Origin of the sequence: Anabaena sp. CCY 9613, from assembly GCF_963920895.1 — a bacterium.
Lineage (GTDB): Bacteria > Cyanobacteriota > Cyanobacteriia > Cyanobacteriales > Nostocaceae > Cyanocohniella.
Genome location: NZ_CAWUDE010000015.1, coordinates 57672 through 113820 on the forward strand (window position 1 = coordinate 57672; position 56149 = coordinate 113820).

Genomic DNA, 56149 nt, shown 5'->3' on the forward strand with positions numbered 1-56149 from the left:
ACATATTCTGCCGTATTTCGTAAAGCAATCCCCACACGTCCGTCTTCAAGCAAGCGTGTGAAATTACGCCAGCCAATGAACTCGTACTCAATACCGCCTAAAAGCTGGACTTTATGCAAAGAGAGAAAAACCGCGTAGAAAATTGGCAGGATCACAAAACACCCCAAAACCAAAATTGTGGGCATCATGAACATATACCCAGCTAGGTTTTCAGTGAGATTTCCTCCCCGGTTAATTCGTCGTCTGAGAATTGGCAACACAAATACCTCCGCCTCATCGGCAAATTACTATAGCGATGAGTGGTCTATGATTATTAATGGTAACGGCTAGCAGAAAAACAGCGACAGGATCAGGCGATCGCTCTTTTTCTTATGGTGGGAAAATCAGTATTTCTTGTTTGAGCGGCGCCAAAACCCTTTTCACATAGTGAGAAAAAAAACCACCAGTATAATGCTGAGGGTAACAGCAAATAATAAAGCATATTCCAAACGACGACTCAAATATCCCACAGCAGCAATCAAACTGATAAACAAAATAATAATACCAACATACTGTTCGCGTTCCCAACCTTTAGAAATTAGTGGATCTGGGGAATTTGGACTAGGAGTGTTAACTTGTTGCACTGTGCTATAGGATGATTTTTGTAATGAGTTATTCTGATATTTATTCTGCATAAAATAGCTAAAAAAATGAAATTACGAACCTACAAAATCGGTGATACCGCAGAAATAATGGACTTGTTCTACAACACTATTCATGAAGTAAACATTCGTGATTACACCAAAGAAAAAATTGATGCTTGGGCACCAGTAAAGATGGATGTCGAAGTATGGCTAAACAGCTTAAAAAGTAAGTTTACTTATGTAATAGAAAAGAATGGTAAAATTGTCGGTTTTGGTGAACTAGAAGCCAATGGACATATTGACAAATTTTTTTGCCATAAGGATTTTCAAGGACAAGGCATTGGCACAATGATTCTCGAACAAATTGAATCAAAAGCCAGAAGTTTAGGTATTAAAAGGCTATTCGTAGAAGCTAGCATTACAGCTAAACCATTTTTTGCTAACAAAAACTTTCTGCTGGTAACAGAGCAAGAGGTAGAACTTAGAGGTCAAAAGTTGATAAATTTCGTCATGGAGAAATTAGTAAATGATTGTTAAGTTATTTTATGACAATAAAACCACTTACAATTATGGCAAAAAAGCATATATTTTCCATCTCACCTATTTCAGTAATATTTTTAAATATAAATACACTATAAATAAACTTTGGTTTTATATACCCTAAGAAATAAATGGTAATTATTCCATTAGAAAGAAGTTATTATACATTCTACTTTCTACAGTAAACCCAGTAAGAGAGATTTAACGCTCTCAACTGTCTGGTGACATACCAATTCATTTCATGATGGCAATCATCTGAAAAACATCTTCTATTGCATATTTAAATTAGATTAAACTCTTGTGGGATGAGCATCTTGCCCGCCCATATTATGCAAAGCAATTCTGACTAGGGAACATTAAAGTACCCCTAGATATTTTCCACATTCTTTTTTAAATTGGTATGAAATGTATTTTCCCAGTTGTTAAGTAATCGATTCTGGGAAAATAGCGAAATTTAGCAAAAAAAGAATAATTAAACTAAAAACTGCCGAATTTGATCAAGTCCCTATATTTTGATTTAGGAAAATCACTATGACCACACAGGAGCAACTACATCAATGGCATGAACTAGCACAACAGTTGCGTGTTGATAGTATTCGCGCTACGACCATTGCAGGTTCGGGTCATCCTACTTCGTCCATGTCCCCAGCTGATTTGATGGCAATTTTACTCTCTAAATATCTCAGCTACGACTTTGACAATCCACATAATCCTCATAACGATCGCCTGATTTTCTCGAAAGGTCATGCAGCACCCCTGCTCTATAGTATGTACAAAGCAGTCGGAGTCATCAGTGATGATGAATTACTTGATTTGCGGCATTTTGGTAGTCGTTTAGAAGGTCATCCCACACCAGCTTTACCGTGGGTAGATGTAGCTACAGGTTCTCTGGGACAAGGATTACCCATTGGTGTAGGAATAGCTTTAGCAGGTAAATATTTAGATCAACTGCCATATCATACATGGGTGCTACTGGGTGATAGTGAAACCGCCGAAGGGTCTGTTTGGGAAGCTTTTGACCATGCTGCACACTATACCCTAGATAATTTAATTGCCATTATCGATGTCAATCGCCTCGGTCAACGGGGTCAAACTGAATTGGGTTGGAATACTCAAGCTTATGCTAAACGGGCGATGGCTTTTGGTTGGCAAGCTATTGAAGTTGATGGTCATAATCTCACAGAGATTGATCAAGCATTTAGCGCTGCGTTGACTGTTAACGATCGCCCCACTGTGATTATCGCCCGTACTAAGAAAGGTAAAGGTGTAGCTTCCCTGGAAGATTTAGGTGGATGGCATGGCAAAGCCTTGAAACCTGAGGATGAACAACAGGCGATCGCCGAGTTAGGCGGTGAACGGCAGATTACAATCCAGGTGGATAAACCCGAAGCACAAGGACAACCAGCAACTACTGGTAATGCTCAACCATTACAACTCCCTACCTATAACAAAGGTGCAGAAGTAGCAACACGCCGAGCTTATGGTGATGCTTTAGTAGCATTAGGAGCCGCACAACCAAATGTAATTGTTCTAGATGCAGAAGTCAGTAATTCCACGTATGCCGAAGATTTCGCCGAAGCCTATCCAGAGCGCTACTTTGAAATGTACATAGCTGAACAACAAATGGTAGCCGCCGCCGTGGGCTTGCAGGTAAGAGGATATAAACCCTTTGCTTCTACCTTCGCTGCTTTCTTAACCCGTGCCTACGACTTTGTGCGGATGGCTGCCGTATCTCGTGCCAACATTAAATTAGTAGGTTCCCATGCTGGCGTATCCATCGGTCAAGATGGCCCTTCACAGATGGCATTGGAAGACTTAGCAGCATTTCGAGCAGTGTGGAGTAGTACTGTGCTGTATCCCAGTGATGCCAATCAAACAGCTAAATTAGTTGCCCAAATGTGCGATCGCAATGGCATTGTTTACCTCCGCACGACACGGGAAAAAACACCTGTAATTTATGGTCATGAAGAAGAATTTCCCATTGGTGGTAGCAAAATCATTCACAGTTCCAACCATGATCAAGCCACAGTAATTGGTGCAGGTATTACCTTACATGAAGCGATTAAAGCTTATGACAGACTAAAAAACGAAGGCATCACAATCTGCGTTATCGATGCTTACTCAGTCAAACCCATTGATGTGCAGACACTACATCAAGCCGCACGGGATACCAAAGGTAATTTAGTCGTAGTAGAAGACCACTGGATTGAAGGCGGATTAGGTGCGGCGGTGCTAGATGTCTTTGCAGGTACTAGTAATACCCCCATTTATAATGGCCCCCAGTTGCGATTAATTAAACTAGCAGTACAAGATATGCCAGGCTCAGGCACACCAGAAGAACTACTTCACGCTGCCAAAATCGATGCCGATGCCATTGTAGAAGCAGTGAAAATGCAAGTTAGACAGCCAGTAGGAATAAGAGCATAAATGTCTAACTCATTCTTTGGGTAGGAGTTACCAATAAAAGTCATGGCTAACTTAGAAACTACTCATCCCAATTTAATTATCAGGAGTTAAGAAAATGCCAGATAAATATCATACCGGAACCAACGACGAGCATTTTAATCTCGTCAGCGTGCTATATCATGCCCTCCAAGGTGCAGCTTGCTGTGAAACCTATCTTAACGATGCAAAGCAAGCAGGCGATCGCGATCTCACCCAATTCTTCCAAGAAGTGAAAAGCCAAAACCAGAATTTAGCAGAGCGCGCCAAGCAGCTATTAGCACAGCGCACTGAGCAGTTGGTGGCACATTAAGTTACTGGGGACTGGGGATTACTTTAGCCCCTAGCCCCTAGCCTATTCTCAAAAGGTAGGTCCCTGATGACGAAAGTAGCAATTAATGGCTTAGGTCGAATTGGTAGAGTAGTTTTTAAAATTATCCTCAATACTAAGGAATTAGAACTAGTGGCTATCAATGATTTAATGCCATTAAACCAAACTATGTAAACTAATGTAAATTTACCTAAGATCAGTTCGTAGTCAGGACTTTAGTCCTGATTTGAGAACTAAAGTTCTCACTACAAACCTTTAATTATTTACCTTGTTCTACTTAGATAATTTAGTTTATTTGTTAAAATACGACACTATTTATGGCAAGTATGACAAAAAGATAGAAAGTAATAGCCAGAATTTGGCGTTGGTGAATAAAGATATGAATTTGTTTCACGCAAAGGTAAGCCAGTGCGTTGGGCGGCTGGTATTGTCACAGACCACGGGGGACGCACTTGTCACGCAGCCATTGTCAGCCGTGAGTTAGGTATTCCGGCTATTGTGGGTACAGATCAGGCGACGACGATTTTACATGATCAACAGGAAATTACGATTTCTTGCGCCGAAGGTGATCAAGGTTATATCTATATAATAGCGATCGCTACCGTGAAGGTTTTGCTTTAGAATGTCGGGCCATTAAACGCGCCCGTGAAGTTATTGGCATGACTAACATTATGATGATGATTCCTTTTTGTCGCACTCTCAAGGAATCTGAAGTCGATGAACCTTTCCCCAACCCCTCTTCGATGCGGAAAGGGGCTTAAATATCCTTAATTACCAACGAAAAATTAAACTTTTAAAGCCTTTACTCGATTCCACACCAAGGTTAGTAACTACTGACATAAGATGGGTAATTTTAGCAACAAGCTAATATCATGCAAAACTTGGTAGAGCTTGCGTGATATTACTGAAAATAAACTTGCAAAACAAGATACTATAAAACATCTATACACCGTGATATTGCCTGTGACATGATGAATGCACAAGCACGAATTAAATGTAAATAAAAACATGAAATTTCAACACATCTCTGTTCTTACTGGCTTAATGGCTGCTGGTGTTTTAGCTTTATCTACATCTTCTGCACAGGCTTTTTCATTCACTACTAATTCCACCTATAACAATAAGCCCAAAGATGATATTTGGTTGAAGTCTGTGCAGATGAAAGATGGAACTATCATTGATGATTTTGCCTTAGTTAATAAAGCCAATATCATCTACAACGACGCTTACAAAGGTAAAAACTCTGGCGCAGCTAGTGCAGATAAAGGAGATAATGCACAAGGTGTAGTAGCCGAAGACCCTAATAATCAGCAGGTAGTTGCAGCACTAGGTAATCTCAACCTTAATAACATTATAGATGGTGAAGATAGCGGTAAATTCATCATAAATCTTTTCTTTGATCAAGCAGTAGATAAATTGTTTTTCTGGGAACGGGGAATGAATAGTGATTTAGCTGTTCAAGCCATAGATGCTGATGGCAATGTGATTGGTAATTTACTGAAAATATTGCGGAGTGAGTGGGATGATGCTAGTTACAAAATTGACACAATGGAAATTAGTGGCTCTCAAAAAGTTGGCTCTAGAGGTGTCAGTTTAGCAGACTTGGGTCTAAGTGGTTATAGCTCCATTACAGGAATTCGCGTCAGCGCGGATAAATCATTTAACGGCCCTGACTTCAAAGTTGTGGGAGCAGTCGCCCAAAGTGTACCTGAACCAGCTAGCTTATTAGGTCTTGGCTTGATGGGTGGAATGCTGGTTGTCTCTCGTCGTCGTCAAGCTACAAATAACGGATAAATCAGGCGATCGCCTCCGGCGGGCGCAAAGCGCCATCGCACTTTGTAGAACCATAGAATTGTGCGATCGTTTTTGCTATGGTGACCAGAAGTTAAATCACACTGACTGAGTAGGTACGGATTGCTGAATCAACATGTTGCAGTGGAGCAGGGGGGAAATAATTCTGACCAAAACAATTGTCAATTGTCAATTCGCAATTAAATATAATAAATCTCTTTAATTTAACGTGAGTGCGACGGAACCTAACCCCAACCCCTTCCCTACGAGGGAAGGGGCAAAAAATCCACAGTTTGGTATGAAAAAATAGTGTTTTTAAGCCTCTCCCCGACGCGGGGAGAGGAATGGAAGCGGGGTTTTTTAAAGCTATCGAACTCACGTTAATTTAGGACTTACGTACTTGCTACGAAAATCAAGGCTTTGAGATTGCTTCTGTACGGTCTTGGATCTGTTTCAAGATTTTCGTGAATTGGTATGAAACTGTTTCCTGTTTCCTACCCCAACGATCAGACTTTTTCAGCAAGCCCTATTTAATATCTAACAATTCCACATCAAACAATAAGGTGGCGTTGGGGGGAATTACTCCACCTGCACCACGGGAACCATAACCTAGTTCTGAAGGGATGATTAATTGACGACGACCGCCTACTTTCATAGTGCTGAGTCCTTCGTCCCAACCTTGAATGACTTGTCCTACGCCGATTTTAAAACTGAAAGGTTGCTTGCGATCGCGTGAACTATCAAACTGAGTACCATCTTCTAAAGTCCCGGTGTAATGTACTACAACGGTTTGCCCAGGTTCAGGAGTCGCCCCGGTTCCTTCCTCAATTTCCACATACTTCAATCCAGATGGATTAGTTACCACATTATCATCAGACATAGTATTGCTCGCAATTAAGATATTGTTTTCAGTAAGACTAGTGGGTGCTGGTGCAGTAGCAGTGATATTAGCCGCAATAGCAGAGTCCTGCTTACTGCCAACTTGTGCTAATACCAATACCACAACACATACCAGCATGAAACCCACGCTGAGTAAAATTGATTTCAAAATCAGTCCTCCCTAAATTGAAAGTGCTGTTAGCAGATTTGAGCTTGAGCCAATGTTAAGTCAGAATACTAGCCTCTAGTCTCTAACACAATCATTACCAACAGGACACAATTTAGTTTAAATCAGAAAGGACTTGCTAACGCCAAAGCTTATTCTCCAAATCGCGCACTTGACGTTCTAAACGGTCGATTCTACCCCGTAATTCATCCACCTCAGACTGACGAGCAACACCTAAGTCCTGCATCATATTACGCATTTGCCGTTGCATTTGCTCTTCCCAGTTTCCCTGTTCCGATTTTAACTGCTGCACAACATCATCCATCACCGCCTTAGCTTGCTCAGGATCGAGTTTACCGTCCTTAACCAAATCATCACTGACTTGCCGCATTTTTTCGGCTACTAAAGATGTTGTACCAATACCAAGCATCATTAGCTGTTGCAACCAGTTGTTATTGTCCATACTCCCTTCCTCTTTAATTGTTTCCCACTAGCTGGCTTTTGCTCTTGAGTGTATGCAATCAAGCTATGCTGGAAAAGTGATTATTTTAGCCTACATCTCTATTTTGGCAAATTCGTAGACATACAAAAGGAATGCAAAGGTTTGGTTATAGAACTACTGAAGTTTAAGGTAGCCCCAGAACAGCGAGAACATTATATCCAGCAGGATGCAGAAATTTGGACAACAGCCCTGGCGAAGTATCCAGGATTTCTGGGGAAAGAAGTTTGGATTAACCCCAACGATCCCACAGAACTGATTTTAATTGTTCGGTGGGCAACACGGGAACAGTGGAAAGCTATACCCTTAGAAGATTTACAGGCTATTGAAGCTAAATTTACCCAAGCAATGGGAGAATCCTATCCCATCATCGAGTTAGCAGAATATCAAGTGCGGAAATTCCCGCATCTCATGTCCACTTGAGATTTTGGCATATAGGCAATACTCGACTTGGCGATCGCAGGCACAATTTTCTCACTGGCCATTCTCGCACCTGATACACCTGCAAAGCTGCTAATCCACCCATGATAAATAATTCATAACCAGGCCAACGCAGATAATTATCTAAAATGGGTAAGCCGTTGACGATCGCTATGGGGTAATTGTCTAAAATTTCGGTTAGCCGAGAATATTAGTACTGGCATCATTATTTATGCAGTAAAATAACCGAAAATCGTCTAATTTTTACATCAGTATTGATTCAAGTAGAATATTAATAGATGTATTTTATTAATATTTATGTTTGAACGAGTTTTAATTTGCACAGATTTTGCTGACGGTTTGCATCGACTATTGCATTTTGTTCCAAGTCTTGGGGCCGCAGGAATAAAGCAAATTGTTTTTCTACATGTTGTTCCGTTATGGGAAAAAGGTATTATTCCCCAAGTCGATAGTGAAAAAATAGAACAGGCTCAAACCCGTTTGACAAAAGATTTTGGTGACATTTCCACTGATGTAGATGTCAACATAGAAGTTCAATCAGGAAAAGCATCTGAGACTATTTTGAAGGTAGCTCAAGCTTATCAGTCTCAACTGATGATCCTGGGTTCTCCAAATCGTAGCTCACTTGCAGAAAAACTGGCGGGTAGTACGATGGCTGGGTTATCCCGCCAAAGTAAAATTCCTTTACTAATAGTGCGTCCTCAGTTAATTTCTGCTTATACTTCTGAGGAATTAACACTACGTTGTCAGCACCTTTTTCGCTCTTTGCTAATTCCCTATAACGATAGTAAAGCGTCAAATTATCTGGTACAACAGATCAAAAGTTTAGCGCAACAACAGTCGGATACGTTTGTGAAAAAGTGTCATCTGTGCTGGGTTTTAGAGCCTAATATTAGCCAAAAAATCCCCAGTAAAATTCTACCACCGCAGGCTCAGGAAACTTTATCTCAGATTAAGGCTGATTTGGAAAAGGTAAATTTACAAGTAGAGACAGAAGTCCGCGAGGGAAACTCTGTTCCTCAGGTTTTAGAGACAGCTGTCATGGCTGATATTAGTGCGATCGCCTTGTCTTCTGGAACAATCGGTAAGCTCCAAGAATGGTTAGTTTCTAGTTTTGCAGCGGAAATTTTGCGTCAAAGTTGGTATCCTGTACTATTTTTCCCATCCTAAATTTTCCAACACAGAGGTAAGCAGAGTCTTAATCAAAAAGTTGTTCTCAGTAGAGTATCAATTACCACCCCCATGTACCGGGGCTACCCTTGAATGGCCCAACAATATCATTGGTAATCCAACCACCATAAAAATTACCTGGTTGGGGTTGGACTTTTTCGCCATCAACGTAGCAGACATCCATAAGATGGGCATAAAAAGCTACATAGTCTTTGAGAGATGCAAAGGCTGGTGTGGGGTCGGGGTAAAACCAAGCAGCATTGTGAGCTTCTCTGTCACCCACATGGATTGTATAGTAACCGGCTGGCCCTTTCCATTCGCAAAAACTAGTTTTTGGTGTTTGTAATAGGTGTTCCATTTTAATATCCCCAGGAGGAATGTAGTAAGACGGTGGATGACTTGTTTCTAAAACTCGCTTGGCGTTTTGGGTGTCTACAATTGTGACTTGATTAAAAATGATCTGAATATGTTTGCTTGTGTCTTCTAGACGAGGGGGACGAGGGTAATCCCATACTGATTCTTGTCCGGGAGCAGGATTAATGCGTTGCGAATGTACCATAAGATTTTAAATTGTATCTCTTCACCAATTTTAAAACTTAATAGCACATCAGAAAACTTGTGTAGGAATCCTCAATGATAGGTGAAAAATTCAGTAATGTAGGATAGGCTTCCCCGACCAAAATCTAGATTTTATGGAAAAAGCCTACCCTACGTATATTTCAGAAATCAATCGTAATAAATTGAGGATGCACGACAGCGCCAATGGGGGTCTTTTTGTACTTCACTAAGTTGAAGTTTGCTGTATATATTCTTCAATCCCCAGCCACGTGTTTTTCACTACAACCTTACTATTTGACTATTTGAAAGCTAACTCTTTTTTCTTGTTAACAATCGCCAAGTATTCATTGCGAGTTCCATCTAATCGGTAGTGATCACAAATCTGGCAGAGTTTCAAGACATCCAATCGGCTAAATATTTTTTGATGCTCAATTCCGTTGTCATTTCTCCAGCGCCAGAAAGTTGTCCGGTCAATGCGGCGATCGCTTTCAGGCCATCTTCTTCGGGAGAGAAATTCAATTAAATCCTCTTCATAAAGCAAATAATCTTTGGGTAATCTCAGGAGTTTTTCTCTTAATTCTGTTAGGGGGATAAGTGGATCTAGATTAGATATTTTCATGCCAGCAAGCCCTGATAGTTTAAGAAAAGTCACATGATGTGGAATAATTTATGTGCCAAAGTTTCTTCTATTAAATTGCTAGCTAAATACTGTGAGGCTGATAGCGAATGCAATTATAAGGCGATTGGGTAAATTTATACTTACCTTTGTATACCTCTACTTCACTATTTTCACAGCATGAGGTTGCATTATTTAATTACACACAATAACCTGATTCTTGCTTGATTTCAACTCATATGCAACAGATTCAATAGTAATTAATAGCGTGTTTATAGCCAATATTAAGTGATTGAACAAATTAGCATATTTTATCTAGAATATATTAATGATAATTAGCATATTTGCCCATAATACTGAAATAGATAAATTTGTTTAACAGAAATATAATACATAATCACTTACTAATTTCTTTTCATACTTTAGACATAGTTATGAATAGCCAAATTGGCAAGGTTATAATGATAACAATCTTGTTACCAAAAATATAAAATAATCAGCCAATATATAGATTTATTCTTTTGCAAAATTAGCTGCCATTGCTATGCAGGCTTATGATCTAAACGAGTTGCTTGCTCTAGTGCTGCTTTTTCTTTGGCTCTTTTGGCATAGGCTTGTAATTGAATACGTTCTCCACCTGTTAAAATACCTAAGTTTTCTAGGCTCATCCCCCGCATTAACATTTCTACACACCAGGTGTGTTGTGCTTGGGCGATCGCAGGTGGTATTCCTTGAGGAGTTAACAATCCTTCAGTCCATACTTCCCAATGTTGCAACAATTCTGATTCGGAAATGAAGTTACCAACTTCGTTGACAAACATCGCTTGGTGAGTGTCTTTACGACTTTTGAGCCATCTGGTTAAGGGATTGTTGGTATAGGAACCATAGCGTTTACCCAAAATCCACTGATTAACAGGTACCTGGCGGGAAAACTCTGGGGTAGTAATCTGGAGAAAGTGACCGGAAGTATGACAAATTTGCTGATTTCGCTGCAAACTGACAATTTCTCTAGGAGATAAGCCAGCCCCGAATAACACATAAGCCAAGGCATAATCTTGTGTACTTGACTTCTTGGCTTGTTGCAAAATTTGGTAAACTACTCCAGCAGGTAAATCAGCTACTTCCATCACATTGTCCTTGGTTGTTGCTGTTTTTTTTGAAGGTGACATAGCTCCATGTAAAAATAACTCTACTAAATTCTCTAAAAAATCATCCCGATCCTCCCACAGTTGATGAAATTCACTAGTAAATTCAATTACTGCGTATCCCAGGATCATGCCATTGAGCAAACTAGCTAATTTCTCTGCTGGGAGATAAGTATTTAAATCTCCTTGTTGGATAACAGCGGCTAAATACTCTGCCACGTAGCGGTTTGCTTCTGTTAATCCACGTCCTATAGCTCGGCGATTTTCCATTGGATACTGTTTAGCTTCACCTACTACAGATCGAACCAACTCAGGTATCCTTTCTAAGGCATGTAAGCTGTCACTTGCATAATCTTTCAGGGCTTGATAAATATCACCAGGAGGAGTTGCCCTCTGTACTAGGGATTCCCCTAAATTCTTGAAGGCTGCGGATTCTTCTAGAACAGACAATAGTAGTCCATGCTTGTTACCAAAGTGCCGGAATAACGTCACTTCATTGACTTCTGCTTTCTCCGCAATTTGGCGGGTTGTCGTGGCGCTAACTCCCTGAGCAGTAAATAACTCCAGTGCTGACTGAATCAGACGTTGACGAGCGGAAATTAGTTGAGATGACATAGGGAATAATGCAAGTGGCACTTGCATGAAATTGAGCAGTCTGTTAGCATAACAAATGTAAGTGATACTTGCTTTTCTTTACTGTAACGAACTGCTGTGCAGAGCAGGCAAATACCTGCTATGGTTGCACCGAGAAAAAGCAAATCGCTTCATCATCCATCAACAGGAATTTGTATGACCGCGAAGTTTCTGGCGTTCACCCCCGAAAGAGGAAATGCGCCTCGCCTTAGGTGGGTGAATGTGGCATTTTTTGCTGCATTTCATGCCTTAGCTCTCCTGGCTCCTTGGTTTTTCTCTTGGTCAGCATTAGGTTTGCTACTGTTGCTCCACTGGTTGTTTGGGAGTATTGGCATTTGCCTAGGATATCATCGACTGCTGAGCCATAAGAGTTTTCAAGTGCCTAAATGGCTGGAATATATAATCGCTACCATTGGAGCCTTGGCTTTACAAGGGGGGCCGATTTTCTGGATTGGTGGACACCGCCAGCATCACGCCCACACAGAAGATATTAACTTAGATCCCTACTCTGCCCAGCGAGGATTTTGGTGGAGCCACATGCTGTGGATCTTCTACCCACGTCCTGAATTTTTTGATTATGACGTTTATCAAAAGTACGCACCTGACTTAGCAAGACAGCCTTTTTATCGTTGGCTAGATCGCTACTTCTTACTAATGCAAATTCCCTTTGGAGTACTGCTGTATCTCTTAGGGGGTTGGTCTTTTGTCATTTATGGTGTCTTTGTCAGGTCAGTCTTGCTTTGGCATTCTACCTGGTTTGTTAACTCAGCATCACATCTGTGGGGTTATCGTACCTTTGATGCCAATGATGGCGCACGTAATCTTTGGTGGGTATCTTTAGTAACCTACGGAGAAGGATGGCATAATAACCATCATACTTATCCCAATATGGCAAAATCTGGCTTGTCTTGGTGGGAAATTGATGTAACTTGGTGGAGCATCAAACTTTTACAGACTTTGGGTTTAGCGAAAAAGGTGGTTTCTGTTCCCCCTCATCATAGCGCGGCTCAAAAATAAATTTTCACTCAATTATCGCCAATGTTTTAGGCCGACTGCTGCTGGTGCTGTCGGCTTGTTAATTTGTATTAATTACTAGAGTGACTAACCATGATCCCCAGAAGTTTCAATATCAGGCGATCGCCCAACGAACACTTTGGGTTTATCTACTATAGATGTTTCACAATCTTGTGGTGATCCTGCAAACTTATACCAAAATGGTCACCATCTAAATGGTAATTAAGAAAACTGTGACTGACTTAATCATACTCAAATATCAGGAAATATTTGCTAATGCCATACTTAACTTCTGCTAGTGATATTCATACCATAGTAGCTGAATATACTCAAGCCAAAACCCTATGGATTGATACAGAAGTCGCTGACTATAAAAGTCGCCATCCTAAATTATCACTGATTCAGGTATTAGACGATCCCACAGATATGAGTGGCGATCGCGTGTTTCTTTTAGATGTCCTCAATCAGCCTGATGTGGTGGATGAATTTATTGAGCAAATCATGATTAATCCGGCAATTACTAAAGTATTTCATAATGCCAGTTATGATGTTAAATTTTTGGGTAACAAGCTCGCTAAAAATATTACTTGTACTTTAGAATTAGCTAAAACAATTCCTTATTATCTTTTACCCTTACCTAATTACCAACTCAAAACTCTAGCTACCGCACTATGCAGATTTAACTATATTGATAAACAGGAACAAGGTAGTGATTGGGGAAAAAGACCCCTAACAGAAGGGCAAATAGAATATGCTTACTTAGACTGTATTTATCTTGCCCAAGTACATTTACAGTTATTAGAATTACAAGTAGCCAGTAATCCAGACCCCATAATGGAAGATTTAACAGTAATCAGTGCCAGATACACAGCACTCGAAGAGCAATCGAAGTTATTAAATTCAGAATTTGAGCATTTGCAGGAACGTTTAAAAAAAGCCATGCAGGCTCAAAACGTATCGGAAACATCATTTTGCAAACTTTCTAGTTATGAGCGTCAAACTGTAAAAGTTGCATTTACAGAATTAGTTAGACTAGTACAAAATCAAGATGTGAGTTTAGATTTTCCTGTCACACTGACTCAGAAACTTCAAAAAGACTTAGGTCAAAACCTCGAAGAATTGTCTTTAGATATTGACAAAAGTACATCTTGGCGTCTAACTCCTAAAACTCAGGAAAGTGGAGGTGGGGAATAGGGAGTGGGGAGTGGGGAGTGGGGAAATAGGAATAAGGATTTTTGTTGAAAATAGTTATTTCAAACTATATTTATAAGTATTGCCCTGTTATTTTTTATATTTAGGCAAAAATTCAAGAATAATTAAACTTTAGGACACAAAATAAAACATTGATAAAGTATACGCAAAAACATAAAATTTTATGCTGATTGTCTAGAATTTAATTCACATAACAAATAAAGAAATTATCTAGAATAAAAGTTTTTATACTTAATGCCTGATCAAGCAAGTAACAGTGAGACAAACCTAGAGTATATGCTATTCCAGTCTCACTTAACTGTGTTGCTATATGGGGTCAGCATATCAATTGATTTGACACAAATACAAAGATTTAGGAACAACCTTTATTTCAAGTTGGTGCTAATTATCATGCAAAAGTCCGAAATCTAAAATCCAAAATCTAAAATTGTTTGACGGTTTAGGGTAACTTATGAAATTGCGGTTATTTGGGCAAGAGCAGGTGAAACTTAAAAAAATATTGACTATAGTTATGGTTACCGCATTGAGTGCCATTACTAGCATTTCCTGCAATCGAAATGAAGATGTATTGGTAACAGAAATAGGAGTGAGTCCTCCTAACCGTCGTGTAGTGCAAACATCTCAAGGTGGTAATCTTTATGTTCAAGGAAAGAATCAGCATATAAGAGGCGACTTACAAGGGGCGATCGCATCCTATAACCAAGCGATTGAACTAGATCCTGACTATAGTGCAGCTTATAAAGGCCGGGGACTAGCTTATTTTGATCAAGGCGATAAGCAACGAGCGATCGCAGATTATAATCAAGCCATTAGTCTAGCTGCCGATGATGCCGAAGCCTACAACAGTCGGGGGAATGCACTGGCTTCCCTAGGAGATCACCAGCGAGCGATCGCCGACTATAACGAAGCTATTCGCATCTCGCCCAATTATGCCGAAGCCTACAATAATCGGGGAAATGCCCGTGTTACCCAAGGAGATATTAACGGGGCGCTAGATGATTTCAACCAAGCTATTCGTCTCGATTCTCGATACGCTATCGCCTACAACAACCGAGGAAATGCCCGCGCTGCTCAAGGAGATAGAGAAGGTGCGATCGCCGATTACAATCAAGCCATACGTCTCAATTCTAACTTTGGCCCTGCCTACAACAACCGAGGAAATGCCCGCGCAGCCCAAGGAGACAGACAAGGCGCCCTGCAAGATTTACGACAAGCCGCCAGCATTTTTGACAACCAAAATAACCGTGATTTGTATCAACAAGTGATGAACAATATTAATGAACTAGGGCAGTAATTCGTCAATTATTGCTCCATTGACTATATAGCTTTTGGGCGTGAAACATAATTTCTTCGTTGGGGAGGCGAACCTTGGCTGGCTGGCGAGGATAAGAAGTTTCAATGGTGCGTGTATCTTGTTCTACCACTGTTGCTACTGCACTTAACACAAATCGCCTCAGTAGTGGTTTCAAAATTGGGTGTTTGGGTTTACTGTAGACTAAAACAAAGGTTTTAGTTTGGGTTGCAGTTTCTGGATACAACCCATGAACTTGCAAAACTTCTCCAATGGGAACATCTGCACGAAAAGTTGTTAGTGAGGGAAAAGCATATTCTAATGTTCCGGTGTAAGTCTTGGGTACAGTGAGGATAACAGGATTGTGGAGGATATCATTCCAGGTACTGTCGTCACGATCTAGTTCTTGCACAACTTTTGCCCAATATCCGTCATGCTCAAATACGGGGATGCGATTGGCTTTAATGCCAAATAATTCCCGGTGTGTGCCATTTTGATGGTTGTAGTCATAATTGATTGATATACTATCCAAAAAAGTACCGTGAATACTTTTTTCTCCTGCAACTCCTAAAAAGCTCATACCTGCACTGACTTTGGGGATCAGATCCGGGACAGGAATCTTGGGAGTATGTCCGCCATATGTCCAAATACAATCATCTTTGATGACGATTTCCAGAGGAGTTAGTAGAGGTTGACTACCCACTTTCCCAGCATTGTGCAGTCTTCCCTGTCCATCAAACTCTAGTGCATGAAAAGGACAGGCGATCGCATGTGTGTCTTGACAAATCCAGCCATCTGATAACGGTGCTTGCATATGAGGACAAATGTTATCGAGGGCAAACACTTCACCTTGCTGATTTTGCCACAGTACATAATCATGTCCATTGAGTGTGAGTTTATACGGTTTATTAATGCCCAACATGAAACGATGGGCAATTAACCAAGGTGCGCCCGGCAGAATTGCTTCCATAGGAGTCTCCCAAGGATTAGTTTTAAAGTATGTGAAATATGCGATCGCTTAATGATGGCGATCGTTAAAGTAAAATTGTGACAAAAGTTTCATCTTTAATTTTTAAAATACGACACATTATTCACATTTGTCAACTCGGAACGTGACCAAACCAGAACCTACCCCAATGCGCCGTCAACCCCAACAAAAACGCAGTCAACAACGAGTAGAGAAAATTCTTCAAGCAGCAGCAGCAGTTTTTGTTGAAGTAGGATATGAAGCCGCAACTACCCACGTGATAGCGGCGAAAGCGGAAACGGCAATTGGTTCTCTATATCAGTTTTTTCCTGATAAACTGGCAATTTTTCATGCTCTGGAAGCTCGTCACATGGAACAGGTGACAGCTATTCATGCCAAATTGATGCAGTCAGCAGATGAGCAAAAGTCATTATCAGAGTTTATTGAGCGCGTGGTGAATACACATGCTGAATATTTTGCAGATCCCATACCGCGTGTTGTGTACATTCAGTATTTCGTTGCACCAGAGTTATTTAAGCTATTTAACGAAACCTTTAATGAGTGGTTGATACAACAATTTGCTAGCTTGTTTCGCAGATGGAATCCAGACTTAGCTATAGAAAAAAGCAAACTTTTAGCAGAAACGGTTCATTTATCTTATAACGCTTTACTACTCAATGCTTTACGCCAGGATCATCATCAAAAACAAGCTCGTTACGCAGAAATTAAAGCTTTATTAGTAGCATACTTGACACCTCATGTACAGCCAACCCCACAACAAGTAATGAAAGTAATGATGTGCCCTCACTGTCATTCATCTCGTTTATCTAAAAATGGGCATCGTCACGGGAAACAACGTTATCTCTGCAAAGACTGCGGTAAACAGTTCTTAGAAAAACCTAACTAGGAATAGGCGTAGCAATTCGCAATAGATCTACCTGAGACTTGATTACGAATTACCATACCAATTACCAATTAATCGTATCCTCCACACATGAAAAGAGAAATATCTTGGTCAGTGGAATTCATTAGTGCGTGTAAATTGCCGCCTTTGAGCATAGCAAAGTGTCCAGGACGCAGTGTGCGAATTTCAAAGCAGCGTTCTCGTTGCGGCATTTTGCACCAGTCGCCAATCACCATGAAACCTTGACCGTCCATCATTAAAAACATTTCTTGGTTATCTCGATGACGGTGTAAACCAATACCACATCCCGGCTTCAAAAGATGTAAATCCATGTAATCCACAGCAAAGAATGATTCAAAACCGTTACCATGAACTTTGCTGCTAAAAGCGTTGAGATTCCACGGGTTTAACCCACGCCCCAACTCGTTTTTCTGAGACTTACCCCCGTAGTTGGACATTAAGTTACGATACTCCAAAAAGCCGATACCACCGTGGGGATTAGGACTAATACCAGTTTCTAAATAATTATCCCAACCACGCAGAATCATGTTGAATTCGTAATGGTAATTGGCGCTATTTTGCGAGTCCCAAGCTTGTTCGTCAAAGTCTGCCCAAGCGAGTTCTATATGTAGGGGCAACACGGGGTGCATGGTGTTGGTAGAATCAATATCTTCGATGCGTTTACCATCTAGTCCTTCGCGGTTGAAGGCTAACATATCACCGCGAATTAAATCTGGACGTGCTTGCAATTCTAGACGGTCAATAGCTTTGTTTCCCTTGCTATCTAACTGAATTGGCAGGTCATTGCCAGGATAACCCCACAACTCAATTTCATAGCGATCGCTCGCCGGATTATAAGGTACGCTAATTAAACTGGGAGTAGTCACATCGCCGACTTTCAGCCACAGCTTAATTTTTTCACCGAGTTTGTGATTAGCTGCTACAGATAATTTAGAATCAGGGCCACCACGATAAGAAATCCGCAAAAATGGCCCAACCCAATTTCCCACCCTGACTAAACCGCGCATTAAATAAGTATCTGTACTGCGGAAGTCACGAATATTTTGTTTTTGGAAATCAAGTTTGTTATCTTGTATGGTCGGGTCAAGAATATCTGCATCATTGCCAGCCGGACCATATAAACTCAGCCATTCGTAAGGAAACAAATACTGAGCGTACTCCATCAGATAACATTCTCGTTCAGCTGCTAATTGCGCTCTTTCCATCAAATTCAGCAGCTTCAGGAGTGGGTTAGATTGGTTGTAGTTGGGTTGAGTATTAGGAGTAACTCGAACAACGCTATCAGAGTGAACAATAGACATGAGTTTAAGGGTTTTAATTTATACAGTGTGATACAAGAAGGCAATAAACTTCAGTGGTTCTGTACCAGGGTTACGAATGCCGTGCATCCCACCACTCTTGGTAAAAATTACGCTACCTGGTTTTACGGGTAATTCCTTAAATTGGCGCATACCCAAACCCATAACATCCCGTTCGACGGTGGGATATGAATCTGTGGCTGGGTCATCCCCATCGCGCATATATGCAATGCCTTCACCTTCGGTGATGTAGTAGAGTTCTTCGGAACCAATATGTTGATGTGTGCCTTCGACTTTGCCAGGGGGAATAGTCACTTCATGGAAAAACACCATAGAACCGCCGAGTTCTCGCTGTATCACCCAACGCATTTCAATGATGTTGTCATCATTTCTATCAGGATTTTCATTATCCATCATGGCGTTACGGTAGCGAACAGGTTGGATATCCTCAGTTTGCAAGAACCAACCACGTTGGAAGTTAATCAGATAGCTAGTGTCATCAATGGTGTTGAGATCAGAACTAGGTTCTGAGGTGCGGGGTTCTTGGTGCGATCGCAAATAAGCATTATCCCAACTAGCATCATTATCATTGATTTGATAACCGGTGGGTAGGTTGCGATCGTTTTCCCGAAAAGCTAACTCCAACTGTTTCAGGGCTTTAATATCTCGCAAAGCGGGATTAAACTGACGTACTCGCGTAATCGGTCGGTGATAACCCATTTGATCGAGAACTTTAAAATCGTGGTAACTGTTAGCAGGCGGTTCCAGAGTTTCCCAAATCTCGGCTTGATAAGCATCAGTCCAAGGACAATAATGCAGCTTCACTCTACCTTCAGCAATATTCTCTGGATTTTCCGGTAACAATCTCAGCCAAGCAATTAATTCATTCTTAACAAACCGTTTTTTCTCCCGTGCTTGTTCTACTAGGCGACTACTTTTATACTCTACACGCAAGAAGTTACAGAGAAATTGTCCATCTAAATACACCTCACCTTTCATCACAATAAAGTCGAGATAAGAACGGACTTCTTGGACATTGTAGCGGTAGCGGGGGCTACGAGTAGCATTTAAGTATTGGGCGTGATAAATCCTGTCAGGAAAGAAAACAACCTTAAAAATCTCGTTTTCGGGACTGGTAAAAATTTCTGCAAATCTAGGGTCCATACAATTACAGCCTCTTGAGTAATTCGTCAGCAACGCGGAAGGAATTAGCTTGAATAGTTAAAGTCGGATTTGCACCGCCTGATGTCGGCATAAAAGAACCATCAGTAATGTAGAGGTTGTCAAAATCCCAAGCACGACAGTCAGGGTCTAACACCGAATCATTGCGGTCTGTGCCAAAGCGTGCGCCGCCGAGAATGTGGTTAGCAATTCTGGCAATACCATTGGGTGCTTGATGCACTCCGCCTTGACCTTCAATTTGAAAATTACCGTTTGCAGGGTCTACACCAAATCGCAAAACATCACCACAGCGTTGCGCTAAAGTAGTCATCAAGTATTGGTCGTGGGGATGCCATATTTTTCTGATATATGCTACTGGTAGACCCCATTTATCTTTAACGGTGGGATGTAATTCAATGCGGTTACGCTTCAAAGGCAATTGATTAGCCATGAAACTCACCGATAATCCCCTACCTACCTGTAGTGAACTGCAAACAGAGAGCGTTAAAACTGCAAACAAGGCATTTGTCGGTGGAAGGATAATATTGCCAAAAATGGAACCATAATATTGCCACGACAAAGCTCAAAACGTTTATTCTGCCATTAATCACTGATGCCAAAAATTTGGCAATTGGAATGATAATAGTGCCGAAAACTCAAAATGGAACAATAAGCGTGCCAAAATTGTTAAATTAGATGACTCGTTCAAAACGCTTTTGTAGCTAGAGGTACAATTAATAACACATCAGATCCCGTGCAATGGCTTGAGTAATAATCGGTTACTGTTTCTCCCAATTAATTAGTGTTTGCTACTTCTTACGTGCCATTGTTATAGACTGTATGTCTAACTCAAGTTTCAGGGAGTAAGAAAAATGCTCACCGATTACGAGTTTAAAAAATGGTGTAGCGACCAAAAATTATCAAAATTATCAATCTCAACTCTTACGGATATTCGGTCTAGTGAGCCAGCGCGACGAGTAGGGGGTGGAAGAAAGAATGTTTCAGGTTTTTATCCCAGCAAAAAGAATCAAAAAAGCATTCAATTTGAGTCTCATAAAGTCGAGCTTCCCTTTATATATGAACTAGAGCATGATGAGGAGGTTCTAGAATATTACGACCAACCTCCGGCATTTAAAATAAATTACCAGTCCAAGTCGGGACGAAATCTTGGATTTTTCTACACCCCGGACTTTTTCGTTATCAGAGCTTCGAGCGCTGGGTGGGTAGAGTGTAAAACAGAAAAAGAATTACAAAAGTTGCTGGTCAAACAGCCTCATCGTTACAGCTTTAATAGTGATGGTTATTGGTTATCACCACCTGCTTTATCGTATGCCGCACAATTTGGATTTGATTTTCAAATTTTTTCAGATGCTAAAATTAATTGGATTTTATACCGCAATCTAACCTTTTTAGAAGATTATTATCGTGCTATTGATGAATCCAAAAATCTGAGGAATAGGTCAGACGAGTTAATTGAAAATATTGTTCGCGCCCAACCAGGAATAACTCTGAATCAATTGCTTGACAATAAGTTAGGAATTAGCGCAGATTCGATTTATTTTTTAATTGCTAGCGAGCAGATTTATATAGATTTAGAGACATGCTTACTAGTTGAGCCAGAACAATGCCAAGTTTTTTGCGACCGAGAGTATGCTTCTTCCCATAAATCGATATTTTTGTCATTGCGAAGTGCAGATACAATAACTGTTCCAGTCATAAATTTAGTGACAAAAGAACAAATAAACTGGGATGGTCAAATCTATACATTGATAAAAGTTGGTCATACACAAATTACTCTGCGCTCTGAATTAGGGGAGTTAATTGACTTACCAGTTACCGAACTAGAGAGTAAAATTCGGCTGGGTCAAATAACAGTTAATAAACAGATGTATGCGGGCAGTAACCCCGACGAATTAAATTCAATATTAAGGGGTGCAAGCCAAAAAGATTTAGAAGATGCTAACCGACGTTACAGAAGTATTGAACCAATATTGTTAGGTCAAAAAATAGAAAATCCAACAGTCCCAGAACGCACTTTAAGGGATTGGCTAGCCAAATATAAACAGGCTCAACAACAGTACGGCTACGGCATTTAACTTTTGACCCTCCGAGTTACCGCAGTTGCATGATGGTACTGCGGATTTGTGTAATGCGCTACTCACGTTTGCCCCAAATCATAGTGACAGACAACGGTAAAGAATTTCACAGTACCTACTTCGAGAGCTTGTTAGCTCTGTTTGAATGCACGCTCAAACACCGTCCCCCTGCTGCATCCCGATTTAGTGGAGTTTGCGAGCGTTTATTTGGAACAGCTAACACTCAATTTGTTTATAACTTAGCTGGTAACACACAGATTACCAAAAAAGTCAGGTTGATGACCAAAACAGTCAACCCTAAAAATCTAGCAATTTGGACTCTTGGGTTATTGTATCTGTATCTTTGCGAATGGGCTTACTCAGAATATGACACAACAGAACATCCAGCGTTAGGGATGTCTCCTTCTGACGCATTTAATCAAGGTATAGCAAAGTATGGATTAAGAAATCACCGACTAATACCCTGGGACGAAAACTTGAGAATTTTAACTTTACCAACAACACAATCACAGAAAGTAAAAGTTCACCCAGTCCAAGGGATACAAATTCGAGGAATTCATTACTGGAATTCGGCTTTCCGCGACCCTAGTATTCACAAAACGTATGTGGCAATAAGATACGACCCATTTGATATTGGGATTGCTTATGCCTATGTTCGTGGTCAGTGGATTGAATGTATTAGCGAATATTATGCAGCTTTTAAAGGGCGTTCAGAAAAAGAGATTTGGCTGGCAACAACTGAGTTGCAAAAACGTAAAACCAATCATCATCAAGAATTTAAAGTTCGAGCCAAAAAATTAGCAGAATTTCTTTCATCAGCAGAAGCAGAAGAGGTTTTACTTGTACAACGTCTCCGAGATAATCAAGGAAAAGAAGTATTTAAACTCATTGAGTGTGAAAGAAATAAAATTCAATTTCATGAATCATTAAATTTGATAGAAACAGTAGCTTTTGAGCCAAGTGAAAATAACAATTTAGAATCAGTTCAAGTAGAAAGCGTTACTAAAATACCTACTAAACTCCAAATTTTTGATTCTTATTAATCATGTCTAATCAAAAGCATTTTCCCACAGCATTACTGACACAATCAACGACGGAAAAGCTATTGTACTTCGACAATTATACAATGGCACACCCTCGGCTAGAAGAAGCCTTCAATTTTCTCAAGCTGGCGGTTAGTAATTCTTCGGAATCACGAATTATCTTTATTTATGGTCCAACAGGGGTTGGGAAAACTACCCTACGTTTACTAATTGAAAAGTGGTTAGTTGAGTCGAATTTACCGCAACTCGAAATTGACCCAGGTTGCTTACCATTCGCATCAGTTGAGGCAGTGGTTCAAAAATCAGGGATATTTAACTCGAAAGACCATATTAAGCGCTGCTTATTTGCCCTTAATGAACCATTAATTGAACATAAGATAGACTACGGCACACAAGGTATTTATCGGAACAATTCGGGGCAAATTGTGATTGAGTCAAAAGTTATTGAAACAGATTTAGGATGGGCGTTAGAGCAAGCTCTTAAACATCGCAAACCCAAAATATTTTTTATTGATGAAGCTCATCATATGCTAATGGTAGCTTCTGGACGCAAGCTAACAGATTTACCTGAAGCTATAAAGTCATTAGCTAACAGAACTGGAGTTGTACATGGTCTAGTAGGCACATACGAATTATTAACCCTACATGATGTTGGTGACCAGTTAAGCCGACGTAGTGTTTACTTACATTTTCCCCGTTACCATGCTGATATAGAACAAGACAGAGAAGTATTCCAAAGTGTGGTTTGGGGTTTTCAACTAATGATGCCATTACAGCAAGAGCCTGATTTAGTATCACATTGGGATTACTGTTATGAGCGAAGTTTGGGTTGTGTAGGAATTCTTAAAAACTGGTTTCAGAACGCATTGTTCGATGCAATTAATGAAGGATCTGACTCTGTTGAGCTTAAACATCTAGAACGTCGCGCCTTATCGGTTGCCCAATGTCGAAACATCCTCAAAAAAATTAAAGAAGGAGAGAATAATCAGGCACAAATTGAGGGAGAAGTTCAGCAACTGCGTGCGGAATTGGGCTTACCAATAAAATCTGCGCTAATTGATAACGACATTAAACAAGTTGAGATTCAACCACAACAGAGTAACTCAACTTTGAGAAAAGTGCAGTCTAAAGTCGGACAACCATTACCTAAGCGTCGTCAAGTAGGAACTTGAGTGATATGTCCACATTAACCCTAAAACTTTACCCATCGTGGGATACGCAAAAATCTCCGATTCCACCAAGAAGCCGTTTGTATAATCTAGAGCCAATTGGTATAGGAACTCCTTATGTAGAAAGTTTAACAAGCTATGTCATTAGACTAGCTGAACAACATTGCATCACTACTAGAAAGCTACTTATAAAGGAAATTGCCCCATTTATGGGTAGAGAAACGAAATTATCAAACTTAAGAAATGAAAGGAATGAAAGTATCGGCAAAATACTTGGAGTTAATAGAGATAGAACAGCAACTAATGGAACGGGCTTAATGGCAACTAATTTAGTAGGTGCAATGTCCATCCTGACGAAACGAACAGACTTACATTTTCTTACCCTTATACCTTGGGAAAAGGTGCTTTCTAAAAGGGATTTACTTCGCCATGAGCGTGTTTGGTGTCCTTCTTGTTACCAAGAATGGCGTGATACCAACAAAAGTATTTATGAGCCACTTCTTTGGTGTATTAATGTAGTTCAGATTTGTCCAATCCACCACCATCCTTTTTTATCAGTGTGTCCTCATTGTTTGAATCAACAACTTGTACTTTCTGGTGATTCTCAGACCGGACACTGTAATAAATGCGGTAAATGGCTGGGGAGTTACCGATACAAAAGTGGTGGAATCAACCAAATGAAAAAAGCGGATGAAATTGCTTGGCAACTTTATGTAAATCACGAATTGGGAGAATTAATCGCAGCTGCACCCACTATCATATCTCCTCTTGATTCAAATCGGATTAGTCAGACAATTTCTACTTTTATTAATCAAGCATTTCAATCAAATCAAGCTGCTTTATCTCGCGCTATTTCAGTAAATCAAGCAACAATTGGTTCATGGTGTAAAGGAAAAGTAATACCTCAAATAGATAAACTTTTGCTACTAAGTCATCAGATGAGAATCAAATTGCTTTATTTTTTAACAACAGATATTTTATTTTTTGATAATATTGCTTGTGGCTCATCAACAAATCAAGCCGAACAACCAAGAAAGTCCTATAAAAGAATCAATTCCGAGAGAAAGCAAGTTTTAAATATAGTTCTTCAAGAAGTAATTAATGAGTACCCACCACCTTCTTTAGAAGATGTCGCGTTTCGTCTAAAACATTATCCGCTTTGTTTACAGAATCATTTTCCCGAATTATGTCAAATAATTAAAGTTAGACACGCTGATTATAAAAGCGTGAGTAGACAGCAAAAAATTCAACCTATTCTCGAATTAGCACTTCAGGAATTTCCACCTCCTTCATTCCTAGAAATTTCTCGACGACTAGGTTACAAAAATAACAGCTATTTATACAGATATTTTCCTGAACTTTCTCGTTCTATCTCCAAGCGTTACCAAGAATATAATAATGCAATTGGTAAGGAAAAAAGAGAGCTTGTATGCCAAGAAATACAAAATGTTGCTCAACTGCTTCATTCACAAGGACAAAAACCTACACAACGTCGGGTTACTCAACTTCTTACCAAGCCGGGAGTGATGCGTAACCTTTGGGTGAGGTCTTACTTACGTGAAATTCAACAGTCTCTTGGCTATGCTTAACACATTTGGCAACTGAGTACAACCTATCCTTAGGATTAGAAGTATAATTTTGCCGAAGTTAATTGGAAGCATAAGCAAGCCATTCCGGCAATATTATCCTTCCACCGACAAATGCCTTGTTTGCAGTTTTAACGCTCTCTGTTTGCAGTTCACTACATGTACATATTAACAGTTAGCAAAGAACATCGCACTACTACCATTTCTCAAATTTTATAACTATGTCACATTTTTCCAAGATTGAAGTCAAATTTAAAGACCAGTCGTGTTTGGTCGAGGCATTGCAACGGTTTGGTTTCTTTCCAATGCTTCACGACAAGGCAGTAAATCTGTACGGCTATCGGGGGGAAAAGCGATCGCAGATGGCTCATGTGGTTGTACCCCGAAATCAAATTTCTAGCCTTAGCAACGACCTCGGCTTTTTCTGGAACGGGACTGAGTACGAGTGCCTGATTAGCGAATACGACCAAGGCGCAGGAATAGCACAAGCAGGCCAAGGACTAGGGCAGAATTTTTTGCCCAAGTTGCAGCAAGAATACATCAGTCTTTATCTACCAAAACTTGCTACGCAAATTGGTGGTGAAGTGGTAGCAACCGCAACTAAGGGGTCTGTAACTACTGTCCGTGTTTCAATACCAACTCAAGCAGTTAGGAAATAAAATGTCACATTTTACACAAGTTAGAACGAAGCTAACCAACCGTGAGTGTTTAGTGCAAGCGTTAGAGGATCTGAAGCTTGCACCCCAAGTCCACGAAACAGCACACCCGTTAACCGGATTTTTTGGGGATAACGATGAGCAAAGTGCGGAAATCATAGTCAGTGGTCGCACAATCAAAGCCCGTGCAGATATAGGTTTTCGGTGGAACTCTACATCTGGGGTGTATGAAGTGATTCATGATGAATACGAAACAGCGCCTCGGCTGGGTGAAAACTTCTTTAGCCACCAACTAATGCAAGTCTACGGAAAACGCATGGTACTAGCCAAAACTGAAGAATTACGCGAGAAATTTGGCGAATGCACTATCAGCGAAGAAACCAAAGGGTCAGTACAAACCCTACGGCTAACATTTGCCGGACACCAAGAAGTTAAACAGTATGCCAGGAGGTAATTCATGGGACGTTCTATACTGATACATTTTGACAAATCTACTGGTGAAGTGCGAGTAGAAGCCGAGGGATTTGAGGGGCTTTCTTGCCTGGAAGCGACCCAGCCGTTTGAGGAGGCGTTGGGTGTTGTGGGCGATCGCACTTTTAAAGACGAAGCGCAAACCCAACAACTAAGAGCTAATACGAATCATCAAACACGGCTACGGCAGTAAAACTAACGGGGGAAATTAAACACTTCCCCCCAGGACAAAAAAATTATGAACGAATTACCTAAAGAATACGCAATGGTTCATATTTACACACCATCGCCAGCCCAAGAACTAATCGTGATCAAAGGTAATACAGAGGGTATTTGTGTATTGATTAATGCTTTGGTTTCAGCGATTGGCTTTGGCGATGGAACTGCGGAGATTTTTGACGGCGATGCCGAATTTTTTGAGGTAGTCGTGAAATTGGTTAAAACTCATGATGAACTCGCACCATTACCGTATAAAGATTTACAAGATGAACCTAAATAATATCTTTGCCACTCTAGATTCTCAAATCCCTATCGTTTTGTGGTTGGACGAAATAGAGAAAGCCTTGTCAGGACAGGGTGATAGCTCTGGAGTTTCCCAGCGAATACTCGGCAATATCCTCACGTTCATGAGTGAATCACAATGTGGTGTATTCGTTGTGGCCACTTGCAATGATCCATCAGCACTACCAAGTGAACTCAAAAGAAAGGGCAGATTTGACGAAAATTTTTTTGTCGATTTGCCGTCTGAGCCTGAACGGGCGCAGATTTTGAGGATTCACCTGAAGCGATTTGGTATTGCGGTAGAGGATGAATATCTTGAAGCAATCGCAGCCAACACTGCAAAATTCTCCGGCGCGGAACTGGAAACGCTTGCAGCCGAATCTGCACTACTGGCATTCGATGAAGGACGACCGCAAAAAGTAACGCTTGGTGATTTGGAGGCGTGTCGGCAAACCATCACACCGCTTGCTGTCCAAGATGCGGCTTCTGTTGAGCGAATGCAGACGTGGGCGAAAACGGCAAGGGCGGCTTCTAGTGCGATCGCTCCCAGACCTAGCAAATCTCTACGGACTTCTCGTTTTAATTTGAACTAATTAATCAGGTGATTATTTCTGATTGACCATTTTTTGAATTGTGTTGACCTGGGCGATTGCGTTCTCGCGCAAAAAGGAAGCAATCGCCCAATTTTCATATGGAGCATTAATCAAAGCGATTAATAAAGTGCTTCCAGAGAAGACGGTTGATTGCTACGAAATTATGCAATTAAATCAATCATTTTTATCAAAGTTGCCAACAGCTAATTTCAAGGGTGTAGACTTTCTGCAAAACGATGGCACTAACTATGACAGAATAATTGCAAATCCTCCGTTTAGCCGGAATCAAGATATTGTCCACATTCAAGAAATGTATACGTTGTTAAACCCAGGTGGAGGAATTGTTACTGTGGCATCAACTCATTGGCAACACTCAAATAACTGCTCAGAAAAACGGTTTAAAGATTGGCTAAAGTTTGTTAATGCAAAAATTATTCCAGTTGAAGCTGGAAGTTTTAAAACTAGTGGTACTAATATTGTTGCGGTTATTTTGTTAATTAATCGATGATCTTCCCTAGTGAAGTGGTGGAAGATAATCGCTAGGCGATAGACAATGAAGTTTGTAGAAAGGATGGTGAATAATGCAGGACAAACTACCTGCATTCACAAGTATTCAGTCAATCAGCACCAAAACAGCCACATACAAAGTAGGCAACATAATCAAGTTTTGGAACGATAGCGAACGGTGCTGGACAAAAGGCGAAATCATCCAAATAGTTGAATGTAGTGGCTTTTTCGTAAGTGTGTTGATAGCTTATCAAAGCCATAAAAAACCACGGCAAGTAAAAATTTTTCGGGAAGATTGGTTAGAAAAGAATTAGAGGTAATCCTATGTCAGACCTAGTAACATACTACGGGCAAACCAACCGTATTGACAAATTGGTTGAAAAGTACGGGGATTATTTAGAAAAGTTAGATAGAGAAACGAAACTTTTACTTCGTATAACTTTGTCTACTTATGTTTTCATGCAGGAAGAACAAAACCCAACTGATTATTTAGTTACGACGGCATTGGAAAATGCTTTATACGAGTTGGTGATTGCAGATTCTCTCCCACAAGATTTGTTTGATGTTTGTCAACAACTCGAAAGATTAAGCATTGATGAAGCTGAAACTCTCTTGGAAGCATTGCAACATCAAATACGGTGGGGCAATGCCCAAGTTGTGGTGAATCGTTAAGAAAATACAGTAAAAACAATGGAAACATATCTCGTATTTGTAAATGCTGTTCGCAACAGCAACAAATTTTGGTCAGCGAAAGTCGAAGGCAATCAATTGATTGTTGAATGGGGGAGAGTTGGATATTCTTCTCAAACGAAAGCACATTCTTTAAAAAGCAATCAACAGGCGATTTTCAAATATTATCAATTGGTAGCTGAAAAAAAAGCCAAAGGTTATCAGGAGAGCCAGTCTGAGATGGACAGTAATCGCAATGTTTCTGAAATTAGACGTGCGATAGAATTACTCAATATCATGCGTCCTTGCCTTGCAGTGAGGAATTTTCATGAGGGCTATATTACGGCATTGAATGAGTATTTGCAAATCGTTCCGACACCCCTCGGAATGCAGATAGATCCGACCAGGGTCTACAGAACTGTTGAGGATATCGACCACCAGAAACAAATCCTTAACTCATTATTATCACCCATTTCTGCAACGGTTCCACAAACTACAGAAGTATCAAAACCTGAACCGCAAACCGTCAGTCTCAAGTCTCTGCCTAAGAGCTTCTGGCGGTATTCTTGAGGGTTACTGCCAAGCTATTTAGTGGCTTGGTAGTGATTTTTTATTTTTACTCTAAAGTTAAAATATGAAACAACCTTGCAAAGATTGCCCATTCAAAAAATCTGTAGAATATGCGCTTTCGCCTCAAAAAGCGCGCGATATTCTGCAAGCGATTACGCATGACAAAGCCTTTCACTGTCAAGAAACAGTGGATTATTCTGAGTCTATCGAAGGTCGAGTTACTGCTAAATCAAAATTGTGCTTTGGTGCAGTTTTGTTCTTAGAAAATACTGTGCGTGGCGGTTGTCGCTCAAATGTAATGTTTCGCTTTGGGTTGATGCGGAAAGAATTTAATATTACTGATTTACGCCATGATAAAAGTGTGTATCAGGGTTTTGAAGAATTGCTGAAAGGAGTGTCTTATTAATGATAAAATTGGCTATCTAAATAAAATAGCTAATTTTATTTATCATTTTCAATTAAGCTATGCAAAATAAAACCACATACTATGCCCAAGATATTGAGAAGGTTGCTGATAAAATTAAAAAGTTATTTTCCCTTTCTCAATCACCTAACGAATCAGAGGCATTCGCAGCTTTTTCAAAAGCTCAAGAGATGCTAACTCGCCACAACTTGTCAATAGCAGACTTAGCAGATTCTACACCCCAAGAAATAGAAGAACAAATTATCAACGAATCCCAAAGGCAAAGCGCGTGGAAAGGGATATTGCTGAATGCAGTTTGCAAAGCTAACTATTCTTTTGCTTATCGGGTTAAACAAAAAAACCAAATCAAGCAGATAATATTTGGGCGTAGTGTCAATATTCAATTAGCCCGAATGCAGTTTGAGTATTTAGCCGAAACAGTTGACCGACTAGCGAAGCAAGTGGACGGCGATCGCACTTTCAAGAATGCCTTTAAATTAGGTGCTGCACATCGGCTTCATGCCCGAATTTTGTAGGGGATCGAGAAACAAAAACTTGAGGGTGTAGCAGCTTCCGAAAATTCAGCAGCAATTTCAGCTATTGTTATGCGATCGCTCTACGAAAAACTGGATGCAGAGTTGAAAGCATATTCTGAAAAGTTAAATCTAAAAAGCCGAAATCAAAGGTTTTCTTGGAGTTCACAAGATGGATTTACTGCTGGACAGATAGCGGGGGATAAAGTTTCGCTCAACAAGCAAATTGGTGGGCAAGGTCAACGCTATCTACCCAAAAGTTGGTAACATATATTTTTAAAGAGTAAAAAAGGGTTATGACCACAGCAATCAAAAAAATTACCCTTGAAGAGTATCTGTCCTATGATGATGGCACAGATACGAATGTCACTAAGAAAAGCTGAAAGCTTGTGTAAGTAGGGTGTAGGGTGTAGGGGAAAATTAAGAAAACCAAATATTGAGTACGAACATAAATAATTTCCTTAGTCACATACTCCACACCCTATACCCAAAAGCCTTATAGATAATGGATTGATTTGCCATTAACTTAGTGCCATTCGCCTAAGAGCTTTGGGGGACATTCTTGAGAAATACCATCAAGCTGATTATCGGCGGGAGCAACGCGATTTTGTGAGGTGCTAAAAATTAGGGGTATAAATGACCTGTTTAATAGTGCGATCGCAGCGAAATATCTGTTTTTATTGAGAATCTAGCTATGTAACTGAGAATTGAATCCCGATCTCACTTTTTCGCGTTGCTCCCATTATCGGCTTGATGGTATTTTTTTACGCAAAATTTTACAGTAAGCAAAAAGCTTTAAGGTTGACCAAGGAAGTCTTGTTTGCCAAGCTCTACACCGCAGTATCTGAGAATATCATAAGCTGTTGTGACATGGAAATAAAGATTTGGTAAGACAAAATATAAGAGAAATGATATTCCAGGAAAAGATAAAGTATTATCACGTACTTGTAAGGTAATTGTTTTCTCTTCTGAACCATCAATTTGCTCAGGTTGAAATGTGTTTAATTGAGCAATAGTTTTCTGAATACGTTCAATAAGTTGAGGAAATGTAGTTTCATTGTCCTCAAAACTAGGGGCTTCTACCCCTGCCAATCGTGCAGCACCTCTGTTGGCTATGTCACAAGCAATTTGTACTTGTTTTGATAATGGAAACATATCAGGAAATAGACGACTATTGATTAACACAGAAGGGTCTATTTTTTTTGTTTCTGCATACATAGCACCTTTTTCCAAAATACCTACAAGGTTATTTAGTGAGCGAATAGACACGGGTATTGATGCTTGATACATTGAAATGGTCATTTATTTACTCCCAAAAAAATTAAATCTACTTAGACCTGTATCTGTGAAAAACATTTTACTGTACACAGTTGGGGTTACTACCAGGAGTAGCATCAGGATAAAAAGTGCGGATACCACCGCTTCTCCTGACAAACACTGCTTTAAAAGTTATACCCTCATCAGTTACACTCCAATGACAAACAGTGTTAGTGGAACTAGTATTAGGATTTTTCTTGTAGGCTAAAGCTGCAATTGAAAGAAGTTCTTCAGCACTAAGAGTATAGGGATAGCCTTTAATAGAAGACTGAGAAGTGCTACTGCCTACTTTCATCACCACACCCATCGTATAAATGGCGTTAGGAACTACTTCTTCCCTAGATGTATTATTATCAAGTCGTCCAGCTAACCCCTTTTCTTGAAGTTCTATGTAACGACCAACAAAGTGCAATCCACCTATTGAACCTCCTGCAACTGGTTCTCCGCAAAAAATATGCTCAAAACCATCAACGTTAAACCAGACGTTAGTCAAGTCAACTAAGAAATCTGCATTGGAAGTACGACCTGGAATCAGATATCCTCCCACAGATTGCTTAATATTTGCCAAAACAGTAGGATTGTTATTCATCATTGTCTGGAAGTTAGACGTACTCACAACTGTGCCAGGTTGTCCGCAAAGATCAGTGACTGCCCGGTCAAAGTTGTTCAAAGTTGGTATAAGGGGAGTGACATCAGCTGGGCTACCGTATGCTAATCCAGAGACAGGATTGTTGATATTGTCAAAGAATGGGACAGAACCAGCAGGTAGAGACGGAGAACTTGAAGAACCATAATCGGTAATCACAAAATCGTCAATGTTAGTTCTGTTGGAAGTTCCATCAGTTTTGCGGATTTCACAGCGAACTATACCAGATAGATTAGGAGTGAAGGTAGCGGTTTGTAGCGATTTGGAGCTTGTAGTAATGATTGAACCCACAGATGTCCATGAAGTGCCACTATTAGTTGAACACCATAATCCCCAAGTTGTACTAGCATCATTACCATACTTGGCGTGTTTGATGCTAACTGTACCAGCACCTGTAGTCCGATCAAATTTCATTGTCACTTTGCCGTTGTAGCGAACGCGGACAGATTGTGACCCGTTTTTGACATCGCTTGATAAATTACCAATTAAAGCATCATTTAAATTCCAAGTTCCTGTACTCAAAGTAATATCAGCCGCCGCATAAGCTCCTTTTTGACCAGACTCAAATGCTTCGGAAATGGTGGCACTAACTGCTCGAAAAGCAAAAAAGGAAACTAGGAAGACGGCTCCTCCTGCTATCTTTAGAGATAAGGCAAATTTAGGCATACTAATTAGAATTAGATATTTAACTAATTAGTTAGTCTAAAACACGTTGGTTATTTAATGATTAATTTCTTTTTAAGAATAAGACATAACGCGATTACGTTTGGCAAAATTGAGAATAACTTTAAAAATCAGGGGCAGAAATTTTTTAACTAATTAGACTAAAGTTGCAGGAATTGAATACTTGTTAGCATAACTTGATAAAAACTTTGGCTCTAATTCTTGATAGCATTCAAACCCTAAATCTGGTAAAATCTAATTTTAGAGCATCAATAAAAAAGGGTTTATGACCACAGCAGTGAAAAAACTTACCCAGAAACTAATCTTAATGGGTAGGGTAGTTGTGATAGCATAATTTTCACATTTGTGATGAACGCTGCGATATTTATACTTGGAGATTTACCACAAAAGAAGAAGCGATCGCACTGACTCAATTATGTCATGCGATCACTTGGTCATTTTTTCAAACTACTATCTAGTGCCTAATGGTACTGCTGATGGGTATATACCATCGGCAATTAGCACAGGTCTTTGGCTATATTCTTTCTCTAACCGTGTTCTTAAGGGTGCATCCCACGCAGGGTCGTATTCCCTTTCAATATCACTGATAACAAATGGACGCAGCGTACCAGTAGTTACAACCCTTTCACCTTCTTTAATCGGTGCTTTGTCCTTGAGCTTATCAGTAACTATGACTAATAATGGGTTGACACCAAGGACTTCTCTGTCTTCAACAACAAATGCGTTCGGACTATAGATTTCCAAAACATTAGCAGGGACAGAAATCTGTTTATTGTAATAAATTTGAGCATTTTCATTGATTTCCCCTGGTGTTGGGGCTAATGCAATTGAACGAGCAATAATTGCTGGTTGACCTGCATATTTTGCAACCTGATTTGGACCTAAATCTACGCCGTATTCTTGTTTAATTGTATTAGGATCAAGTTTAGCCACTGTACCTGTAACTTGTAATCTGGCATCTTGAGGTAGGGGCAAATTAACAGGCTGACCAGTAGTATTCACAACGGCTATTCTTTCGCCACCAAAGACTTCTCTATCAGAAATTGTAAATACTTTGTCATTTACCCTATTAATGTCTTGACCTCTGACAGTAACGAGTTTACCGATTAGTTCTCCTGTGTTTTGACTAACTTCTGGTGCAGTCACATTATCTTGTTCTGCCACAGGTTTAGAAGGAACTTCTGCTTCTGTAGTTGTATCAGGAGCAGTCGCTTGTGGCTCATTAGTTGCACAAGCTGGAAGCAGTAAAGCTGTTAATGCAATTATAGTTGCACCTATACGAGTATTCCAACCTGACTTTTGATATTTATTGTGTGTTAGCATTTTCTCTCCTCTTACATTTTACAATTTAAGCTTTTAAACTGGTTAGACAAAATCACTGCCGAAAAATATTTAATGAATTTTTATTTATTATTTTTTTGCCTGTGAGCGTTAAACGTCCTAAGCGGTGAGGGAGCGACCGCCACTGAAATAGGATGTTGGTGATTGGTTTGACTACTATCCGCGATCAATCGATGGAGATTCTAAACTGATGCTGCACAGCGGTTTAAAAACACACTATTTCGCTATATAGATCTGGGTGGGATGACATGAGTCTAATTTAGGAAATGGTTTAGTTGGTAACACTAACCAATAGACCTGTCCGAAAACTCCAAAGCCAGACTGTTCAAAGCTTCGGAACAAAACTTTGATATCTTCGTAAAAACGGAGTCATAAGGGTTTGAGATAGTTAGTGATAGTTTAGAGGCATAAAAATTAACTCCTAATTTCTTAGAATTTATAATTATTGCTAATAGCTAAGTTGGGAGAATCAAGCTACCGATTCTTAATCTAACTAACCCACACACTGTTAAAATAATCTGCTCATAAGTATGAAGCCTTAAGCGAAATCTTTGTGAAGCTATGCGAAATATTTTCAGCAAGCGAATCAAATGTTCAATAAATATCCGATTACTAGATAAAGCTTTATTTGCATCTTTTTGTTGTTGGGTTAATTCTTGTTTCGGTTTTCTTTTGTGAGGGGTAGTAATATTCTCACCACCTTGATAGGCTTTATCTCCTGAGAATGGCTGAGATTTATCAAATTTTTTCTGAGATTTACGGAACAATTTTATATCTGCTGTTGGCCCACGAGCGCCTACTTCTACCTCAACAATATCTTTAGCTTCTGGTAGCCCAATTACTTGACTTTTTAAAGTATGTTGTTTCTTCTTTCCAGAAAAATATTCTTGTTGTTCTTCTTGCTCAGAAGGTCTATATATTGGCTGTTCCAGGCTATCGACTAATAGCCTAAAATTCGTTAATACTTCTTGAACAAATATTAAATCACTCTCATTATGTGAGACTTGTTCCAATAAACTGGAGGGCAAAATATCACGAATAATTGGTATCCATTCATGAAAAGTATCGTTAGCTTATGTCTTAGAAATTCCAAATAACATTCCTAATACTTGAAATGTTGGCATCTGCCTTAAATAAAACACGCACAAACATACTTGCTCATTCGTTGATAACTTGGCTGGACGACCTCCTCCAGGCGCATTAATTCTAATTTTCTGGCTTGACTGTTTGGCTTTAATTTCCTTGTGACTATTTACGGCACATTTTAGCAGAGATTGTAATTGTTCGTAACTAATCCCTAAAATTTGTTTTGTTCTCTGTGGGTATTTCTCGATATAATCAAAAACCATATCTAATTCTGAAAAATGGTAGATGCTCAATTTAACGTTTTACCATTTTTATTTTCCTAAGTTAATATTTCGGACAAGTCTAATTTAGAAAACTTTTAAAACACCAAAAAGCATCACGGCTAAGTAAGCAACATAGACTCCATTGAGTGCAACTACTTCCCAAAGCTCAAAACTGTTTTTGTCAGAACCCCAATAAATAAAGGCAGCATATACTACCCCTAACAATGCCACAAAAGCTAAATTGACGGAAAATATTAATATGTTATCTACAGGTAAATTTACTAGTGCTAATGGAAAGAAAGCCAGTGTCATGGTCACTGTATTGTCGGCAATGACGTTTGTGGTAGCAGCTGTAACTTGACCGCTACGCGCTACACTCCAGGTAGCAAATATTTCGGGTGCAATGCTCATGGTAGAGGTGATGAACAATCCACCTATCAACTTAGAAATTCCTAATAAAGAAACAATATTTTCGGTTGCTGTAACTGTTAAATAGGCACCAAAAGCCAACAAAAGAACACCAGCTACAGCAACAATAATTTCTTTTTTATTCCATTGTATAGCTTGACCATCCTGGCGTTTCCGCATTATTGCTTGTGCTACATAAATTATGTAAGCTGCTAACATAATCCAACCGTCAATAGGTTGCAGTCCTCGCCAAGACTGGGGAAGAGTTAATACTGCTGCCAATGCAATAATTACTAAATAAGGCAAAGCTTGTACATATAATGCCTCTGGTTTAACCCGCATTGAATGTTGACGGCGGTGATTGGAAGATGAAGAGTTTCTGTTAGTTTTGCGAGAGGCAATGTAGGCAACAGTAACAATTGCTGGAACGGAAATAATATTTGAACCGAGTAAATTACCCAGTCCAATATCTTGCAAACCTTGAGCAGCACTGGCAACATTAGTACCTATTTCTGGACTAGCAGTGGCAAGAGCAATAAAAGCAGCGGCTGCGGCTTCTGATAAACCCCATTGTTGGCGTAACTTTTTGAGTGGTTCAGCTAGTTTGTCTGCTCCCCAATGCGCCCCCGATGCAGCAGCAGCCAGAACTAATACCCAGAAAAATAATTTCATATTAAACAATAGGAATCAGACCACCTGATACATTGATTCTAATGTAACCATAAGATTGGTATCGGGTTTTGTATGAAGGTAAGCAGCAGCACTTTAATAGCCAAAGCGGAAGGAATTCAAAGTTGATTCGTCGTTCTGACAGAGGTGCTTTCAAAATGAAAAATGGCAAATTGATAAAACTTCCACACAAAGCAGCAATAAAGAGAGGAAAACTTAACCATGAGGGAATGCCTAAGCGAGTGATTAAAGGAAAAAACACAATTGGATAAATTTTATAAAGCAGAAAAAATGTGAATCCAAGAATAATCAGCAGGAGTAGTAATAAATAAAAGAAACCTTGACCAGATTTGGTGTGAATAACCCAACTGAATCGTCCTTCTCTAGTGAGGTCAAAATTGTCACTAAACCAGCGTGACCAAGGTAAACTCAACCATGAGGGAATGCCTAAGCGAGTAATTAGGGGGGAAAACACAATTGAATAAATTCTTCTGTAGAGCGGAAAAAATGTGAATCCAAGAATAATCAGCGCGAGTGGTAATAACAAAAAAAATGTGAATCCAAAAGTAATCAACGCCAGTACCAATAATAAAAAAAATAAGTGTTTACACAAAATAGTTGGCATCTCCAACAAGTGTTCCAATTCTTGCTTTATTTTCTGATTTTGCTGCTTTTTGGACTGTGAACTTGTTTCCTTTATTCTCTTATCTAATTCTGCTTCTGCCTGTTTAACTTTTTTGTAATGCTCGGTATTCTTGTAACGCTTCATGCTTTTTACCTTCATCGCTGGTCGTAGTCTTAATCCTAATTGCTAAACACGCTGCAAGGACTTAGCCGTGCTGAAAAACTTTATGTTGTGCAGGTTTTTCTTTCAATACCTCCGCCATCTTCAATTTCTTCATCTGCCAATGTCTTTAGACCGTGTAGCGATCACGCTCTGTTCACCAAACAAGGCACTTGCTACAATTTAATCAATTAAAACTGCCAACTTTTTAGCAAGTATGTCCAGTTTTTGGTTCTGGGAAAAAGACTCAGTTGAATACGAGATATTCAAAAAATACGAACGAGCGTTAGTGACCATTGGAGTGAACTTTTCACTTGAAGAAGTTAAAAACACTTTAGAAGGCTGCACCTACGGTTTAGAGGATGCCTTCAGAAGCACAATTGACTATGTGCTGTGGTTGCAAAAGAACGAAAAGCAATTTTTCCCAAACGCAATTTTGGTCAGTGCTTTGCGAGAGCAATGGAAACCAAAGGACTGGAAAGATGAGTACCTGGAACTGCCGATGTTGGAGTCACCGGGACAAAAATGGTGGAATGCAGCGGCTAAAATGTGGGGGTATGATGTCCGCAACCAAACTGTTGCTGATGTTTTTTATGATGAAGGCACAGAGTTCATCAAATTCACCAACGGGAAAGCAATCACGGTAGATACTGCGTGGCATTGGGGATGGGAACGAGTGCTGGAATTTGTCCGTGTGTAAACTGAAACAGTTAGTTTGATTTGGGTTTGAAATAGGAGATGAAGATGATACAGGGAAATACTGAATCTAATAACGGCAAGCAAAATGAATTTTCTGTGTGGGGAAAAGAGCTTGAGAGGCTAGCACAAGAAGGTGTGAAGAAAGAAATTACCAAACATAAAGTTGCTGGTCATCCAATTTTTTATTCTCTCAAAGGTGTACCTATTATGGAGTTATCAGATGGTCGTTGCTTTGAATATTATCTACGTTCAGACGGAACACGAGAAATCATCCGTGAAGTTAAGAGTCGATGACCCAAACAAAACCTACCCTAACCATAATCGCTGGGCCAAATGGGTCGGGTAAAAGTACCTTTACTCGCGCTACTCAAGAAGCTTTGGGAGTTCCAATTATCGACCCGGATCAAGAAGCACGACAACTTCGACCTGATGATCCCCAAGCAGCAGCAATACTCGGTGGAAGGCAAGCAATTAAACGCGCTCGTGCTTACCTGACGAATAATGAAAGGAAAGCTTTGCAGTAGAAACTACGCTATCGGGCCATACATATGTACGAATGATGGCAGAAGTTAAGCAAAAAGGGTGGCAAGTCTACCTCATTTATGTTGGCATCGATAATGTAGAAATTAGCATTGAGCGTGTTGCTACTAGAGTTGCACAAGGCGGACATAACGTACCAGAAGAAGACATTCGGCGTAGATATTTACGCAGTCTATCCAATTTAACCGTAGCTATACAACAAGCTGACCGGATTTTAATCTTTGATAACTCAACAGTAAAAGGGTATCAACAAATACTAACTATTGAAAATGGAAGAGTTACCCAAAAAATCCAGGAGCTACCTGAATGGTTAAAATCCTTGCTCAGACCAAATTCCCTTGAATAAAATCAGAAGCAATCTGTTTATCTGCGATGATTTTCCAAATAATCAGTAAAATTACTCGTTTTTTGGATATTTCTTCATCATTTCCTGCAACGCCACCGCCTCACCATCCGGCGTGTACACAACCTCACCCGACATCGCAATCACAATTCGCTTCTGCCTTGCCCACTCAAACCATTCTTTCACAGCAGATTTAGCCTGCGTGGACTCCGGTTTCCTCCCCTCCTTGCAAGCTGCCACAAACACAGCCTCCGGTGATTTAACCCCTTTCCAAGTTCGCAATGCCTCTTTCAAGTAAGCGATAGGCGAAGCCATGCCCTCCGGGCTTATCGCCTCTGGCACATTTTCCCAGTAACGGAATGGCACTAAGAAAACGTAAAACCTAGTCAGGGCAGGGGGTAGGGTGTAGGGTGTAGGGTGTAGGGAAAAAATCAAGAAAACTAAAAACAAGTGCGAACATTAATAAACTTCTTTGCTACGCAACGCTGGCGCGAACACCACTACACCCCACACCCTACACCCCACACCTAAAAGCCTTATGAATATTGGATTTGCCGATATCTTAGTGCCATTCACAGTTAGACATAGTGATGAGCGGAACATTAGGATTAGAAGCTACCTGTTGAGCATTGTCAAAAAAACCTGTGAACCACTGTGCTACTTCCTTAACCTGTGTCGCAAGTGGTGGAGCAAAAGCAACAGCACGACTGGGAAATACTAATACAGTAAGTAAAAAGGTCAGAGAATATACCTTGAGATTAGTCATACATTAGTTGAAATAATGTGGCATTTTACACAGTATCATCCATCCAGCCACATTCCGCGCAATCCCTCTGGAAGTTGCGTCCTAAAACGGGGATTTATACATAAGACGCAACAAAACCCCCACGGATCAGGTGAGATTGATTTAGGGTTTCTCTTGTGGGTACAAATGCACTATAAATAATCGAAGATGGCAAGTATGATTTTTTACGCGCTGCGATAAACTACGTTGAGTCGATGGCGTGGAGCGCAGTGCCGCGTAACTTGCCGTAAACCATAGGCGATGGGCTACCCCGACAGTAGGTTATCGCATTTTCAACAACCAAAAACTGTATATATATGTACTAAGATGCAAAGGCAGCTATTTCTTTAAATAAGCAGAATTATTGCCAAATTTCACCATGATGAATAACTGGTTTAATGCAGCGCGATGGGGGATGTTCATTCATTGGGGACATAGTTCTCAACAAGGATGTGAGTTATCTTGGCCGTTAGTTGGGGGTGTATTCAGTCTGCCTTTTTGCAAAGATATTCCAGTTGAGAAATATCACTACACAGCCAGTACTTTCAATCCACAGAAATATAATCCTCAAGAATGGGCATATTTAGCAAAAAGTTTAGGAATGAAATATGCCATATTAACAGCCAAGCATCATGATGGTTTTGCCCTATTTCATACCGAAGAATCAGAATTTTCGATGGCATCTACACCTTATGAAAAAGACATTGTAGGTGAATTTATCGCAGCTATGCGCTCTGAAGGATTGCGTATTGGTCTTTATTTTTCACTTAGTGACTGGCATCATCCTGACTATCCAGCTTTTACAGAGGCAGATAAACCTTATCGTTTTGACCAACTACCTCAACCTACACCACAACAGTGGGAGCGATATATTCAGTTTTTGTTCAATCAGATCCGCGAATTATTGACCAACTACGGTCAAATTGACATCATTTGGTTTGATGGCAGTTGGGAACGCACTCCAGAGCAATGGCAGGTTCAAGAATTAGCCAAAACGATTCGTGATTTGCAACCTCATATTCTCATTAATGATCGTCTGCCAAACTGTGGAGATTTTGATACTCCTGAGCAGTTTATTCCTCCTCATCCACCTGCTCGTCCTTGGGAAACCTGCCTGACTATAAATGAAAGTTGGGGATATAACCCAGATGACGGCAACTTCAAATCCTCTCGTCAATTGATTCATACTCTTTGCGAAGTAGCAGGTAAAGGAGGCAATCTCTTACTCAATGTAAGTCCAATGGGTAATGGGCAAATCCCACCTGAGCAGTTAGAACGGCTCCAAGATATAGCAGATTGGATGTCTCAGAACTCTGAAAGTATACTTGATACCACACCAGGGTTAGAACCTTGGCAATTTTATGGACCTTCAACTCGTCAGGGCAATCGCATTTATCTACACCTATTAATGAAACCTTACGAAACAATATCAGTTAGGGGTATACCAATTAAACGAGTAAAATCGGTATTTGTTCTTGCTGACGGTACAGCACTAACTTACACAAGTCGTTGTGCAATTATGGATTCTTTCCTCAATTCCGATCCGCTAGGAGAGTTAACAATTCATGTACCTGAATCAGTGATTAATCCATACGTAACAGTGATTTGTATTGATATTAATTCTTGATTACTTAATATAAATTAGGTAACTTTAGCAGACTGAGTACTTAATTCAATTTAATTGCTTGTAGCGTAATCAGAAGCAATCTTATCTAGCAAGGATGCTGTACGATAACTGATAATTTTTGAATCCAAGTCTTGAGAATCTCCGTTCAATGGCAATCGCCCATATCATATCTGGATGATCGCCCCTATTATGCGTAATAGCGAGCGAATTACCTTGTCCAAAACGACTTGGCGCGTTCCTGATGAAGTTCCATTTATGGAATCTGGGCTTGTACCTTTGGGGGCGGGGCAGGAAATGACATGGCAACTGGTATGACATTCGCATTGTGCATCAGCCGTTGTGGAATCCTGTCGGTTAGCTTAGTCCAACGAGTAATTTGAATCACTGGCTCAAATTTGAGTCTGTGAATCTTCCATTTTGAGTAGCGATCGCCCCCTCACCTCTGAGGACGTTTAACGCTCACAAACAAGTCCCAAATATCTCGCTGTCTACTAACATCTTCAACTTGTTGACAGACAATAAGTTAAGTTCCTATTAATTGGCTGTTTGTTTACTCGCTTGATTAACTCGCTGCCACAGTTCACCATCTTCTCGATAAATATTCAACGCGGCAATGGCATCTTTTGCATCGAGGTCTTTTCCTTGAGCTACTAGTGAAATCAGAAAATCTATTGCTTTATCTTGTCGCAGCATCGCTACTGCTAGTAAAAATGTACGACGGAGTTCTATGTTTTTTGTTTGCTCCCAAGAACTTTTGAGAAATTCAAAAGAACCACACCCAAATCATTTCAAATTTTGCTAATCCAAGCCGTTTTTTCTCACTCGTAATAAATCCGGGTTAAGGTAGCCTCAATCAATTTTGTGTTCAACAACAATTATGAATCCACTCAATTTCCCATCTTGTACATGAAATTTTTGTAAAGTTCTGATTCTTTGATTATTGCTAATTAAATTGATAGTTTCTATTGCTAAAGTAACATCAGTTACTTTGTCAGATACATTGATAATGATTAGATTTTCCCCAACTTCTTCGACAAGCATTAGAAAGTTACAATAAGGAACATTAGGGCTTTCAAGAATTACTGTGTTACTATTCACAATTCTGCCGAAAAAGCTGAGATTTTCTATTCTGCCACTGGAATATTTATTTTGGTTAGTTTGAACCCACTGATTGTTAATAATCTTTTGGTTTAACACTGATGTGAATCTTTCTATTTCATTAGCATCTTTGTCTAGACGAGTCCAGTGCCCTTCCCAAGCACCAACAAATTTCGGCAAAACTTTAAAGTTCTCTAGTTTAATTTCCTTATTTGTGTCAGAAAGAGGTAAATTCATAATTTGTCTATTCATATTATCTCTGGTGAAAACTAATTTTAACTTTTTAGCGCTTGACGCTTAAAATTCTTCAATTTCTGGATGCTAGAAGCTTCTAATTTTTTTTCTTCTGCAAGCTGTTTTTCTTTTTCTGATGCGGTGAGTTTTTCTACGATCGCATCCAACAAAACATTTGGCTGTTTAATCACTGTGCGTAAAATTATTTGAAATTGTTCTATCCAATATGCAATAGTGGCAGAACTATATATATCTGAATTGTAATTACATTTCAATAATAGTTGACCATTTATCTCAACAATATTCCAAGTGAGTTCTCGCCGAGCAATGCCAATATAATTTGTAAATCCTTCAACTTCTAATCCAAAAAAATTTAGTTTAGCACCAAATTTATCCATCCCAAACAATGCTGTAATTAATGGTGTCCGGCTAGGATCGCGCTTGATATTCAGTTTCTTCAGCAATTGATTAAAAGGATAATTTTGATGTTCATAGCCATTGATAAGCACCTTTCTCACATCGTTAAGATAGTCGGTAAAGCTTTGGTTTTTCAGACTAAATCGTAATGGCAAAACATTGGCACAATAGCCAACAAGGTCTTTACCACCTACATGAGATTGTCCAGCCACAGGCACACCAATTACTATATCGTCCTGAACCGTAAGTTGATGTAGCAAAAGATTAAATGCGGCTAGTAAAGTCATAAACGAAGTACATCCATGCTGACTACTTAAGTTTTTTAACTCACGACAACAGGATTTATCGATAATCTGACAATGTTCAACTCCAGCGTAAGTTTGTACAAGAGGTCGGGGATAATCTGTAGGCAATTCTAAAACGGGAATTGAATTAGCAAATTGGGTTAACCAGTAAGATTCATCTTTGGCTATTTTTTGTCCTTGGCTGTTGATATATTCTCGAAATTGTAGAGGTTCTTCAAGTTGATAGCGAACACCCTGACATTCGGCGGAATATATTGTGGCTAAGTCTTTGAAGATGATATCAATTGACCAGCCATCAATAATAATGTGATGAGCAGTAAGCACCAACAGATGCAGTTGTGACTCTAGTTTGAGAATATGGACACGCAATAAAGGCGCAATGCTGAGATCGAAAGGTTTATGTCCTTCTTTTTTCAGCCACTCAGCTACTTTAGTTTTGCGATCGCCTTTGGTGCTGCGCTCCGCGCAATCGCTACTTTCTAAATTTGAAAAATCAATTACAGGAACATCTATTTTCACAGACGGTAATATCTGCTGAAAATCGCCTTGAATACTGATCATAGTTCGTAACGCTTCATGGCGATTGACAACTTTCTGTACCGCCTGATGCATTGCCTTTAAGTCCAACGAACCCTGCAATTGCAAACTTACAGATTCATTGTAGGCAATGGAACCTTCTTCACTCATCTGTGCCAAAACCCAAAGCTGTTTTTGCGCTTCAGTTAAAGGTATTTTGTGCGCTGCTTCAGCTACAATTACCGCCTGTTGGGGTAAATCAGACAGCATTTGTGAGGCAGATGGAATAGACACCGCTTCTCTAAATCCGCTTGAGTGTAATAGTTCTTGCCATTGGGAAGTAGAAAGTAATGGGTAAGATGGTCGCAAATCATGATCGCAGAATCTCCACCACCCTTCAGTTAACCCAAATATTAAATCTAACCAACGCTGACGGGTTGTTCCTTCCATCAGTATTAGCAATCCGCCTGGAACTAATAGTTGTAATACGTGTTTTAGTGATTGTTTTAAATCTGTAGTAGCGTGCAGTACATTTGCCGCTACAATTACATCATACTGATGAGCCGCAAATCCTTGATTTTCAGGCTCTTGTTCAATATCTAAAATCTGATATTGTATGTATGGATAATCACTAAAGTTTTGCCTAGCTTTACCCATAAAAACAGGGGATAAATCGGTAAATACATATTCTGTTTGTGCGGCTGGTAGGTGAGGTAGGATATGGGCTGTTGTTCCTCCAGTACCAGCACCAATTTCTAGGATTCGCACGTTGCTACCTTTGGGCAAATTTTCCCAGGCAATGGCAATTGTGTTTTGCACCAGAGTATTCATGATCCGCGCTACGGGTGAATCTTGATACAGCTTGGTTAAGCTTGTGGAATCACCGTTGGGGAATAACAGCTGTAGTGGGTGGCGTTTTCCTTGCAACACTTGGGCTAGTTCTTGCCCGCAACGCTGTAGCAAAGATAACTCTGCTTCTAAAGCTGGATATGCCAACAAAATCGCTTTTTCCTCTGGTTCTGGACTTTCCGGTACTTGCAACACTTCCCACCGATCGTTAACTTGACGGAGTATTTTTTCTTCCTCCAATATCTCCAGCAAGCGACCTAGTAGCCGTCGGTGTTGGTTAACTATTCCTAACTGTTCAGCGATGCATGGGAATGTAAATTTATTGCCAAGGTGAAATTCCCAACCCATTTGTTGGAAAGCTTTGAGAACGTAGGCGAAGCTTAAAGCTTCTAGTTTAGTTAATGCTTGTTGATAAGCTGCTAAGTCTTGCTGGACAATTAATTGATGGAATTGGGGTGTGAGGCGATCGCTAATTTCTTTCGGGGTGGGTAAAGTAATTGTTTGTGTTTTTTCGACTGACGTGGCAGACGGGGCGCATATATCCGCAGATTGGAGCAAAAAACCACCTTGCTGCAATTCGTCTACACTCTCCTTGACTGTCGCAATTAGATAATCAATATCTTGATCGGTATGTGCAGTGGACAGAAAACAGTTACGCCCTTCCCAAATATAGACACCTTTTTCTAGTAAATGATAAAACAGCAAGTCTATATTTTCTGTGGAAGCAAATCGAAACAGAGAGCCAAAATGTACTAACTCCATCGGTACGTTCTCTGCTTGAAAGTAAGCATTCAGCGTTGCAGCTAACTTAGATGTACTATGGTTCAATTGCTGTTGAAGTTTAATACCTTCCTGCTTGAGATGTTGTAATACTGCCCGCGCCGCAGCCATCGCCATGTGGTTTTTGTTAAAGGTGCCAGCAAAAAAGGTCTTTTCCGCTTGAGGATAGGAAGCATCACTATAATTCCACTGTCCACCATCGATGCCATTCATGTAAGTGGCCTTGCCAGCTATAACCCCCATTGGCTGACCACCGCCGATAATCTTGCCATAAATGACGAGATCCGCTTCAATGCCAGAATAGGCCTGAAATCCGCCCGGATGAATGCGAAAACCTGTAATCACTTCATCGAAAATCAAAGCGATACCTGCTGTTTGTGTTAATTGCCGCAACTTTTGTAAAAACTCTTGGGGCTGTAAATTAGGACGGCGACTCTGCACTGGTTCCACTAATACCGCAGCCAATTCGTGGGCATGAGTTTGCAGAATATCCAAAGATTGGGGATTGCCATAATTCAGTACCAGCACATCGGCAACGGCTTGTCCAGAGACGCCATTTGCTATTGGCATAGCACTTTCACCGTTGGCGGCTCTTGCTAAAACTCCATCGAAATGACCATGATAAGAACCAGTAAATAAAGCAATTTTATTTCTACCAGTCGCTGTACGTGATAGCCGTAGCGCCGTCATCACTGCTTCTGTACCAGAATTACAGAATGTAACTCGCTCTGTATTTGTAAGTTCACAGATTAATTCGGCTACTTCTGCGGCTAGATGGGATTGGGGGCCGAGTTGTATTCCTTGCTGGATTTGTGCTTCTAAGGCTTGAGTAATAAATGGTGCGTTATGACCAAATAGCAGCACTCCAAACCCCATTGTGATGTCGATATACTCGTTACCATCAAGATCCCAAAATTTGGAGCCTTTAGCTCGTTCGCCAATGATGGGATAAACTAATTCTTTGATAGAAGGGCGAAATCCGGCTACGGCTCTGCTATCGGCAAGAATGGAGCGGCTGGCTGCTGCTCGTTGTTTGGATGATTGCGTTTTTTTGGTATATCGGGCGATTAGGGTTTTTAGGTGGTGTTGTTGGTGGGGGTTTAGTTCTTTGACTTGAGTTTCTGCAACAGGTTTTTGATTTTTTTTCTCACGCAGAGACGCGGAGGCGCAGAGAGAAGGAGAATTAAGGGGAGATGGAGTTATTTTTTCTGATGATACTTTTGTTGTGGTTCCACGTAGGGTCTCTAGTTGTTGAAACATTAGTTGAGACATCACTTGCAGCTGCTGTGACATAATTCGCTCTAGTGCTGTCTCTGGTAAGGTTTCTGTAGGAGTTGAAGTCGGTGTACTAACAATTTTTGGCAGAGGTGTTTTAGGGATTGGTTGTTTGGGCTGCAAGTCAGGTGGTGTGTTGCCAGCTATGTAAGTTGCTAGTGCTTCAATGGTTCGATATTCTTCAAATAACTGGCTAATGGCAATTTTGATGCCATAGGTGTTTTCAATTTTGGCTACAGCATCAATTAGGATGAGCGAATCAGCGCCCATTTCTAGAAAGGGTGTATAAATATCTACTTTTTCAGGGGATATTTGCAGTAAATTTCCTACTAGAGAACGTAATGTTACCAAAATCTGCTGTGGCGGGTTGGCGGAATGATTGTGGTTGTTCTCCATCTGGGAATACTCCTGCTTTTGGCCTTTGCGGTTCGTTATTTCATCTGTATTTTGTGCAACGTCTGGTAGCTCACTAGTTGCTGATTTAAGCCAGTAACGTTGACGTTGGAAGGGATAGGTAGGAAGCGATCGCTTATTTCTGGAATAATCTTGCTCAAAGCCCGTCCAGTTGATATCTACTCCTTGCATGTACAGAGCAGATAAGCTGGAAAGTAGCACCTGCCAATCCTCTTGCCCTTGAACTAGGGAAGAAAGCCAAGTAGCTGGAGTTTGCTGGCATTTTTGACCGATTCTTGAAAGGATGGGCTTGGCACCGATTTCTAAAAATAAGTTATGCCCTTGTGCAAATAAAGTATTTATCCCTGCCATAAATCTGACTGGTTCTCTGGTATGGCGTCGCCAATAGTTGGCATCAGGGGTATATTCGGAGGGTAGAATTTCGCCGGTTAAGTTAGAAATCAGGGGTAGGCGTGGAGTTTGAAACTGCACTTGGCTAGCTAAAGTTTCAAAGGCATCCAGCATCGGTTCAATCAGTGGAGAGTGGAAGGCGTGGGAGACTCGCAACTGTTGAGTTTTGATTCCTTGTGCTTCCAAGGTAGCAACCACTGACCGGACTGGCGATCGCTCACCGGAAATGACAATATTCTCAGGGCTGTTAATTGTGGCAATGGAAATTGTTTGAGAGTACGGTTGAATTGCCGCTTTTACTTTGATTTCAGGTGCAAATACAGCGAACATTTCACCAGTTTGGGGTAAAGCTTGCATTAATTGAGCGCGCCCAGCAACTAGTTTCAAACCTTCTTCGAGGCTAAATACTCCCGCCACACAAGCAGCGACATACTCACCCAAACTATGACCAATCACAACTTGCGGCGTTATTCCCCAAGACTGCCATAATTCAGCAAGGGCATATTCTAGAGCAAATATAGCGGGTTGGGTGTAGGCGGTTTGATCTAAAAGTGAACTTTCCCCCTCGCTGGGATACAAAACTTCTAGTAACGGCTGATCCAAATAAGGACGTAAAATTTTATCGCAGCGTTCGAGGGTTTTTCGGAAAGTGGGCTGGGTTTCATAAAGTTGACGACCCATGCCTACGTATTGGGAACCCTGACCTGTAAATAAGAAGGCTATTTTTGGAGGCTGGCGGTTAACCACCTTGCCACTCAATAGTCCAAATGTTTCTTTGTTTGTAGTTAAATTACTGAGGCGATCTGCTTTAGCAGCAGCGCTTGCGCTATCGCCCAATTGTTGATGTGACTCAGCTACAATTGCCAACCGATGGGCAAAATGCGATCGCCCTGTATTGGCAGTAAAACAAATATCCGCCAGAGATATGTCAGAATTAGACGCGACAAAATCTGCGTAATGCTGCGCCAGTTCCTTTAAACCCGTCTCATTCTTGGCTGATAAAGCCAGCAAATGCAAAGGTCGCTCAATTCTTCCTCCCCCGCTCCCCTGCTCCCCTGCTCCCCTGCTCCTCTCCTCCTCTGCTCCCCTGCTAGCTTCTGGCGCTGCTTCCAGAATCACATGACAATTAGTACCACCAAAGCTAAAACCACTCACGCCAGCTAAACGGCGATCTGCTTTAGCAGCAGCGCTTGCGCTATCGCTAAATTTGGGCCAAGGTTGGCATTCTCTAGGAATAAAAAACGGTGTTTTATCTAAACCCAGATGGGGATTTAACTGCTGCAAGTGTAGGTGGGAGGGAATTTCCCCGTATTGGAGCGATAACACCACCTTAATTAAACCCGCAATCCCAGCTGCTGGTTCTAAATGCCCAATGTTTGTCTTAACTGAACCAATTCCACAGCGTTGTTCTGAGGAACGGCCTGCCATTAATACCGCCTTGATCGCTCTAATTTCAATGGGATCTCCTAAAGGCGTTCCAGTACCGTGGGCTTCTATATAGCTAATTTCTGCTGGTGCAACATCGGCATTTTTTAAAGCTTGGCGAATCACGGCTTGTTGCGCCTTACCGTTGGGTGCTGTAATGCCGTTGCTGAGTCCATCGTGATTAACTGCCGAACCTCTAATTACTGCTAGGATGCGATCGCTATTTTTGATTGCATCACTGAGGCGTTTGAGAATTAAAATACCGCAACCCTCACCCCGGACGTAACCATTGGCACTAGCGTCAAAGGTTTTACATCGCCCATCAGGAGCCATCATTCGGGCTTGGGAGAAGGTAATTGTCATATCTGGGGTTAGCATCAGACTCACGCCGCCAGCAATGACTAAGTTAGATTCGCCACTCCGTAAACTCTGACAAGCAGAATGAACAGCTACAAGAGATGAAGAACAAGCTGTCTCTATAGCCATACTTGGCCCATGCAAATCCAATAAATAAGATAAGCGATTAGCGGCGACGCTGAGAGTTAGACCAGTACCATGATGACTGTTGATGTTAGATAAATCACTACATAAAATTCTACCGTAGTCGTAATTACCAATGCCAATGAAAACCCCTGTTTGGCTACCTGCTAAACTTTCTGGTGCGATCGCAGCATCTTCTAAAGCTTCCCAAGCTACCTCTAACACCAATCTGTGCTGGGGATCTATGCGTTCAGCTTCGCGGGGAGAAATTTCAAAGAAGGCGGGATCAAATTGATCTACCTGATCTAAGAAACCGCCCCAACGGGTATTCATTTTTCCTGGTGTAGTTGGATCTGGATCATAAAAAGCATCAACATCCCATCTGTCTTTTGGCACAGAGGCGATCGCATCGACTCCATTATGCAAAAGCTTCCAGAATGATTCGGGATTGTTAGCCTTGGGAAAACGGCAACCGATGCCTATAATCGCTATGGGTTCCACTTTAGACCTTTAGTTCTGAACTATCACAACATCAAGATGGATGAATTTATTTCACGCAGAGGCGCAGAGACGCAGAGAGTAAGAGTTGAAGGCTTCCTTCTGCCTTCTTTTCAAGCTAGGACTTGCAATTCTTCTGCTATATGCTCAGATAAAGCTTCAATTGTAGGATATTCATAAACTAAAGTAGGTACAAGTTGATATCCTACCCAAGCTTCTAAATCCCCAATCAAAACAGTTCCTTCTGCTGATGACAAACCATAACGTTGAAAAGGAATTTTTACCTCGATTTCATTTGGCTGCATTTCCAAAAGTTCAGCTAAATAGGCGATTAACCAAGCTTGAATATCTGCCGCTTTTAACAGTTCCTGATTTACGGTTCCTATATTAGTTGTGCTAATTGAATCTTTAATATCTTTGCGTGGTAGAGTTGCTACTAATTGGTTATACCGCTTCATCGCTTCAGTAGAATTCATACCTTGATATTGATTCCAAGCTTGCCACTGAATGTATTTGCGGGGATGCAAAATTGGGTTGGGTTCTTGTTCTTGACAATCTCCTTCTAATGCCTGTTTTTCTAAACCATAAATCTCTAGTTGTAGTTTACCTTCAGGGATATTTACGTGATGAAAACGTACTAAATTAGACATGAGTTGAAATTCTACTTCAGTTTCATCTAAATCATGCCCATCTCTAACTAGATTATGTTTATAATCATCGCGTCCTGAAACTAAAATACAAAAATGCCTTTTAATATTATGTGCATTTTCATCAATGAAATCGCCTTGCCAGCGATAGGGATAAACTTGAGTACTCGGACGCACGTAACGCCCAATAATTGCTAGACGACGACGATTTGAGCGATTGGGCAGCGAACAATGCATTGTACTTTCAGTGAAGATAATCGCTTGTCCAGCTTTGACTGGTACTGCTTCTACTTGCCAGTCATTTTCATCAAATTCATAAGAAAGGGAGTATTGCTGTTCTTTTTGCCAAACTGTTTTATGGGCGCTGATACCAGCAAACACACCTTCAGATGCCGGAACACTACCTTTTAAGATTTTAAATATTTGCTGATGTGAACCATTAGCAAAACGCATACAACCGTTTTCTAAATCTGCATCTTCAAGTGCCACCCATACGGTTAAATTTATTGGGTCTTCATCTTGAGAATACACTAAAGTTTTCTTTTCAAAATCAATATCACTAGATGTATAAAATTCTTTTGCTTGATGCCATTTGATTTCTCCTTGTCCGGGCATTTTACAAAAGACATTAGTATACCAGAGTAATAAATTTTCTCCAGCAATTTGGTTTAATCTTTGAATTAATTGAGGATTTTTAAATAATTCTGCTATTGGTTGATGAAATAGATGATGATCGCGGGGTGTTTCTAAATTAAGCACATTATTATAAAAGGTGATAATTTCTTGATTATCTGCCTCTTTGATTTTGCGGCTATTAGTCTCTAGACATTGTTGGACGGCAGTAATTTCTGCTGCCGAAAAAATATCCACTGGGCCAACCCATCCTTTATCTTGAAAATGTTTAACCTGAGCTTGATTTAACATAAATTTATCTCTTTTTTATAATATTGCTGTTAATTTTTGGGCTTTTTCTGGAGTCAATAAATCCAGTGTGTGATGCAAAAATTTTTGGCGACAAGTCTGACGCTGAATCTTGCCACTAGATGTTTTAGGAATAGTTCCGGTTTTTACTAAAACAACAGTATGAACTCTAATTTCATGTTCTATGGATACTGCTTGGCGGATGTTACCGATAACTTCATCTATATTTAGCCGTCGCAGATAACTCCTCTCTATTTCTTGAACTACTACCAATTGTTGTTCATCCTTAAATTCCACTGCAAAGGCAGCCCCACAACTGGGACGCAATGCTGGATGACTTTTCTCTACTGTTAGTTCAATGTCTTGGGGATAATGATTACGTCCTTGAATGATGATGATATCTTTCAGTCGCCCTGTAACGAATAATTCGCCATCTTTAAGGAAGCCTAAGTCACCAGTACGCAAAAAATGTCTGGAAGTATCTCCTTTGAGGGTGGCTTGAAAAATTTGCTTTGTTTGTTCTGGGTTTTTCCAGTAACCTTGAGCCACGGTGGAACCTGATACCCAAATTTCCCCTATTTCTGAATCTTGGCATTGAGTGAAGGTTTCAGGATCAGCGATCACAATTTCTGTATCAATCTCGCTATATCCACATCCAACTAAGGTCTGTATATTCTCTTGGTCTGGTGTCGCCTCTACTACCCGATTTTGTGCGAGTTCGTCTGCATCAACTTGCAAAAACACAGGCGAATCTTGTTGCCGCACAGCCGCTACTTTCAAGGTAGCTTCAGCTAAACCATAACCAGGACAGAAGGCAGTTAAATCAAATCCACAGGGTTGAAAGGTTTCGGTAAAGCGTTGCAGCACATCTGCTCTAACTGGTTCGGCACCATTTAAAGCCATCCGCCAGCTACTCAGATTTAGGTTAGCTTTTTGCTCTGGTGTAATTTTACGTACACACAAATCGTAGGCGAAATTTGGAGCGCCTGTATGAGTGCCTTTATAGGTGGAAATTGCCTGCAACCATCGTACTGGTTTATACAAAAATGCCACAGGAGGCATCATGTAGCAAGAACATCCTTTATATAAGGGTTCGATGACTCCATAGATTAGCCCCATATCGTGAAAGGTTGGTAGCCACGTGACAATGGTACTTTCGGCTGTGTGGTTCCATCCCAGATCGAGGTCTGCACAGTTGGATAGTAAATTGCTGTGACTTACCATCACGCCTTTAGGAGTGCCTGTAGAACCAGAGGTGTACTGGAGTAATGCGAGGGTGTCAGGATGGATAATCGGTTGCTGCCATGATGATGCCATGTTTGGATTGATTCCATCGGTGGTTAGCCACTGCAACTGAGTTAACCAATGCTGACTATTAGCTAAGACGGATGTAGTTGTGAGGGCAAAAGTCGCTTCTGCATCTTTGGCGATCGCCCACAGTCTAGATATTGATTGATTAGCGCGGGGAGGATAAACAGGAACAGCTACAACCCCAGCTAAGAGACATCCGAAAAAGGCAGCAATAAATTCTAAACCTGGTGGATATAGTAGTAAGGCGCGTTGACCGATGGCGTTATAACTTTGGAGTTGAGCTGCGATCGCCTGTGCCGAACGTTCTAATTCCTGATAACTGAAAGTATCTGCCTCTATTTCTCCATCCTTAAGAAAGGTGTAAGCTTTCTTGTCAGGCTGATGCTGCGCTCTTTTTCGCAAAACATCTACTAGAGTAGAAAATTCCATGACATTATTGCCTTATTAACCTGCTAACTCCAGTAGAAAAGTTTTTCCCGATGCTTAGAAAAAGCCAGAAATCCGCCAACGGTAATGCGACGACGAGAACCTTCAACAGCAGAAACACGATGCAAAATTCTACCTGCATCAAACACCACTAGAGAACCAGCTTCAGGCCTGACATACATTTTGTCGTAGTCTTCCATGACTGAGGCGATCAGTTTACCGTTGACTAGACCATTTTTCCTAGTTCCGCCGTGTTCTTTATCGGGCCACTCTGTTTCTGACCACTCTAAATCATAGAGAACCAACTCGCCCCCAGTTTCAGCAGAACTGAGAACCACAAAATAGCTAAGATGATCATCTGGTTCGACTATGGTTTCCAAGTGACGATAGCCAGGTGTGCAATGCAGAAACTGATTTTCAAAGTGCCAGCCCATATCTTGACCTGGCTCTAAAACTCGAATTGTAGTTGGAGTATAGGCGTAACCGTCGTTAGTCACAGGAAGTTCCACCGGACGACCACCAGACATGGCGCTGAGAACTTCTGTTAGTCGAGTCTCAAAATCAGTTCCTTGACTGAAGAGTTGGCGGCAATATTTACGAAAACCAACAGCTTCGTTGCAATATTGAGTTATATCGGCATCGCATACATATAATGCTGGGCCATAAATAAGAATATCGCCGAAAGGTGATCCGGGAAATGGGCCTTTGCGCGTTAGTTGACTGACGACTTTGGATATATTTTCTTGGGAAAAGAAATTCTTGACAACCACACCATGAATTTGGCGATCGCAAATATTTTTAATTCCCTCTGGGTACTTCCTAATTTCACTAACATCCAACTCTACAAAATTATATAGGGACTTAGCTACAGGTGACTGAATCATGATTTTACCAAATACAAGTTTTGTGCCTCCTCTTGTGAAAGAAAGCTTATGTAGATACATCCCAGCTTATTTTTTGAACATCTGAGATGTATCAAATTTCAGATTAGATATCCAGAAGCAAAATTTTAATTCTCACCAACTGCACTACCGATATGACAAGTGCTGCTACAATAGCTATCCATCATTGCAGCAATCATTGGATTCATTTCATATTGGACTTTCAGAGAATCGAGATAGGTCTGCACATCTCCTTCCGAAACATCAAAGCCTTTATGTTGAGCAAATGCAGCAAGTTTCTTTACTGCACCTTCCACTTTGGCTTCTCCATTAACGTCTTTAAGTTCGCTGAAAGCTCTGGCTAAATCTTGACCACTTTGTGTTGTTGGTTGCATAGCCATCTGTCCATCTTCTGTCGCCATCATCTTCATAAACTCAGTAAATTTTGATATGGACATTTTGTTACTCCAATTTCATGACTGTTCGTAGTGTTGGCTTTTACCCAAATTTCCAAAAATTTCACAAATAAATCTGGCAGCTACCAGAAATTAATAGTTTTGGATTTTAGATAGATTAATTAGCCTTTCGGTTACATCTTTATCATGATTACCTTGCTGATATCAAGGACAGTTAAGACAGTTAAAAAATGATTTACTGGACAGTTAAGACAGTTAAGAACAAAAATAATTAAATATAAGTATAAAAGTTTACATTCTTAAATCAATCATCGCCTACGGTAGAGGTATAGAAGATTGCAGTAACACAAGATATTAAACTTAAATAATAATCAATAAATTTTTGCTTAAGTTAAGTGAGTTTAATTAAACGTAGGATGGATTAGCGTAGCGTAACCCATGCTGATCAAGGGTTAAATGCTGTATTGAAGGAATTTTACATCTTACAAATTATCAAGTAACGCACCATGCCCTATGATGAAGTGCGTTACGCTATCGCTAACACACCCTACGTATTTTTCCAAAAATCAAACCAGACTCCCATATATACAAAATAATTAAAAATCAAAAACCCAAGGGATGAGTTAAATGTCTTAACTGTCTTAACTGTCTTAAATGTCTTAACTGTCTTAACTGTCCAGTAAATCATTTCTTAACTGTCTTAACTGTCCTTGATATCAGCAAGGTAATCATGATAAAGATGTAACCGAAAGGCTAATTAAGATCATCCAAATTATAGTAATTCCTTAATATTTTTGTTTAATTGGCTACATATGGCAGTTAAGTGTAAAAAAATACAAACTCTCATTGATAAACAATGACATACATTAAAAATGATTTGTGGCTGACAGTTGAAGCTAAATCCATCGACAATTATCCAGACGGAGTTAACCAGATTTGCAAAGGTGAATTTGATGGGATGCTGATTAAGCAAGTCTTCACTCAAGAAGAAATGCTAAATGCTAAACATCAACTTAAAAATAGCAAAAATTTACGGAATCAGGTAAAATACGGTGAAACTTTTGGCACAGTTTTAGTAGAAAAAGTAAGTAATCCAGTAAAATACTTCCAGGATGTAGCAGTATATAGAACTGAATTAAACAAAATTTTTGCAACTGGTTATGAAGCCAGAGTTGA

At 40.3% G+C, this 56149-nt stretch carries 60 protein-coding genes and 3 pseudogenes (2 of these 63 only partly in view); 35 read left to right on the forward strand and 28 right to left on the reverse strand.

Translation table 11 applies throughout. The features are described 5' to 3' along the window. On the reverse strand, window positions 1-188 hold the 5' end (the start) of the coding sequence (locus ACM0OT_RS17505) for a carbohydrate ABC transporter permease (RefSeq protein ID WP_414565699.1). It extends 649 nt beyond the left edge of the window; the window shows 188 of its 837 coding nt (coding positions 1-188); the start codon lies at window positions 186-188; the stop codon falls past the left edge of the window. Between ACM0OT_RS17505 and ACM0OT_RS17510 the strand changes: the two genes are divergently transcribed. Then, window positions 187-330, forward strand: a complete 144-nt coding sequence (locus ACM0OT_RS17510) for a hypothetical protein (RefSeq protein ID WP_414565700.1) — start codon at window positions 187-189, stop codon at window positions 328-330. The two genes, ACM0OT_RS17505 and ACM0OT_RS17510, sit on opposite strands and share 2 nt — an antisense overlap. 89 nt (window positions 331-419) lie before the next feature. Here the strand turns inward: ACM0OT_RS17510 and ACM0OT_RS17515 are convergent, their stop codons facing one another. Beyond that, window positions 420-674, reverse strand: a complete 255-nt coding sequence (locus ACM0OT_RS17515) for a hypothetical protein (protein ID WP_414565701.1) — start codon at window positions 672-674, stop codon at window positions 420-422. Window positions 675-689: 15 nt separating this feature from the next. Here ACM0OT_RS17515 and ACM0OT_RS17520 point away from each other — a divergent pair, with 15 nt between their 5' ends. The 6 genes and pseudogenes from ACM0OT_RS17520 to ACM0OT_RS17545 all read left to right on the forward strand — a co-directional run bounded on the left by ACM0OT_RS17520 (window position 690) and on the right by ACM0OT_RS17545 (window position 5730). Beyond that, window positions 690-1160, forward strand: coding sequence for a GNAT family N-acetyltransferase (locus tag ACM0OT_RS17520; RefSeq protein ID WP_414565702.1), 471 nt, complete (start codon window positions 690-692; stop codon window positions 1158-1160). A 534-nt stretch (window positions 1161-1694) separates the two neighbouring features. Further along, on the forward strand, window positions 1695-3590 hold the full coding sequence (locus ACM0OT_RS17525) for a transketolase (RefSeq protein WP_414565703.1): 1896 nt from the start codon (window positions 1695-1697) through the stop codon (window positions 3588-3590). A gap of 94 nt (window positions 3591-3684) precedes the next feature. Then, on the forward strand, window positions 3685-3918 hold the full coding sequence (locus ACM0OT_RS17530; protein WP_414565704.1) for a hypothetical protein: 234 nt from the start codon (window positions 3685-3687) through the stop codon (window positions 3916-3918). Between the two features lie 66 nt (window positions 3919-3984). Beyond that, window positions 3985-4110 carry a glyceraldehyde 3-phosphate dehydrogenase NAD-binding domain-containing protein gene (locus ACM0OT_RS17535; RefSeq protein WP_414565705.1) on the forward strand — a complete coding sequence of 42 codons (126 nt, stop codon included), beginning with the start codon at window positions 3985-3987 and terminating at the stop codon, window positions 4108-4110. 243 nt (window positions 4111-4353) lie between these two features. Continuing rightward, a pseudogene (locus ACM0OT_RS17540) lies at window positions 4354-4521 on the forward strand (PEP-utilizing enzyme); the annotation flags it as partial. 423 nt (window positions 4522-4944) lie between these two features. Then, a complete protein-coding gene (locus ACM0OT_RS17545; RefSeq protein ID WP_414565706.1) occupies window positions 4945-5730 on the forward strand; it encodes an exosortase-dependent surface protein XDP2 in 786 nt (261 codons plus the stop codon). A gap of 523 nt (window positions 5731-6253) precedes the next feature. Here ACM0OT_RS17545 and ACM0OT_RS17550 read toward each other — a convergent pair. Then, window positions 6254-6775 (reverse strand): FKBP-type peptidyl-prolyl cis-trans isomerase, encoded by a 522-nt coding sequence (locus ACM0OT_RS17550; RefSeq protein WP_414565707.1) that lies wholly within the window; start codon window positions 6773-6775, stop codon window positions 6254-6256. A 136-nt stretch (window positions 6776-6911) separates the two neighbouring features. Then, a complete protein-coding gene (locus ACM0OT_RS17555) occupies window positions 6912-7235 on the reverse strand; it encodes a phasin family protein (RefSeq protein WP_414545591.1) in 324 nt (107 codons plus the stop codon). Window positions 7236-7376: 141 nt separating this feature from the next. On the opposite strand from ACM0OT_RS17555, the gene ACM0OT_RS17560 reads away from it, so the two are divergent. Further along, a complete protein-coding gene (locus ACM0OT_RS17560; protein ID WP_414565708.1) occupies window positions 7377-7694 on the forward strand; it encodes a TIGR03792 family protein in 318 nt (105 codons plus the stop codon). Here ACM0OT_RS17560 and ACM0OT_RS17565 read toward each other — a convergent pair. Further along, window positions 7658-7893, reverse strand: a pseudogene (locus tag ACM0OT_RS17565) (hypothetical protein); the annotation flags it as partial. The gene ACM0OT_RS17560 and the pseudogene ACM0OT_RS17565 overlap by 37 nt on opposite strands. Window positions 7894-8009: 116 nt before the next feature. Between ACM0OT_RS17565 and ACM0OT_RS17570 the strand changes: the two are divergent. Beyond that, a complete protein-coding gene (locus ACM0OT_RS17570; RefSeq protein ID WP_414565709.1) occupies window positions 8010-8882 on the forward strand; it encodes a universal stress protein in 873 nt (290 codons plus the stop codon). Window positions 8883-8943: 61 nt separating this feature from the next. Here ACM0OT_RS17570 and ACM0OT_RS17575 read toward each other — a convergent pair whose 3' ends face one another. From ACM0OT_RS17575 to ACM0OT_RS17585, 3 genes are all read right to left on the reverse strand, one after another. After that, on the reverse strand, window positions 8944-9441 hold the full coding sequence (locus ACM0OT_RS17575; RefSeq protein ID WP_414565710.1) for a DUF427 domain-containing protein: 498 nt from the start codon (window positions 9439-9441) through the stop codon (window positions 8944-8946). Window positions 9442-9738: 297 nt separating this feature from the next. Then, window positions 9739-10059 (reverse strand): hypothetical protein, encoded by a 321-nt coding sequence (locus tag ACM0OT_RS17580; protein ID WP_414565711.1) that lies wholly within the window; start codon window positions 10057-10059, stop codon window positions 9739-9741. Window positions 10060-10598: 539 nt separating this feature from the next. After that, the gene (locus ACM0OT_RS17585; RefSeq protein ID WP_414565712.1) at window positions 10599-11816 is read right to left on the reverse strand and encodes a TetR family transcriptional regulator; all 1218 of its coding nucleotides are present in this window, start codon (window positions 11814-11816) and stop codon (window positions 10599-10601) included. A gap of 174 nt (window positions 11817-11990) precedes the next feature. Here ACM0OT_RS17585 and ACM0OT_RS17590 point away from each other — a divergent pair, with 174 nt between their 5' ends. The 3 genes from ACM0OT_RS17590 to ACM0OT_RS17600 all read left to right on the forward strand — a co-directional run bounded on the left by ACM0OT_RS17590 (window position 11991) and on the right by ACM0OT_RS17600 (window position 15354). Continuing rightward, the gene (locus ACM0OT_RS17590) at window positions 11991-12851 is read left to right on the forward strand and encodes an acyl-CoA desaturase (RefSeq protein ID WP_414565713.1); all 861 of its coding nucleotides are present in this window, start codon (window positions 11991-11993) and stop codon (window positions 12849-12851) included. Window positions 12852-13124: 273 nt separating this feature from the next. Continuing rightward, entirely contained in the window at window positions 13125-14042 is a 918-nt protein-coding gene (locus ACM0OT_RS17595; RefSeq protein ID WP_414565714.1) for a ribonuclease D, read from the forward strand. Window positions 14043-14511: 469 nt separating this feature from the next. Then, window positions 14512-15354, forward strand: a complete 843-nt coding sequence (locus ACM0OT_RS17600; RefSeq protein ID WP_414565715.1) for a tetratricopeptide repeat protein — start codon at window positions 14512-14514, stop codon at window positions 15352-15354. Between the two features lie 4 nt (window positions 15355-15358). Here ACM0OT_RS17600 and ACM0OT_RS17605 read toward each other — a convergent pair whose 3' ends face one another. Next, on the reverse strand, window positions 15359-16321 hold the full coding sequence (locus tag ACM0OT_RS17605; RefSeq protein ID WP_414565716.1) for a Rieske 2Fe-2S domain-containing protein: 963 nt from the start codon (window positions 16319-16321) through the stop codon (window positions 15359-15361). Window positions 16322-16463: 142 nt separating this feature from the next. On the opposite strand from ACM0OT_RS17605, the gene ACM0OT_RS17610 reads away from it, so the two are divergent. Beyond that, window positions 16464-17225 (forward strand): TetR/AcrR family transcriptional regulator, encoded by a 762-nt coding sequence (locus tag ACM0OT_RS17610; protein WP_414565717.1) that lies wholly within the window; start codon window positions 16464-16466, stop codon window positions 17223-17225. Between the two features lie 68 nt (window positions 17226-17293). Here the strand turns inward: ACM0OT_RS17610 and ACM0OT_RS17615 are convergent, their stop codons facing one another. From ACM0OT_RS17615 to ACM0OT_RS17625, 3 genes are read right to left on the reverse strand one after another with little or no spacing between them, the layout of a single operon-like run. Continuing rightward, window positions 17294-18544 carry a cupin domain-containing protein gene (locus ACM0OT_RS17615; RefSeq protein WP_414565718.1) on the reverse strand — a complete coding sequence of 417 codons (1251 nt, stop codon included), beginning with the start codon at window positions 18542-18544 and terminating at the stop codon, window positions 17294-17296. Window positions 18545-18562: 18 nt separating this feature from the next. Next, the gene (locus tag ACM0OT_RS17620; RefSeq protein WP_414565719.1) at window positions 18563-19705 is read right to left on the reverse strand and encodes a cupin domain-containing protein; all 1143 of its coding nucleotides are present in this window, start codon (window positions 19703-19705) and stop codon (window positions 18563-18565) included. A gap of 4 nt (window positions 19706-19709) precedes the next feature. Beyond that, window positions 19710-20153 (reverse strand): GMC family oxidoreductase, encoded by a 444-nt coding sequence (locus ACM0OT_RS17625; protein WP_414565720.1) that lies wholly within the window; start codon window positions 20151-20153, stop codon window positions 19710-19712. 421 nt (window positions 20154-20574) lie between these two features. Between ACM0OT_RS17625 and ACM0OT_RS17630 the strand changes: the two genes are divergently transcribed. From ACM0OT_RS17630 to ACM0OT_RS17705, 16 genes and pseudogenes are all read left to right on the forward strand, one after another. Beyond that, window positions 20575-21798: a heteromeric transposase endonuclease subunit TnsA gene (locus tag ACM0OT_RS17630; RefSeq protein WP_414565721.1), complete on the forward strand. Its 1224-nt coding sequence runs from the start codon at window positions 20575-20577 to the stop codon at window positions 21796-21798. Between the two features lie 53 nt (window positions 21799-21851). After that, window positions 21852-22841, forward strand: a complete 990-nt coding sequence (locus tag ACM0OT_RS17635) for a Mu transposase C-terminal domain-containing protein (protein WP_414565722.1) — start codon at window positions 21852-21854, stop codon at window positions 22839-22841. Window positions 22842-22843: 2 nt separating this feature from the next. Beyond that, window positions 22844-24013: an ATP-binding protein gene (locus tag ACM0OT_RS17640; protein ID WP_414565723.1), complete on the forward strand. Its 1170-nt coding sequence runs from the start codon at window positions 22844-22846 to the stop codon at window positions 24011-24013. Between the two features lie 5 nt (window positions 24014-24018). After that, entirely contained in the window at window positions 24019-25599 is a 1581-nt protein-coding gene (locus ACM0OT_RS17645) for a TniQ family protein (protein WP_414565724.1), read from the forward strand. A gap of 218 nt (window positions 25600-25817) precedes the next feature. Beyond that, entirely contained in the window at window positions 25818-26255 is a 438-nt protein-coding gene (locus tag ACM0OT_RS17650) for a DUF1257 domain-containing protein (RefSeq protein WP_414565725.1), read from the forward strand. 1 nt (window position 26256) lies between these two features. Further along, window positions 26257-26706: a DUF1257 domain-containing protein gene (locus ACM0OT_RS17655; RefSeq protein ID WP_414565726.1), complete on the forward strand. Its 450-nt coding sequence runs from the start codon at window positions 26257-26259 to the stop codon at window positions 26704-26706. Between the two features lie 3 nt (window positions 26707-26709). Next, window positions 26710-26916: a DUF2997 domain-containing protein gene (locus ACM0OT_RS17660; RefSeq protein WP_414565727.1), complete on the forward strand. Its 207-nt coding sequence runs from the start codon at window positions 26710-26712 to the stop codon at window positions 26914-26916. Between the two features lie 45 nt (window positions 26917-26961). Beyond that, window positions 26962-27222, forward strand: a complete 261-nt coding sequence (locus ACM0OT_RS17665; protein ID WP_414565728.1) for a hypothetical protein — start codon at window positions 26962-26964, stop codon at window positions 27220-27222. Between the two features lie 28 nt (window positions 27223-27250). Further along, window positions 27251-27817 (forward strand): annotated as a pseudogene (locus ACM0OT_RS17670) (AAA family ATPase); the annotation flags it as partial. 40 nt (window positions 27818-27857) lie between these two features. Beyond that, window positions 27858-28325 carry a hypothetical protein gene (locus ACM0OT_RS17675; RefSeq protein WP_414565729.1) on the forward strand — a complete coding sequence of 156 codons (468 nt, stop codon included), beginning with the start codon at window positions 27858-27860 and terminating at the stop codon, window positions 28323-28325. Window positions 28326-28398: 73 nt separating this feature from the next. After that, on the forward strand, window positions 28399-28638 hold the full coding sequence (locus tag ACM0OT_RS17680) for a hypothetical protein (protein ID WP_414565730.1): 240 nt from the start codon (window positions 28399-28401) through the stop codon (window positions 28636-28638). A gap of 10 nt (window positions 28639-28648) precedes the next feature. Continuing rightward, window positions 28649-28996, forward strand: coding sequence for a hypothetical protein (locus ACM0OT_RS17685; RefSeq protein WP_414565731.1), 348 nt, complete (start codon window positions 28649-28651; stop codon window positions 28994-28996). An 18-nt stretch (window positions 28997-29014) separates the two neighbouring features. After that, on the forward strand, window positions 29015-29563 hold the full coding sequence (locus tag ACM0OT_RS17690) for a WGR domain-containing protein (RefSeq protein ID WP_414565732.1): 549 nt from the start codon (window positions 29015-29017) through the stop codon (window positions 29561-29563). Window positions 29564-29627: 64 nt separating this feature from the next. Then, the gene (locus tag ACM0OT_RS17695; RefSeq protein WP_414565733.1) at window positions 29628-29969 is read left to right on the forward strand and encodes a hypothetical protein; all 342 of its coding nucleotides are present in this window, start codon (window positions 29628-29630) and stop codon (window positions 29967-29969) included. A gap of 59 nt (window positions 29970-30028) precedes the next feature. After that, window positions 30029-30502, forward strand: coding sequence for a DUF2786 domain-containing protein (locus tag ACM0OT_RS17700; protein WP_414565734.1), 474 nt, complete (start codon window positions 30029-30031; stop codon window positions 30500-30502). Window positions 30503-30571: 69 nt separating this feature from the next. After that, entirely contained in the window at window positions 30572-30766 is a 195-nt protein-coding gene (locus tag ACM0OT_RS17705) for a hypothetical protein (protein WP_414565735.1), read from the forward strand. 528 nt (window positions 30767-31294) lie between these two features. Here the strand turns inward: ACM0OT_RS17705 and ACM0OT_RS17710 are convergent. From ACM0OT_RS17710 to ACM0OT_RS17740, 7 genes are all read right to left on the reverse strand, one after another. Next, window positions 31295-31801 (reverse strand): DUF1993 domain-containing protein, encoded by a 507-nt coding sequence (locus ACM0OT_RS17710; protein ID WP_414565736.1) that lies wholly within the window; start codon window positions 31799-31801, stop codon window positions 31295-31297. Between the two features lie 55 nt (window positions 31802-31856). Then, window positions 31857-33128 carry an EndoU domain-containing protein gene (locus ACM0OT_RS17715; protein ID WP_414565737.1) on the reverse strand — a complete coding sequence of 424 codons (1272 nt, stop codon included), beginning with the start codon at window positions 33126-33128 and terminating at the stop codon, window positions 31857-31859. A gap of 468 nt (window positions 33129-33596) precedes the next feature. Continuing rightward, window positions 33597-34469 carry a hypothetical protein gene (locus tag ACM0OT_RS17720; protein ID WP_414565738.1) on the reverse strand — a complete coding sequence of 291 codons (873 nt, stop codon included), beginning with the start codon at window positions 34467-34469 and terminating at the stop codon, window positions 33597-33599. Between the two features lie 473 nt (window positions 34470-34942). After that, window positions 34943-35500 (reverse strand): HARBI1 family protein, encoded by a 558-nt coding sequence (locus ACM0OT_RS17725; protein ID WP_414565739.1) that lies wholly within the window; start codon window positions 35498-35500, stop codon window positions 34943-34945. A gap of 60 nt (window positions 35501-35560) precedes the next feature. Then, window positions 35561-35836, reverse strand: coding sequence for a helix-turn-helix domain-containing protein (locus ACM0OT_RS17730; protein ID WP_414565740.1), 276 nt, complete (start codon window positions 35834-35836; stop codon window positions 35561-35563). Between the two features lie 84 nt (window positions 35837-35920). Then, complete coding sequence (locus tag ACM0OT_RS17735; RefSeq protein ID WP_414565741.1) at window positions 35921-36916, reverse strand: sodium:calcium antiporter; 996 nt, start codon at window positions 36914-36916, stop codon at window positions 35921-35923. A 1-nt stretch (window position 36917) separates the two neighbouring features. Continuing rightward, window positions 36918-37682: a hypothetical protein gene (locus ACM0OT_RS17740; protein ID WP_414565742.1), complete on the reverse strand. Its 765-nt coding sequence runs from the start codon at window positions 37680-37682 to the stop codon at window positions 36918-36920. 232 nt (window positions 37683-37914) lie between these two features. Between ACM0OT_RS17740 and ACM0OT_RS17745 the strand changes: the two genes are divergently transcribed. From ACM0OT_RS17745 to ACM0OT_RS17760, 4 genes are read left to right on the forward strand one after another with little or no spacing between them, the layout of a single operon-like run. Beyond that, window positions 37915-38397, forward strand: a complete 483-nt coding sequence (locus tag ACM0OT_RS17745) for a hypothetical protein (protein ID WP_414565743.1) — start codon at window positions 37915-37917, stop codon at window positions 38395-38397. 44 nt (window positions 38398-38441) lie between these two features. Further along, window positions 38442-38690: an MmgE/PrpD family protein gene (locus ACM0OT_RS17750; protein WP_414565744.1), complete on the forward strand. Its 249-nt coding sequence runs from the start codon at window positions 38442-38444 to the stop codon at window positions 38688-38690. Next, entirely contained in the window at window positions 38687-38920 is a 234-nt protein-coding gene (locus ACM0OT_RS17755) for an AAA family ATPase (RefSeq protein WP_414565745.1), read from the forward strand. Before ACM0OT_RS17750 ends, ACM0OT_RS17755 begins: the two co-directional genes overlap by 4 nt. A gap of 32 nt (window positions 38921-38952) precedes the next feature. Then, entirely contained in the window at window positions 38953-39282 is a 330-nt protein-coding gene (locus tag ACM0OT_RS17760) for a hypothetical protein (RefSeq protein ID WP_414565746.1), read from the forward strand. Between the two features lie 51 nt (window positions 39283-39333). Here ACM0OT_RS17760 and ACM0OT_RS17765 read toward each other — a convergent pair whose 3' ends face one another. Together ACM0OT_RS17765 and ACM0OT_RS17770 are read right to left on the reverse strand one after the other, a co-directional pair. Further along, a complete protein-coding gene (locus ACM0OT_RS17765) occupies window positions 39334-39594 on the reverse strand; it encodes a hypothetical protein (protein WP_414565747.1) in 261 nt (86 codons plus the stop codon). Window positions 39595-39841: 247 nt separating this feature from the next. Then, window positions 39842-40045, reverse strand: coding sequence for a hypothetical protein (locus tag ACM0OT_RS17770; protein ID WP_414565748.1), 204 nt, complete (start codon window positions 40043-40045; stop codon window positions 39842-39844). 397 nt (window positions 40046-40442) lie between these two features. Between ACM0OT_RS17770 and ACM0OT_RS17775 the strand changes: the two genes are divergently transcribed. Then, window positions 40443-41690: an alpha-L-fucosidase gene (locus ACM0OT_RS17775; protein ID WP_414565749.1), complete on the forward strand. Its 1248-nt coding sequence runs from the start codon at window positions 40443-40445 to the stop codon at window positions 41688-41690. A 534-nt stretch (window positions 41691-42224) separates the two neighbouring features. Here the strand turns inward: ACM0OT_RS17775 and ACM0OT_RS17780 are convergent. The 7 genes from ACM0OT_RS17780 to ACM0OT_RS17810 form a co-directional block, all read right to left on the reverse strand. Next, complete coding sequence (locus ACM0OT_RS17780; RefSeq protein WP_414565750.1) at window positions 42225-42383, reverse strand: hypothetical protein; 159 nt, start codon at window positions 42381-42383, stop codon at window positions 42225-42227. Window positions 42384-42539: 156 nt separating this feature from the next. Then, complete coding sequence (locus ACM0OT_RS17785; protein WP_414565751.1) at window positions 42540-43040, reverse strand: DUF3598 family protein; 501 nt, start codon at window positions 43038-43040, stop codon at window positions 42540-42542. A gap of 23 nt (window positions 43041-43063) precedes the next feature. Beyond that, window positions 43064-50374: an aminotransferase class III-fold pyridoxal phosphate-dependent enzyme gene (locus tag ACM0OT_RS17790; protein ID WP_414565752.1), complete on the reverse strand. Its 7311-nt coding sequence runs from the start codon at window positions 50372-50374 to the stop codon at window positions 43064-43066. A gap of 110 nt (window positions 50375-50484) precedes the next feature. Further along, window positions 50485-51942, reverse strand: a complete 1458-nt coding sequence (locus ACM0OT_RS17795) for an acyl-CoA-binding protein (protein ID WP_414565753.1) — start codon at window positions 51940-51942, stop codon at window positions 50485-50487. A 15-nt stretch (window positions 51943-51957) separates the two neighbouring features. Continuing rightward, window positions 51958-53679: a fatty acyl-AMP ligase gene (locus ACM0OT_RS17800; RefSeq protein ID WP_414565754.1), complete on the reverse strand. Its 1722-nt coding sequence runs from the start codon at window positions 53677-53679 to the stop codon at window positions 51958-51960. A gap of 23 nt (window positions 53680-53702) precedes the next feature. Beyond that, complete coding sequence (locus ACM0OT_RS17805) at window positions 53703-54560, reverse strand: hypothetical protein (protein WP_414565755.1); 858 nt, start codon at window positions 54558-54560, stop codon at window positions 53703-53705. Between the two features lie 125 nt (window positions 54561-54685). Beyond that, window positions 54686-55015, reverse strand: coding sequence for a hypothetical protein (locus ACM0OT_RS17810; RefSeq protein ID WP_414565756.1), 330 nt, complete (start codon window positions 55013-55015; stop codon window positions 54686-54688). Between the two features lie 814 nt (window positions 55016-55829). Between ACM0OT_RS17810 and ACM0OT_RS17815 the strand changes: the two genes are divergently transcribed. Further along, a protein-coding gene (locus ACM0OT_RS17815; protein WP_414565757.1) for a 2OG-Fe(II) oxygenase crosses the window boundary here: on the forward strand, window positions 55830-56149 show its start. 478 nt of this gene lie beyond the right edge of the window; the window shows 320 of its 798 coding nt (coding positions 1-320); its start codon is at window positions 55830-55832; its stop codon lies beyond the right edge, outside the window.

What these genes read in the sequence shown, in the direction of transcription:
- ACM0OT_RS17520 (WP_414565702.1), top strand. Translation starts at nt 690, where the DNA reads ATGAAATTACGAACCTACAAAATCGGTGATACCGCAGAAATAATGGAC.
- ACM0OT_RS17805 (WP_414565755.1), bottom strand. Translation starts at nt 54,560, where the DNA reads ATGATTCAGTCACCTGTAGCTAAGTCCCTATATAATTTTGTAGAGTTG.
- ACM0OT_RS17630 (WP_414565721.1), top strand. Translation starts at nt 20,575, where the DNA reads ATGCTCACCGATTACGAGTTTAAAAAATGGTGTAGCGACCAAAAATTA.
- ACM0OT_RS17665 (WP_414565728.1), top strand. Translation starts at nt 26,962, where the DNA reads ATGAACGAATTACCTAAAGAATACGCAATGGTTCATATTTACACACCA.
- ACM0OT_RS17640 (WP_414565723.1), top strand. Translation starts at nt 22,844, where the DNA reads ATGTCTAATCAAAAGCATTTTCCCACAGCATTACTGACACAATCAACG.
- ACM0OT_RS17530 (WP_414565704.1), top strand. Translation starts at nt 3,685, where the DNA reads ATGCCAGATAAATATCATACCGGAACCAACGACGAGCATTTTAATCTC.
- ACM0OT_RS17695 (WP_414565733.1), top strand. Translation starts at nt 29,628, where the DNA reads ATGAAACAACCTTGCAAAGATTGCCCATTCAAAAAATCTGTAGAATAT.
- ACM0OT_RS17510 (WP_414565700.1), top strand. Translation starts at nt 187, where the DNA reads ATGAACATATACCCAGCTAGGTTTTCAGTGAGATTTCCTCCCCGGTTA.
- ACM0OT_RS17755 (WP_414565745.1), top strand. Translation starts at nt 38,687, where the DNA reads ATGACCCAAACAAAACCTACCCTAACCATAATCGCTGGGCCAAATGGG.
- ACM0OT_RS17615 (WP_414565718.1), bottom strand. Translation starts at nt 18,544, where the DNA reads ATGTCTATTGTTCACTCTGATAGCGTTGTTCGAGTTACTCCTAATACT.
- ACM0OT_RS17750 (WP_414565744.1), top strand. Translation starts at nt 38,442, where the DNA reads ATGATACAGGGAAATACTGAATCTAATAACGGCAAGCAAAATGAATTT.
- ACM0OT_RS17605 (WP_414565716.1), bottom strand. Translation starts at nt 16,321, where the DNA reads ATGGAAGCAATTCTGCCGGGCGCACCTTGGTTAATTGCCCATCGTTTC.
- ACM0OT_RS17715 (WP_414565737.1), bottom strand. Translation starts at nt 33,128, where the DNA reads ATGCCTAAATTTGCCTTATCTCTAAAGATAGCAGGAGGAGCCGTCTTC.
- ACM0OT_RS17645 (WP_414565724.1), top strand. Translation starts at nt 24,019, where the DNA reads ATGTCCACATTAACCCTAAAACTTTACCCATCGTGGGATACGCAAAAA.
- ACM0OT_RS17590 (WP_414565713.1), top strand. Translation starts at nt 11,991, where the DNA reads ATGACCGCGAAGTTTCTGGCGTTCACCCCCGAAAGAGGAAATGCGCCT.
- ACM0OT_RS17720 (WP_414565738.1), bottom strand. Translation starts at nt 34,469, where the DNA reads ATGCTAACACACAATAAATATCAAAAGTCAGGTTGGAATACTCGTATA.
- ACM0OT_RS17710 (WP_414565736.1), bottom strand. Translation starts at nt 31,801, where the DNA reads ATGACCATTTCAATGTATCAAGCATCAATACCCGTGTCTATTCGCTCA.
- ACM0OT_RS17650 (WP_414565725.1), top strand. Translation starts at nt 25,818, where the DNA reads ATGTCACATTTTTCCAAGATTGAAGTCAAATTTAAAGACCAGTCGTGT.
- ACM0OT_RS17700 (WP_414565734.1), top strand. Translation starts at nt 30,029, where the DNA reads ATGCAAAATAAAACCACATACTATGCCCAAGATATTGAGAAGGTTGCT.
- ACM0OT_RS17535 (WP_414565705.1), top strand. Translation starts at nt 3,985, where the DNA reads ATGACGAAAGTAGCAATTAATGGCTTAGGTCGAATTGGTAGAGTAGTT.
- ACM0OT_RS17800 (WP_414565754.1), bottom strand. Translation starts at nt 53,679, where the DNA reads ATGGAATTTTCTACTCTAGTAGATGTTTTGCGAAAAAGAGCGCAGCAT.
- ACM0OT_RS17585 (WP_414565712.1), bottom strand. Translation starts at nt 11,816, where the DNA reads ATGTCATCTCAACTAATTTCCGCTCGTCAACGTCTGATTCAGTCAGCA.
- ACM0OT_RS17515 (WP_414565701.1), bottom strand. Translation starts at nt 674, where the DNA reads ATGCAGAATAAATATCAGAATAACTCATTACAAAAATCATCCTATAGC.
- ACM0OT_RS17735 (WP_414565741.1), bottom strand. Translation starts at nt 36,916, where the DNA reads ATGAAATTATTTTTCTGGGTATTAGTTCTGGCTGCTGCTGCATCGGGG.
- ACM0OT_RS17780 (WP_414565750.1), bottom strand. Translation starts at nt 42,383, where the DNA reads ATGCTGCGACAAGATAAAGCAATAGATTTTCTGATTTCACTAGTAGCT.
- ACM0OT_RS17525 (WP_414565703.1), top strand. Translation starts at nt 1,695, where the DNA reads ATGACCACACAGGAGCAACTACATCAATGGCATGAACTAGCACAACAG.
- ACM0OT_RS17545 (WP_414565706.1), top strand. Translation starts at nt 4,945, where the DNA reads ATGAAATTTCAACACATCTCTGTTCTTACTGGCTTAATGGCTGCTGGT.
- ACM0OT_RS17570 (WP_414565709.1), top strand. Translation starts at nt 8,010, where the DNA reads ATGTTTGAACGAGTTTTAATTTGCACAGATTTTGCTGACGGTTTGCAT.
- ACM0OT_RS17745 (WP_414565743.1), top strand. Translation starts at nt 37,915, where the DNA reads ATGTCCAGTTTTTGGTTCTGGGAAAAAGACTCAGTTGAATACGAGATA.
- ACM0OT_RS17690 (WP_414565732.1), top strand. Translation starts at nt 29,015, where the DNA reads ATGGAAACATATCTCGTATTTGTAAATGCTGTTCGCAACAGCAACAAA.
- ACM0OT_RS17730 (WP_414565740.1), bottom strand. Translation starts at nt 35,836, where the DNA reads ATGGTTTTTGATTATATCGAGAAATACCCACAGAGAACAAAACAAATT.
- ACM0OT_RS17555 (WP_414545591.1), bottom strand. Translation starts at nt 7,235, where the DNA reads ATGGACAATAACAACTGGTTGCAACAGCTAATGATGCTTGGTATTGGT.
- ACM0OT_RS17625 (WP_414565720.1), bottom strand. Translation starts at nt 20,153, where the DNA reads ATGGCTAATCAATTGCCTTTGAAGCGTAACCGCATTGAATTACATCCC.
- ACM0OT_RS17660 (WP_414565727.1), top strand. Translation starts at nt 26,710, where the DNA reads ATGGGACGTTCTATACTGATACATTTTGACAAATCTACTGGTGAAGTG.
- ACM0OT_RS17795 (WP_414565753.1), bottom strand. Translation starts at nt 51,942, where the DNA reads ATGTTAAATCAAGCTCAGGTTAAACATTTTCAAGATAAAGGATGGGTT.
- ACM0OT_RS17595 (WP_414565714.1), top strand. Translation starts at nt 13,125, where the DNA reads ATGCCATACTTAACTTCTGCTAGTGATATTCATACCATAGTAGCTGAA.
- ACM0OT_RS17785 (WP_414565751.1), bottom strand. Translation starts at nt 43,040, where the DNA reads ATGAATAGACAAATTATGAATTTACCTCTTTCTGACACAAATAAGGAA.
- ACM0OT_RS17680 (WP_414565730.1), top strand. Translation starts at nt 28,399, where the DNA reads ATGCAGGACAAACTACCTGCATTCACAAGTATTCAGTCAATCAGCACC.
- ACM0OT_RS17575 (WP_414565710.1), bottom strand. Translation starts at nt 9,441, where the DNA reads ATGGTACATTCGCAACGCATTAATCCTGCTCCCGGACAAGAATCAGTA.
- ACM0OT_RS17620 (WP_414565719.1), bottom strand. Translation starts at nt 19,705, where the DNA reads ATGGACCCTAGATTTGCAGAAATTTTTACCAGTCCCGAAAACGAGATT.
- ACM0OT_RS17705 (WP_414565735.1), top strand. Translation starts at nt 30,572, where the DNA reads ATGCGATCGCTCTACGAAAAACTGGATGCAGAGTTGAAAGCATATTCT.
- ACM0OT_RS17760 (WP_414565746.1), top strand. Translation starts at nt 38,953, where the DNA reads ATGATGGCAGAAGTTAAGCAAAAAGGGTGGCAAGTCTACCTCATTTAT.
- ACM0OT_RS17740 (WP_414565742.1), bottom strand. Translation starts at nt 37,682, where the DNA reads ATGAAGCGTTACAAGAATACCGAGCATTACAAAAAAGTTAAACAGGCA.
- ACM0OT_RS17770 (WP_414565748.1), bottom strand. Translation starts at nt 40,045, where the DNA reads ATGACTAATCTCAAGGTATATTCTCTGACCTTTTTACTTACTGTATTA.
- ACM0OT_RS17655 (WP_414565726.1), top strand. Translation starts at nt 26,257, where the DNA reads ATGTCACATTTTACACAAGTTAGAACGAAGCTAACCAACCGTGAGTGT.
- ACM0OT_RS17580 (WP_414565711.1), bottom strand. Translation starts at nt 10,059, where the DNA reads ATGAAAATATCTAATCTAGATCCACTTATCCCCCTAACAGAATTAAGA.
- ACM0OT_RS17775 (WP_414565749.1), top strand. Translation starts at nt 40,443, where the DNA reads ATGATGAATAACTGGTTTAATGCAGCGCGATGGGGGATGTTCATTCAT.
- ACM0OT_RS17810 (WP_414565756.1), bottom strand. Translation starts at nt 55,015, where the DNA reads ATGTCCATATCAAAATTTACTGAGTTTATGAAGATGATGGCGACAGAA.
- ACM0OT_RS17635 (WP_414565722.1), top strand. Translation starts at nt 21,852, where the DNA reads ATGCGCTACTCACGTTTGCCCCAAATCATAGTGACAGACAACGGTAAA.
- ACM0OT_RS17765 (WP_414565747.1), bottom strand. Translation starts at nt 39,594, where the DNA reads ATGGCTTCGCCTATCGCTTACTTGAAAGAGGCATTGCGAACTTGGAAA.
- ACM0OT_RS17685 (WP_414565731.1), top strand. Translation starts at nt 28,649, where the DNA reads ATGTCAGACCTAGTAACATACTACGGGCAAACCAACCGTATTGACAAA.
- ACM0OT_RS17600 (WP_414565715.1), top strand. Translation starts at nt 14,512, where the DNA reads ATGAAATTGCGGTTATTTGGGCAAGAGCAGGTGAAACTTAAAAAAATA.